At 70.3% G+C, this 56,872-nt stretch carries 50 protein-coding genes, 2 tRNA genes and 1 other RNA gene (2 of these 53 running past the window's edge); 28 read left to right on the top strand and 25 right to left on the bottom strand.

Annotated elements, in window-relative coordinates:
- Positions 1-1,588, bottom strand: partial view of a winged helix-turn-helix domain-containing protein gene (locus tag ACFPCV_RS13710; RefSeq protein ID WP_378056496.1) — the 5' portion only. Its footprint begins 1,124 nt before the window's first position; the window shows 1,588 of its 2,712 coding nt (coding positions 1-1,588); the start codon lies at positions 1,586-1,588; its stop codon lies beyond the left edge, outside the window.
- Positions 1,589-1,810: 222 nt separating this feature from the next.
- Here ACFPCV_RS13710 and ACFPCV_RS13705 point away from each other — a divergent pair, with 222 nt between their 5' ends.
- From ACFPCV_RS13705 to ACFPCV_RS13695, 3 genes are all read left to right on the top strand, one after another.
- Positions 1,811-3,073: a COG1470 family protein gene (locus ACFPCV_RS13705; RefSeq protein ID WP_378056495.1), complete on the top strand. Its 1,263-nt coding sequence runs from the start codon at positions 1,811-1,813 to the stop codon at positions 3,071-3,073.
- A gap of 94 nt (positions 3,074-3,167) precedes the next feature.
- Complete coding sequence (locus ACFPCV_RS13700) at positions 3,168-3,788, top strand: helix-turn-helix transcriptional regulator (RefSeq protein ID WP_378056494.1); 621 nt, start codon at positions 3,168-3,170, stop codon at positions 3,786-3,788.
- 344 nt (positions 3,789-4,132) lie between these two features.
- Entirely contained in the window at positions 4,133-5,785 is a 1,653-nt protein-coding gene (locus tag ACFPCV_RS13695) for a PucR family transcriptional regulator (protein WP_378056934.1), read from the top strand.
- Here the strand turns inward: ACFPCV_RS13695 and ACFPCV_RS13690 are convergent.
- The 4 genes from ACFPCV_RS13690 to ACFPCV_RS13675 form a co-directional block, all read right to left on the bottom strand.
- Positions 5,745-6,920: a lytic transglycosylase domain-containing protein gene (locus ACFPCV_RS13690; RefSeq protein WP_378056493.1), complete on the bottom strand. Its 1,176-nt coding sequence runs from the start codon at positions 6,918-6,920 to the stop codon at positions 5,745-5,747. The two genes, ACFPCV_RS13695 and ACFPCV_RS13690, sit on opposite strands and share 41 nt — an antisense overlap.
- A 102-nt stretch (positions 6,921-7,022) precedes the next feature.
- Positions 7,023-8,249 carry an MFS transporter gene (locus tag ACFPCV_RS13685; protein WP_378056492.1) on the bottom strand — a complete coding sequence of 409 codons (1,227 nt, stop codon included), beginning with the start codon at positions 8,247-8,249 and terminating at the stop codon, positions 7,023-7,025.
- 119 nt (positions 8,250-8,368) lie between these two features.
- Positions 8,369-10,012: an ABC transporter permease gene (locus tag ACFPCV_RS13680; protein WP_378056491.1), complete on the bottom strand. Its 1,644-nt coding sequence runs from the start codon at positions 10,010-10,012 to the stop codon at positions 8,369-8,371.
- On the bottom strand, positions 10,009-10,932 hold the full coding sequence (locus ACFPCV_RS13675) for an ABC transporter ATP-binding protein (protein WP_378056490.1): 924 nt from the start codon (positions 10,930-10,932) through the stop codon (positions 10,009-10,011). Before ACFPCV_RS13675 ends, ACFPCV_RS13680 begins: the two co-directional genes overlap by 4 nt.
- A gap of 83 nt (positions 10,933-11,015) precedes the next feature.
- On the opposite strand from ACFPCV_RS13675, the gene ACFPCV_RS13670 reads away from it, so the two are divergent.
- Both ACFPCV_RS13670 and ACFPCV_RS13665 read left to right on the top strand, forming a co-directional pair.
- The gene (locus ACFPCV_RS13670) at positions 11,016-11,510 is read left to right on the top strand and encodes a GbsR/MarR family transcriptional regulator (protein WP_378056489.1); all 495 of its coding nucleotides are present in this window, start codon (positions 11,016-11,018) and stop codon (positions 11,508-11,510) included.
- 73 nt (positions 11,511-11,583) lie between these two features.
- Complete coding sequence (locus tag ACFPCV_RS13665; RefSeq protein WP_465251561.1) at positions 11,584-13,182, top strand: DUF885 domain-containing protein; 1,599 nt, start codon at positions 11,584-11,586, stop codon at positions 13,180-13,182.
- Here ACFPCV_RS13665 and ACFPCV_RS13660 read toward each other — a convergent pair.
- Complete coding sequence (locus ACFPCV_RS13660) at positions 13,169-14,206, bottom strand: DUF8017 domain-containing protein (RefSeq protein WP_378056487.1); 1,038 nt, start codon at positions 14,204-14,206, stop codon at positions 13,169-13,171. The genes ACFPCV_RS13665 and ACFPCV_RS13660 overlap by 14 nt on opposite strands.
- Before the next feature lie 225 nt (positions 14,207-14,431).
- Here ACFPCV_RS13660 and ACFPCV_RS13655 point away from each other — a divergent pair, with 225 nt between their 5' ends.
- From ACFPCV_RS13655 to ACFPCV_RS13640, 4 genes are all read left to right on the top strand, one after another.
- The gene (locus ACFPCV_RS13655; protein WP_378056486.1) at positions 14,432-15,646 is read left to right on the top strand and encodes a Cys-Gln thioester bond-forming surface protein; all 1,215 of its coding nucleotides are present in this window, start codon (positions 14,432-14,434) and stop codon (positions 15,644-15,646) included.
- Between the two features lie 104 nt (positions 15,647-15,750).
- Positions 15,751-15,942 carry an antitoxin gene (locus ACFPCV_RS13650; protein WP_378056485.1) on the top strand — a complete coding sequence of 64 codons (192 nt, stop codon included), beginning with the start codon at positions 15,751-15,753 and terminating at the stop codon, positions 15,940-15,942.
- A 35-nt stretch (positions 15,943-15,977) separates the two neighbouring features.
- Positions 15,978-16,532 carry a putative glycolipid-binding domain-containing protein gene (locus ACFPCV_RS13645; protein WP_378056484.1) on the top strand — a complete coding sequence of 185 codons (555 nt, stop codon included), beginning with the start codon at positions 15,978-15,980 and terminating at the stop codon, positions 16,530-16,532.
- An 891-nt stretch (positions 16,533-17,423) separates the two neighbouring features.
- Positions 17,424-19,100, top strand: coding sequence for an SIR2 family protein (locus tag ACFPCV_RS13640; RefSeq protein ID WP_378056483.1), 1,677 nt, complete (start codon positions 17,424-17,426; stop codon positions 19,098-19,100).
- 288 nt (positions 19,101-19,388) lie between these two features.
- On the opposite strand, the gene ACFPCV_RS13635 is transcribed toward ACFPCV_RS13640, so the two are convergent.
- Positions 19,389-20,339, bottom strand: coding sequence for a prephenate dehydrogenase (locus ACFPCV_RS13635; RefSeq protein WP_378056482.1), 951 nt, complete (start codon positions 20,337-20,339; stop codon positions 19,389-19,391).
- An 11-nt stretch (positions 20,340-20,350) separates the two neighbouring features.
- Positions 20,351-21,571 carry a M20 metallopeptidase family protein gene (locus ACFPCV_RS13630; protein ID WP_378056481.1) on the bottom strand — a complete coding sequence of 407 codons (1,221 nt, stop codon included), beginning with the start codon at positions 21,569-21,571 and terminating at the stop codon, positions 20,351-20,353.
- A gap of 72 nt (positions 21,572-21,643) precedes the next feature.
- Between ACFPCV_RS13630 and ACFPCV_RS13625 the strand changes: the two genes are divergently transcribed.
- Together ACFPCV_RS13625 and ACFPCV_RS13620 are read left to right on the top strand one after the other, a co-directional pair.
- The gene (locus ACFPCV_RS13625; protein WP_378056480.1) at positions 21,644-22,141 is read left to right on the top strand and encodes a tRNA adenosine deaminase-associated protein; all 498 of its coding nucleotides are present in this window, start codon (positions 21,644-21,646) and stop codon (positions 22,139-22,141) included.
- Positions 22,138-22,608 carry a nucleoside deaminase gene (locus ACFPCV_RS13620; RefSeq protein ID WP_378056479.1) on the top strand — a complete coding sequence of 157 codons (471 nt, stop codon included), beginning with the start codon at positions 22,138-22,140 and terminating at the stop codon, positions 22,606-22,608. Before ACFPCV_RS13625 ends, ACFPCV_RS13620 begins: the two co-directional genes overlap by 4 nt.
- Here the strand turns inward: ACFPCV_RS13620 and ACFPCV_RS13615 are convergent.
- The 7 genes from ACFPCV_RS13615 to ACFPCV_RS13585 all read right to left on the bottom strand — a co-directional run bounded on the left by ACFPCV_RS13615 (position 22,605) and on the right by ACFPCV_RS13585 (position 31,502).
- The gene (locus ACFPCV_RS13615) at positions 22,605-23,111 is read right to left on the bottom strand and encodes a GNAT family N-acetyltransferase (protein WP_378056478.1); all 507 of its coding nucleotides are present in this window, start codon (positions 23,109-23,111) and stop codon (positions 22,605-22,607) included. The two genes, ACFPCV_RS13620 and ACFPCV_RS13615, sit on opposite strands and share 4 nt — an antisense overlap.
- A 95-nt stretch (positions 23,112-23,206) precedes the next feature.
- Entirely contained in the window at positions 23,207-23,962 is a 756-nt protein-coding gene (locus ACFPCV_RS13610) for a hypothetical protein (RefSeq protein WP_378056477.1), read from the bottom strand.
- 311 nt (positions 23,963-24,273) lie between these two features.
- The gene (locus ACFPCV_RS13605) at positions 24,274-25,671 is read right to left on the bottom strand and encodes a DUF4407 domain-containing protein (protein WP_378056476.1); all 1,398 of its coding nucleotides are present in this window, start codon (positions 25,669-25,671) and stop codon (positions 24,274-24,276) included.
- Positions 25,661-26,983, bottom strand: a complete 1,323-nt coding sequence (locus ACFPCV_RS13600; protein ID WP_378056475.1) for a hypothetical protein — start codon at positions 26,981-26,983, stop codon at positions 25,661-25,663. The genes ACFPCV_RS13605 and ACFPCV_RS13600 overlap by 11 nt, the downstream gene beginning before the upstream one ends.
- Complete coding sequence (locus ACFPCV_RS13595; protein ID WP_378056474.1) at positions 26,980-28,797, bottom strand: hypothetical protein; 1,818 nt, start codon at positions 28,795-28,797, stop codon at positions 26,980-26,982. Before ACFPCV_RS13595 ends, ACFPCV_RS13600 begins: the two co-directional genes overlap by 4 nt.
- 212 nt (positions 28,798-29,009) lie before the next feature.
- Positions 29,010-30,056 carry a toll/interleukin-1 receptor domain-containing protein gene (locus tag ACFPCV_RS13590; protein ID WP_378056473.1) on the bottom strand — a complete coding sequence of 349 codons (1,047 nt, stop codon included), beginning with the start codon at positions 30,054-30,056 and terminating at the stop codon, positions 29,010-29,012.
- A 1,359-nt stretch (positions 30,057-31,415) separates the two neighbouring features.
- Positions 31,416-31,502 (bottom strand) — tRNA-Ser (locus ACFPCV_RS13585).
- A gap of 255 nt (positions 31,503-31,757) precedes the next feature.
- Here ACFPCV_RS13585 and ACFPCV_RS13580 point away from each other — a divergent pair.
- Complete coding sequence (locus ACFPCV_RS13580) at positions 31,758-31,895, top strand: hypothetical protein (protein ID WP_378056472.1); 138 nt, start codon at positions 31,758-31,760, stop codon at positions 31,893-31,895.
- A 115-nt stretch (positions 31,896-32,010) separates the two neighbouring features.
- On the opposite strand, the gene ACFPCV_RS13575 is transcribed toward ACFPCV_RS13580, so the two are convergent.
- From ACFPCV_RS13575 to ffs, 4 genes are all read right to left on the bottom strand, one after another.
- A tRNA-Ser gene (locus tag ACFPCV_RS13575) sits at positions 32,011-32,097 on the bottom strand.
- 302 nt (positions 32,098-32,399) lie between these two features.
- Complete coding sequence (locus tag ACFPCV_RS13570) at positions 32,400-32,816, bottom strand: NUDIX hydrolase (RefSeq protein ID WP_378056471.1); 417 nt, start codon at positions 32,814-32,816, stop codon at positions 32,400-32,402.
- Positions 32,817-32,818: 2 nt separating this feature from the next.
- Complete coding sequence (locus ACFPCV_RS13565) at positions 32,819-34,972, bottom strand: terpene synthase family protein (protein WP_378056470.1); 2,154 nt, start codon at positions 34,970-34,972, stop codon at positions 32,819-32,821.
- Positions 34,973-35,939: 967 nt separating this feature from the next.
- Positions 35,940-36,034: signal recognition particle sRNA small type (ffs, locus tag ACFPCV_RS13560), an RNA gene on the bottom strand.
- A gap of 75 nt (positions 36,035-36,109) precedes the next feature.
- Here ffs and ACFPCV_RS13555 point away from each other — a divergent pair.
- Positions 36,110-38,131, top strand: a complete 2,022-nt coding sequence (locus tag ACFPCV_RS13555; protein WP_378056469.1) for a DNA polymerase III subunit gamma and tau — start codon at positions 36,110-36,112, stop codon at positions 38,129-38,131.
- Here ACFPCV_RS13555 and ACFPCV_RS13550 read toward each other — a convergent pair.
- A complete protein-coding gene (locus tag ACFPCV_RS13550) occupies positions 38,128-38,943 on the bottom strand; it encodes an N-acetylmuramoyl-L-alanine amidase (RefSeq protein WP_378056468.1) in 816 nt (271 codons plus the stop codon). The genes ACFPCV_RS13555 and ACFPCV_RS13550 overlap by 4 nt on opposite strands.
- A gap of 86 nt (positions 38,944-39,029) precedes the next feature.
- Between ACFPCV_RS13550 and ACFPCV_RS13545 the strand changes: the two genes are divergently transcribed.
- From ACFPCV_RS13545 to ACFPCV_RS13510, 8 genes are read left to right on the top strand one after another with little or no spacing between them, the layout of a single operon-like run.
- Entirely contained in the window at positions 39,030-39,338 is a 309-nt protein-coding gene (locus ACFPCV_RS13545; protein ID WP_378056933.1) for a YbaB/EbfC family nucleoid-associated protein, read from the top strand.
- Positions 39,339-39,342: 4 nt separating this feature from the next.
- Positions 39,343-39,939 carry a recombination mediator RecR gene (gene recR / locus ACFPCV_RS13540; protein WP_378056467.1) on the top strand — a complete coding sequence of 199 codons (597 nt, stop codon included), beginning with the start codon at positions 39,343-39,345 and terminating at the stop codon, positions 39,937-39,939.
- A complete protein-coding gene (locus ACFPCV_RS13535) occupies positions 39,936-40,502 on the top strand; it encodes a uridine kinase family protein (RefSeq protein WP_378056466.1) in 567 nt (188 codons plus the stop codon). The genes recR and ACFPCV_RS13535 overlap by 4 nt, the downstream gene beginning before the upstream one ends.
- Before the next feature lie 43 nt (positions 40,503-40,545).
- A complete protein-coding gene (locus ACFPCV_RS13530; protein ID WP_378056465.1) occupies positions 40,546-42,213 on the top strand; it encodes an ABC transporter substrate-binding protein in 1,668 nt (555 codons plus the stop codon).
- Between the two features lie 18 nt (positions 42,214-42,231).
- A complete protein-coding gene (locus ACFPCV_RS13525) occupies positions 42,232-43,254 on the top strand; it encodes an ABC transporter permease (RefSeq protein WP_378056464.1) in 1,023 nt (340 codons plus the stop codon).
- A complete protein-coding gene (locus ACFPCV_RS13520; protein WP_378056463.1) occupies positions 43,251-44,186 on the top strand; it encodes an ABC transporter permease in 936 nt (311 codons plus the stop codon). Before ACFPCV_RS13525 ends, ACFPCV_RS13520 begins: the two co-directional genes overlap by 4 nt.
- A complete protein-coding gene (locus tag ACFPCV_RS13515; RefSeq protein WP_378056462.1) occupies positions 44,186-45,184 on the top strand; it encodes an ABC transporter ATP-binding protein in 999 nt (332 codons plus the stop codon). The genes ACFPCV_RS13520 and ACFPCV_RS13515 overlap by 1 nt, the downstream gene beginning before the upstream one ends.
- A complete protein-coding gene (locus ACFPCV_RS13510; RefSeq protein ID WP_378056461.1) occupies positions 45,181-46,302 on the top strand; it encodes an ABC transporter ATP-binding protein in 1,122 nt (373 codons plus the stop codon). The genes ACFPCV_RS13515 and ACFPCV_RS13510 overlap by 4 nt, the downstream gene beginning before the upstream one ends.
- Here ACFPCV_RS13510 and ACFPCV_RS13505 read toward each other — a convergent pair.
- On the bottom strand, positions 46,280-47,050 hold the full coding sequence (locus ACFPCV_RS13505; RefSeq protein ID WP_378056460.1) for a class I SAM-dependent methyltransferase: 771 nt from the start codon (positions 47,048-47,050) through the stop codon (positions 46,280-46,282). The two genes, ACFPCV_RS13510 and ACFPCV_RS13505, sit on opposite strands and share 23 nt — an antisense overlap.
- On the bottom strand, positions 47,047-47,667 hold the full coding sequence (locus ACFPCV_RS13500; RefSeq protein ID WP_378056459.1) for a maleylpyruvate isomerase family mycothiol-dependent enzyme: 621 nt from the start codon (positions 47,665-47,667) through the stop codon (positions 47,047-47,049). The genes ACFPCV_RS13505 and ACFPCV_RS13500 overlap by 4 nt, the downstream gene beginning before the upstream one ends.
- A 62-nt stretch (positions 47,668-47,729) precedes the next feature.
- Between ACFPCV_RS13500 and ACFPCV_RS13495 the strand changes: the two genes are divergently transcribed.
- Positions 47,730-48,374, top strand: coding sequence for an NAD(P)H-binding protein (locus ACFPCV_RS13495; RefSeq protein ID WP_378056458.1), 645 nt, complete (start codon positions 47,730-47,732; stop codon positions 48,372-48,374).
- A gap of 77 nt (positions 48,375-48,451) precedes the next feature.
- On the opposite strand, the gene leuA is transcribed toward ACFPCV_RS13495, so the two are convergent.
- Entirely contained in the window at positions 48,452-50,242 is a 1,791-nt protein-coding gene (gene leuA / locus ACFPCV_RS13490) for a 2-isopropylmalate synthase (protein ID WP_378056457.1), read from the bottom strand.
- A gap of 250 nt (positions 50,243-50,492) precedes the next feature.
- On the opposite strand from leuA, the gene ACFPCV_RS13485 reads away from it, so the two are divergent.
- From ACFPCV_RS13485 to ACFPCV_RS13475, 3 genes are all read left to right on the top strand, one after another.
- The gene (locus ACFPCV_RS13485) at positions 50,493-50,786 is read left to right on the top strand and encodes a hypothetical protein (protein ID WP_378056456.1); all 294 of its coding nucleotides are present in this window, start codon (positions 50,493-50,495) and stop codon (positions 50,784-50,786) included.
- A 24-nt stretch (positions 50,787-50,810) separates the two neighbouring features.
- Positions 50,811-51,110, top strand: a complete 300-nt coding sequence (locus ACFPCV_RS13480; protein ID WP_378056455.1) for a hypothetical protein — start codon at positions 50,811-50,813, stop codon at positions 51,108-51,110.
- Between the two features lie 286 nt (positions 51,111-51,396).
- Positions 51,397-52,848, top strand: a complete 1,452-nt coding sequence (locus ACFPCV_RS13475) for a FadD3 family acyl-CoA ligase (RefSeq protein ID WP_378056454.1) — start codon at positions 51,397-51,399, stop codon at positions 52,846-52,848.
- A gap of 47 nt (positions 52,849-52,895) precedes the next feature.
- Here ACFPCV_RS13475 and ACFPCV_RS13470 read toward each other — a convergent pair whose 3' ends face one another.
- Complete coding sequence (locus ACFPCV_RS13470) at positions 52,896-53,483, bottom strand: TetR/AcrR family transcriptional regulator (protein ID WP_378056453.1); 588 nt, start codon at positions 53,481-53,483, stop codon at positions 52,896-52,898.
- A gap of 102 nt (positions 53,484-53,585) precedes the next feature.
- Between ACFPCV_RS13470 and ACFPCV_RS13465 the strand changes: the two genes are divergently transcribed.
- The 3 genes from ACFPCV_RS13465 to ACFPCV_RS13455 are packed head-to-tail and all read left to right on the top strand — an operon-like array spanning position 53,586 to position 56,259.
- A complete protein-coding gene (locus tag ACFPCV_RS13465; RefSeq protein ID WP_378056452.1) occupies positions 53,586-54,737 on the top strand; it encodes an acetyl-CoA C-acetyltransferase in 1,152 nt (383 codons plus the stop codon).
- The gene (locus ACFPCV_RS13460; protein WP_378056451.1) at positions 54,734-55,471 is read left to right on the top strand and encodes an SDR family oxidoreductase; all 738 of its coding nucleotides are present in this window, start codon (positions 54,734-54,736) and stop codon (positions 55,469-55,471) included. Before ACFPCV_RS13465 ends, ACFPCV_RS13460 begins: the two co-directional genes overlap by 4 nt.
- Entirely contained in the window at positions 55,468-56,259 is a 792-nt protein-coding gene (locus ACFPCV_RS13455; protein WP_378056450.1) for an SDR family NAD(P)-dependent oxidoreductase, read from the top strand. The genes ACFPCV_RS13460 and ACFPCV_RS13455 overlap by 4 nt, the downstream gene beginning before the upstream one ends.
- Before the next feature lie 171 nt (positions 56,260-56,430).
- On the opposite strand, the gene ACFPCV_RS13450 is transcribed toward ACFPCV_RS13455, so the two are convergent.
- Positions 56,431-56,872, bottom strand: partial view of a nitroreductase family protein gene (locus tag ACFPCV_RS13450; protein ID WP_378056449.1) — the 3' portion only. 149 nt of this gene lie beyond the right edge of the window; only the last 442 of its 591 coding nucleotides appear in the window; its start codon lies off the right edge, out of view — the gene reads right to left on this strand; it ends in the stop codon at positions 56,431-56,433.

Below are 56,872 nucleotides of genomic sequence, written 5' to 3'. Positions count from 1 at the left end.
TGGCGAGCCACAGCCAGCCCTCCGCCTCCGCCTCTCCGGCCAGCGCGTAGAACTGCGCCACCGTGCCGCTCCCGTACACGGCGGTCCTGATCGCGGTGGTCAGCAGCCGGGCCGCGAGCGAGGCGAACGGCGACGGCGCGCCAGCCAGCGGCTCGGCGAGTTCGACGGCCATGTCGATCCGCCCGTCGACCATGGCGGCCACCGCGCGGGCGAGGATCCACTCCGGGCTCGCCGAAGGCACCGCGAGGGCCACCATCCTGGCCGGGTGTTCGCGCAACGCCTCGGTCAGGTGGCCCACCACGTCGGACGCCACCGGGTCGCCCGTAGCCGGTTGGGCGCGCATCGAGTGCGAGGCCGCGATCCGTTCGTGTTCGCACTGCCAGCGCAGCGGGCCCTCCGGCAGGCGGGCGGCGGCCTCGGTGTAGCGGGCGTGGGCCTCGGCGAAATGGCCTGCCGCACGCAGCCGCCGCGCCTCCGCGAGGTGGACCCACGGATCGTCGAGACCGGTGGTGGGCAGGCCGTACTCGTGGGCGAGGCGGGCGGCGGTGACCCAGTCCTCTGCGCGGGCCGCGCAGCGGTAGGCGTCGGTCAGCTTGCCCGCGTCGGTCAGGAGCGCCAGGGCCGTCTGGTAGGTCTGGCGGGTCAGGTGCGGGCCGCGGCGTTCGGCGAGCTGGAGTTCGAGCAGGCCGCGCAGCAGGGTGTGGAACCGGAACTCGGTCAACCCCACGTGGAACGTCCACGCCTCCCGCGCGGCGAGCTCGGTCAGGCGTTCCTCGCTGTCCTCGGTGCCGAGCAGCGCGTCGCACAGCCTGCCGCTCAGCCTGCCGAGCGGGCTGACCTCGACCATGAAGTCGCGCAGGTCCCCGGGCAGGGGGGCGAGCACGGCGCGGGTGAGGAACTCCCGCAGGCGTTCCGAGCCGTGCACCGGGTCGCGCAGCACCGCGTTCCGTTCCGCGCCGGTCATCCTGACCGTGTCCAGGTGCAGGTGCCGCAACGCGACGGGCAGTCCCTCGACCTGTTCGCACAACGCTTCCGGGTCGGGGACCGGCGCGTGGTAGACGGTGTCGAACAGCCGGGCGACCTCCTGCGCGGTGAACCTCAGCTGCTGGTGGCGCAGCTGGTGCACGGTCCCCGGCACGTCGGCGAGGTCGAGCGGCCGGGCGTCCCGGGTGGTGACGACGAACCGCACGTGGTCCGGTGCCTCGGTGAGCAACCGGTTCAGGTCGCTCTGGTCCGGCGAGTCGTGCAGGGCGTGGGCGTCGTCCACCACGACGGTCGTGGGGCTGTCGTCCCGGCCGAGGTCGGCGAGCAGGCCCGCGATGTCGTGTGCCCGCGAGCCGGCGAGCGGGGCGAGGGTACGCACCAGGCCTGCCCTGGCCGGGCGCGTGCACCTGACCAGTAGATGACGGGGACCGCCGGCCGCCGCGGCCACCAGCTGTCCGGCCAGGACCGACTTGCCCGCGCCCGCCGGGCCCGTGAGCAGGCGGAGCCGCGCTCCGGCCGCGGCGTTGAGGTCGTCGAGCACCGTGTTCCGGTCGAGCAGGCCGCTGCGGGGTGTGATGGCCTTGTGGGCGTCACTGTTGAGCACACCAGCGACTGTGCCTGTCGCGGCAGGACCCGGTCAGCAGACGATCTGCCCATCGCGGCGGGGCGCCGTGGGCAACTCGCACATCGCGCGTGGCCACGCGCGATGCGCCGGGGGATGCCTCCGCCGCTGGGCGGACGTGCCCGTCAGGTCAGCGGATCGTGTCCTGGCGACTGGTTCGGCGGCGGCTGCCCTGGTGCGCGGGCCGCGGACATGCTGTGACGCATGGCTGTCAGCGCGCTCCTTCGCACCGGTGCGGTCGTGGTCGCCCCCGGCGGGGCCGCACGGTGCCATGTGCTGATCCGCAACAACTCCGCGGTGGTGGACCAGTTCGTCTTCACCGTCCGCGGCGCGCCCGCGGACTGGACCGAGATCAAGCCCGCCGTCGCCAACCTCATGCCGAGGCAGGAGGTCAGCGTCGAGCTGACCTTCCGGCCGCCCCGGTCGCACGAGGTGCCTGCCGGCGAACACCCGTTCGCGCTGCGGATCGCCTCGCGGGAGGACCCGGCGGGGTCGGTCGTGCAGGAGGGCGTGGTCACCGTCGAGCCGTTCACCGAGGTCGCCGCCGGGGTGGTGCCGGAGACGTCGACGGCGCGCCGGATCGGCAGGCACACCCTCGCGCTGGACAACCTGGGCAACCACCCCGTCAAGGTCGAGGTGGGCGCGGTCGACAAGGACGAGCGCCTCACCTTCCGGCGCAAACCCGCGCGCCTCGAGCTGCCGCTCGGCCACACGACCTTCGCGCGCGTCGACGCCCGGCCGAGGAAGTACTTCTGGAAGGGCGAGAACGTCCCGCTGCCGTTCAAGATCGTCGTGGCGGTGCCGGACGCGCAGGAGATCGAGCTCGACGCCCGTCTCGACCAGAAGGCGCTGATCCCGCGGCGGGTGTTCTGGCTGGTGTCCATCCTCTTCGGGCTGCTCATGGTCCTGGTGATCATCGTGACCTTGCTGCTGCGCCAGCAACCGGTCTCCATCGCGGGCCCGTCGCCGGAGCGGCCGTCCAGCTCGGCGGCGACTACCACCACCACCGGCTCGGCCGCGCCGACGACCGCCAGTTCCGCGCCGAGCTCGGCGCCGGGCCCGAGCCGGGTGGCGGGTGGTGGCGGGCCGAGCGTGTCGGCGCCCACCGGGGGCAGGGCGGTGACCGGCCGGTTCCGCATCGAGACGCGGGCGTACCCGAACGTGGGCGGCGGGCCGCAGCTGTTCTCCTACGTGGTGCCGGCCGGGGCGCGGTACCGCGTGCTGTCCGTGGTGCTGCGCAACCCCGCCGCCGACACCGGGCAGCTCCAGATCAGGCACGGCTCCGTGGTGGTCGGCACGGTGGACCTGGCCGTGATCAACCGCGACGGCAACGACGAGCTCACCTTCGTGCCGGACGACCCGCCCCTGGTCCGCCCGGGGGAGCGGATCACGCTCGCGGTCGTGTGCACGAACCGCCGGGACCCGTGCACACCGACGGGCGACTTCACGGTGGCGCTCGTGCGGTGACCGTGGTGAGCGCACGTGCAGTCGCGTTGAGCGCGTGTTGAGCACCGTGTCGACAGTGGACGTGCACCGCTCCCCGTCGATCACGAGGTGAATCATGGCTCCCCGAATCCCCGTTCACGTGACGTCGACCGACCCGATCCTGCGGACCGGGGTCGCCACGCAGCTGCGTTCCCGGCCGGAGGTCGAACTCGTCGCCGACCCGTCGCCAGCGGCGGTCTGTGTCGTCGTCAACGACATCGTCGACGACCAGGCGCTCCAGCTGGTGCGGGAGCTGCGGGCCCATGGCAACCGGCAGGTGATCCTCGTGGTGTCCACGATCGACGACGCCGCGCTGCTGTCGGTCATCGAGACGGGTGCGTGCGGCGTGGTCGCGAGAGCGGACGCGACACCGGAGAGACTGGTGACGGCGGTGACCCAGGCGTCGTCCATGGGCGGCGTGCTCTCGCCGAAGCTCGTCGGCCGTCTCCTCGATCAGGTCAACCGCCTGCAGCACCAGGTGCTGGCACCGAAGGGGCTGAAGTTCACCGGCCTGTCCGACCGCGAGGCCGCGGTGCTCCGGATGATCTCCCAGGGCATGGAGGTCCGCGAGATCGCCCAGGAGCTGTCCTATTCGGAACGCACGATCAAGAACGCGTTGCACGACGTGGTCAGCCGCTTCCACCTCCGCAACCGCACGCACGCGGTGGCGTTCGCGATGCGGGAAGGGCTGATCTGAGCCGGCCCGACACCGTTTGGGCCACGAAACCATTACGAATGAAGAAGTGGTTGTTACGCTTATCGGAACGACACCGATGCCAGCCCCTTCGATTTTCGCGTCGATTCCGCAAAAGCGGTGGCCGGTTTCGCGGATCCCGTTCGGAGTGGGCTGACCTGGGGAAGGGTCGTAACCGCGCGCCTCGCGGCTCGTTATGCCGACATGTGATGATGATCCGCCGCTTTCGAGTGCCGGAATGGTCGGTTGACGGCTGATCCGGCGCTGGTCGGTGCTGCCCAGCGGTCGACATGACAATCGAATGACGCAGGGCGGATCGCGAGGAGTGAGGAGTCGCGGTCGTGTCGATGACGCTCAGCAACCTGCTCGCGTTCGGGTTCCTTCCTGGGCACGAGGTGGTGGCCGCCGGCGACCTGGCGCACCGCGTCGTGCGCTCCGTCGTCGCGGTGAGCGCCCACGACGAGCTCGCCGGGCTGCGGCCGGGGGAGTTCGCCGTCCTCGACCACGACCGGTTCGTCGCCCCCGGCCAGAACCTGGCCGGGACGATCGTGCGCGCCGCGAGCCAGGGGGCCAGCGGCCTGCTGGTCAACGGCTCCGTCGACCAGCTTCCGGCGACCATCCGGGAGCTGGTCCAGCGGTGCGGCCTGCCACTCGTCCTGACCGGGCAGAACGTCGACGTGCGAAGACTCGTGACCGCCATGGACCGGTTCGTGCGGTCGCCCGACCTGCCGGACGCGGAGTTGATCAACACGGTGTCCCACCGGTTGTGCTCGACGGTGTCGGACGCGGAGGGAATGGTGCGGGTCCTGTCGTCCACACTGCGCTGCCGGGTCGGCCTGCTCGACGCGGAGGGGCGGCTGGCCGTGGGCAACCTGCCCGCCGAGGTCGTGCTGTCGCAGGCGTTCCGGCGCGCGTGCCGGCCGTCGGCCGGGGGAGGGGGGCACACCCAGCAGGTGCGCGCGCTGGACGACGACTCGCTGTTGATCATCCAGCCGGTCCGGCTCGGACCGACGGGCCCGCTGAACCTGCGGCTCGTGGCGGTGGTGCCCAACGGGCCGGTCGCCTACGCGCGCACCACCAGCGTGTCCCTCAGCGTCGCGGCGTGGGCGTTCGTCGCGCACCTCGCCACCGTCGCCGTCGAACTGGAGCGGCAGCAGCAGCCCCGCGCGGGGTTGCTGGCCCGGCTGCTCGCCGAGGCGGACGCGCCGAGTTCCGAGGTGCTGGAGCAGGCGACCGCGGCCGGCTGGCGTCTGGGTGGCAGGCACACCGGCGTCCACGTCCGGGCGAGCGGACACGAGCCGTCCGGGATGGCGGTCCGGTACCGCCTGCGGACCGCGCTCGAGACCCGCGGTCTGGCCGCGGACCCGGTGCCCCGCGACGACGGCTGGGTGGTGTGGTTCACCGACCTCGACCCGGACGAGGACGGCACGCTGTTGCGGACGATGCGGGGTGTCCTGCTCGACGTCGAGCGGTCCTGCCCGGGTGTGCGGATGTGCGCGGGGGTCGGCGTGCCGGGCAACGGCACCGGGGGACTGCGTGACTCGCTGCAGGACGCGCGACGTGCCTGCACGATGGCCGCCGCGCGCAACGTCGCGGGCGCGGTCGAACGCATCGGTGCGAGCAGCGTCAAGCGGTTGCTGTCCGACCAGCACGCGACCCCGTCCCAGGTCGATCTCGCCGAGCGGCTGCTGCTGCCGCTCACGTCCGCGGACATGTCCGGATACCTCACGATCACCCTGTCCTGCTATCTGGACAACGAGTCGTCCGCGACCGCGACCGCGCTGAGCCTCGGGGTGCACCGCAACACCGTGCTGGCGCGCCTTGACCGGATCCGGACACTGCTCGACGTCGAGATGAACGACCCGGACGAGCGGCTCGCGCTCCACCTGGCCACCCGGCTCGTGCACGGCGGCGCTCCCACCGGTGGGTGGGAGGACGTGGCCGGGGCCGGGCACGGGGTCAGCCCGCCCTCGGACACCCATCGGCGGGGTCGGGACTGACCGGCTGCCCGAGCAGACCGCCCAGCAGGCTGGTGGTGGTCGTGGTCACCGAAACCAGGATCCCGTCGACCAGGCACAGGGTCCCTTCGACGACGTTGGTGACCGTCGTCGTGACCGGCTCGGCAGGGGCCGGGACCGGGGCCGGGGATGGGGATGGGGATGGCGGCGGCGCGGCCGGGGTGGTGGGCACCGGCTCCGGCGGCCCGGGACTCGTCGGCGGCGGCGTGGCGGGCCGCGGCGCCGGAGCCATCACCGGGGTGCCGGTCGCCGAGCCGGGGCTGCCCGGGCCCGCTTCGGGCAACGCCGGACCGGCGGGCCCCACCGGCCCGACGGGCCCCACCGGGCCGACGACGACGCCCCGCTCGTACACGGCCATCCACCGCCGGATCAGGTGCAGGTAGGACTCCGACCGGTTGTAGCTCAGCACGCCGGCCCGCAGCCCTTCCGCCGTGGACAGGTCGCGGCCGTCCGCGCACAGGTAGGCGCCCGCCGCGCGGGCCGCGTCGTGGACGTTGTGCGGGTCGGCCACCCCGTCGCCGTTCCCGTCGGCCGCCCAGCCGCGCCAGGTTCCCGGGATGAACTGCATGGGGCCCACCGCGCGGTCCCACACCGTGTCACCGTCGTAGCTCCCGTTGTCGGTGTCGGGGATGGCCGCCAGTGCCGGACCGCCGTCCAGCCGGGGGCCGAGGATCGGGGTGAGCGTCGTGCCCCGCGAGTCGACCCGGCCGCCCCGTGCGTGTCCCGACTCCACGCGCCCGATCGCGGCGAGCAGGACCGAGGGCAGCCGGCAGTCCGGTTGTGTCGCCGCGAAGTGGGCCGCCGCCCGCGTGTACGCCGGGTAGACGTTCGCGGGAATTCCGGCCAGTCCCGAGTACGGCCCGGTGGCCACGCTCCCACCGGGACCGACCCTGCTGATCGGCACCGGGACGGCCGCCCCTGGCGCGGCGGCCCGCGGCCAACCCGCCGTGCCGTCCGGCACCGCGCCGTCCGGGACCGCCGGGTCGTCGGCGGCCGAGGGCGGCGTGCCGGGGGTGGACGGCGCGGTGACCGGGACGACCAGCACCGTGGCCGACAGCGCGAGCACTGCGGCCAGCGAGGGACCGGGGCGTAGTGGCGAGCGGTCGGCACGTTCCATGTCGCGAGTACAACACCGCGGCACCGCGGTGCGAGGTCGCGTCGCGCGTTCGTGCACACGGGGGAACCACTTCCGGCGCGGACACGCAGAACGGGTGGCCGTTCAGGACACCGCGGGCGACGGCTCTGACTTCGTCTTGGCAGGCAGGGTTTCCGGCGCCGGGAACCAGGCGAACGCGGCCACCGCGCACAGTGAGCCGGTCACCGCGAACGCCGCGCCGTAGGACAGGTTGTCCGCCAGCAGGCCCGCCACGACCGGTCCCAGCACGGCGCCGATGTCGGCCGTCATCTGGAACGTCGCCAGCACCGGGCCGCCGCGGCCGCGGGAGCCGATCACGTCCGCGACCGTCGCCTGCAGCGGTGGTGCCAGCAGGCCGGCGCCGAGGCCCGCGATCACGGTCGCGATCAGGAACATCGGCACGTCGGCCGTGAAGCCCACCCAGATCGTGCCGCCCGCGGAGATGACCAGCCCGAGCAGCACCGTCGGTTTGCGGCCCCACGAGTCGGCCATCCGGCCCGACACCAGCAGCATCAGCACGTTGCCCACCGCGAACACGGCCAGTGCGGTGCCCGCGAACGCGCCGTCGCGCCGCAGGACCTCCTCCACGAACAGCGGCACCAGCGACACCCGCACGCCGAACACGGCCCAGCCGTTCGCGAACGACGAACCCAGCGCCGCCACGTACGCCCGGTGCCGCAGCGCCTCCCGCACCGTGAACGTCGACGTCTCGGCGTCCGCCTTCGCCGCCAGGGTCGAGTTGCGCAGGAACCACCACACGATGAGCACCGCGACCATCAGCAGCACCGCGTACACCAGGAACGGGGCACGCAGGGAGATCGTCAGCAGCCCACCGCCGAGCAGCGGCCCGGCCACGCTGCCGGTCAGGAACCCGGTGCCCCACAGCCCGGAGGCCCGGCCCCGCAGCGGCGTGGGCGTCAGCCGGATCAGCAGCGCGATCGCCGACACCGTGAACATGGTCGACCCGATCCCGCCCAGTGACCGGAACAGCAGCAGCTGCCAGTAGTTCGCGGCGAACGCGCACAGACCGGTCGACACCGCGACGATCGTGATGCCCGTCAGGTACACGCGCCGTTCACCGAGCATCGAGACGAGCCGCCCGCTGGCGGGCGCGAACACCAGCCGGGCCACCGCGAACGCGCTGACCACCACCGACGCGGCGGTCACGCTGACGTCGAAGCTGCGCGCGAACGTCGGCAGTGCGGGGGCGACCAGCCCGAACCCGGCGGCGATCACGAAGTTGGCCGCGACGAGCACCCACACCTCGCTGGGCAGCCGCTCCTTCTGCGCGGAAACCGCGACCACCCCCATCAGCCTCGACCGTGACCCGAACGGGTCAACCGCCCGGGTCCGCGCTTCATTCCTCCTCTACAAGCTCGCATGTCAGGGCCAGGTTCCGGTCGGGCGGTCGTGGTGCTCGCAGTGGACGGTCAGCCGACGTCCCGCCTGCGGAACGCCGCCAGCCCGGCCGCGACCAGCGCCGCCGCCACCAGCGTCAGCCACACCAGCGGCGCCGCGGCGAACTCACCGCCCGGCAGCTTCGGGGTGTGCGTGAACGGCGAGAGGTCCATCGCCCACCGCGGCAGCCCGAACAGCGGTCCCATCTGCCCCAGCAGCAGGAACACCACGAGCGCACCCCAGCCCGCCATCACGAGTCCCGGCGCGACGCCGAACACCAGCACGGTGATGCCGGTCAGCACCCACACCGCTGGCAGTTGCACCAGCGCGGCCGCCACCACACGGCCCGTCTCGCCGAGGTCACCGCTGGCCGCGCCGTGCGCGAACCCGCCGAACACGCCGACCGCGGCCATCAGCAGTGTCGTCCCGGCGAGCGCGACGACCAGGTGGCTCGCCGCCCAGCGCACCCTGCCGACGCGGGTCGCGAGGATCGGCTCGGCCCGCAGCGCGGTCTCCTCCGCACGCAGCCGCATGGCCGACGAGATCCCGTACGCGGACACGATCACGGCGAGGATGCCCATCTCGGCCGACAGGAACGCGTCGACGATCCCGCGCTCACCGCCCAGCTTCATGATCATGTCGCGGGCTTCCGGTGTGTCGACGAACCCGCCGATCCGCGACGCGATGCTGCCGAGCACCAGCCCGCCGACGGCCATGCCGACCAGCCAGCCCGCGAGGCCGCCGCGCTGCAGCCGCACGGCCAGCGCCAGCGGGCTCGACAGCGACGGGCTCGCCGCGGGCCTGCCCGGCTTCTGCGCCAGCAGGCCCGCGCCGTGGTCGCGGCGGGCGACCAGCGCGTACGCGCCTGCGGCGACCAGCACGGCGAACGCGACGAGGTAGATCAGCACCCACCATCGGTCCCCGGCGAACGGCCGGACCTGCTGCGCCCAGCCGATCGGCGACACCCACGACAGCCAGGTCGACGTGTCGGTTCCGGTGGCGTCCCCGGCCGCACGCAGCAGGTACGCCGCGGCGAGCACCGCCGCCGCGAGGCTCCGCGCGGTCCGCGCGCTCTCGGTGACCTGCGCGGTCAGCGCGGCGACCGCGGCGAACGCGATCCCAGCGCCTGCCCACGACAGGCCGAACGCGAGCGCGCCCTGTGCGGGCAGGCCGGTGCCGATGAGGCCGAGCCCGGTCAGCAGCGCCAGCACCAGCGAGGTACCGGTGGCCAGCAGCAGCGCGGCGGTCAGCGACGCGTACCGGCCGACCACGGCCGCGCCGAGCAGTTCGAGGCGGCCGGTTTCCTCCTCGGCGCGGGTGTGCCGCACCACCGTGAAGATCGCGACCAGCGCGGCGAGCGCGGCACCCATCGCGCCGAGCTTGATCAGCGACACCGCGCCGAGCGAGGTCGGGTCGAAGACCCTGCCGTACAGCGCGAGCATCGCGGGTGTCTCGTTGACCGCGTTCGCGGCCCGCACCCGCGACTCCAGCGTGGTGTACAGGTCCTGCGACGCCGACGACGAGCTGGCCGCCATGACCACGAACAGCAGGATCCAGATGCTCGCGACGACCCGGTCGCGGCGCAGCGCGAGCCGCAGCAGCGTGCCGGTCCCCGCGAACCCGTCCCGCCGGCCGGTAGCGGAAGCGGTGGCGGGCCGGGCGAGGGTGGCGGTCATCCCGCCACCGCCGCGTGCCCGCCGTTCCCGGTGACCATGTCGGCCTCGTAGTGGCGGAGGAACAGCTCCTCCAGGGTGGGCGGCTGGCTGGTCAGGCTGCGCACGCCGACCCGGGTCAACTGCTTGAGGACGCTGTCCAGCTCCTCGGTGTCCACGTCGAACTTCACGTGCGTGCCGTCGACCTCGAGGTCGTGCACGCCGGGGTGGCCCGCGATGCCGTCGGGGGTGCCAGCCAGCTCGGCCGCGATCGACGTGCGGGTCAGGTGCCGCAGCTCGGCGAGCGTGCCGGTCTCGACCGTGCGCCCCAGCCGGATGATGCTCACCCGGTCGCACAGGGACTCGACCTCGGCGAGGATGTGGCTCGACAGCAGCACGGTGCGGCCGCGGTCGCGTTCCTCGCCGACGCAGTCCTGGAAGACGGCCTCCATCAGCGGGTCGAGACCGGAGGTGGGCTCGTCGAGGATCAGCAGTTCCACGTTCGACGCGAGGGCCGCGACCAGCGCGACCTTCTGCCGGTTGCCCTTCGAGTAGGTCCGGCCCTTCTTGGTCGGGTCCAGGTCGAAGCGCTCCAGCAGGTCGGCCCTGCGCTGCTGGTCGAGACCGCCGCGCAGGCGGCCGAGCAGGTCGATGACCTCACCGCCGGACAGGTTCGGCCACAGCGACACGTCACCGGGCACGTAGGCGAGGCGGCGGTGCAGCGCGGTGGCGTCCGCCCACGGGTCCCCGCCGAGCAGGCGGGTCTCGCCCGCGTCGGCGCGGAGCAGGCCGAGCAGCACCCGGATGGTGGTGGACTTGCCCGATCCGTTGGGGCCGAGGAAGCCGTGCACCTCCCCGGTGCGCACCGTCAGATCGAGTCCGTCGAGCGCACGGGTCCGACCGAAGGTCTTGACCAGGCCGGACACGGAAATTGCGGTTGTCATGCTTCGACCGTAGTGTGGTTTCACAAAGTTGTGAAGTTAAGAAAACGTATAAACTGATCAGGATCACACGGCCGGAGGAGAAGATGCAGAACGTGACAAGTGCTCCCGATGATCAGCCAAGTGACGTCGACCGGTTCGTCGAGCGGTTCGCCCTGTTGCTCGCCGAGGCGGGCATCGGCCGGATGCCGGGCCGGGTGTTCGGCGCCCTGCTCACCACCGAGGACGGCAGGCTGACCGCGGGCGAGCTGGCGGAGCGGCTGAAGGTGAGCCCCGCCGCGATCTCGGGTGCCGTGCGCTACCTCGTGCAGGTGGGGTTGATCGTGCGCCGCCGCGACCCCGGTGAGCGCCGCGACCACTACGAGGTGACCGACGACCTCTGGTTCGAGGCGTACGCCAACCGCGACACGCAACTGAAGGCGTGGGGCGAGGTGATGGCCGAGGGCGTCACCGCGGTCGGCGCCGGGACGAAGGCGGGCTGGCGCCTGAACACCAGCCGCCAGTTCTTCGAGTTCCTCCGCGAGCAGATGCCCGTGATGATGCGGAAATGGCGGGAGTACCAGCAGGACCCGCCCAGGTAGCGTGACCGGCGTGACGAACACCGTGACACAGCTCGCCGACGAGCTCCTCCAGTTGGTCTTCCACGCCGACCCGATGTACGCGTCCATCCTCGGCGTGCCGGGACACGGCCGTACGCTGGCCGACCGCTCGGCCACCGCCCAGGACGACCTCCGGACGCGTGCCCAGGACATCGCCGCGCGCATGACCGCCGTCGACCCCGCCGGCCTGTCCACCGACGACGCCGTGACCAGGGCGATGGTCATCCACCACGCGGACCAGATGATCGACGAGATCGACACCCGCCAGGTCGAGTTCACGATCAGCGACCTGTTCGTCGCACCCGCGGCCGAGCTGATCATGACGCTGCCGATGGTGCCGCTGAGCACGCCGGAGGCCCGCGACGACTACCTCGCGCGCCTGCGCGCGGTGCCCGCCTACCTCGAGACCGTGGCCGCGCGCCACCGCGACGGCGTCGCCGCCGGGCGGGTGCCGGTCGAGCGGACGGTCCGCAACGCGATCGCGCACCTGGACCGCTACCTGGCCGACCCGGCGAACGACCCGCTCGCCCGCCAGGAGGTGCCCGCGGACTTCGCGGCCGCGCGCGAGGAGGTGCTCGCCACCGTCGTGCGCCCGGCGTTCGCCGCGTACCGGCAGGCCCTGACCGACGAGTTCCTCCCGCACGGCAGGCCGGACGACAAGGTCGGCGTCTGCTGGCTGCCCGGCGGCGACGAGCTGTACCGCACCCTCGCCCGCATCCACACCACCACCGACCGCACCCCCGACGACCTGCACCAGACCGGTCTCGACGTCATCGAGCGGCTCACCGAGGAGTACGCCGAGGTCGGCGCGCGCGTGTTCGGGACAAGCGACCGCGCGGAGATCTTCCAGCGCATGACCACCGACCCGGCCATGCGCTGGCGCGACGCGGAGGAACTGCTGTCCTCCGCGCGCGAGGCCGTGGCCCGCGCCGAGGCCGCCGCGCCCGGCTGGTTCGGGCGGCTCGCCTCGCAGCAGTGCAAGATCGAACCGGTCCCGCCGGCCGACGCGCCCGGCGCGCCGGCCGCGTACTACCTGTGGCCGTCCATGGACGGGCAGCGGCCAGGCATCTACTTCGCGAACACCGACCGCGCGGAGGAACGCGACCGGTTCGTGTCCGAGGTGATGGCGTTCCACGAGGCCGTGCCGGGCCACCACTTCCAGATCCAGCTCGCGCAGGAGCTGACGCACCTGCCGATGTTCCGCCGCGTGGTCAACCCGACCGCGTACGCGGAGGGCTGGGGGCTCTACACCGAGCGGCTGGCCGAGGAGATGGGCCTGTACTCGTCCGACGTGTACCGGCTCGGCATGCTCGCCATGGACTCGATGCGCGCCGGGCGGCTCGTGGTCGACACCGGCATGCACGCCCTGGGCTGGAGCCGCGCGCGGGCCGTCGACTACCTGCGGGAGAACACCCCGATGTCGAACCTGGACATCGGCAACGAGATCGACCGGTACATCGCGTACCCGGGACAGGCGCTGTCGTACATGGTGGGGCGCCTGGAGATCCAGCGCCTGCGCGGGGTGGCCGAGCAGGCGCTCGGCGACCGGTTCGACATCCGCGAGTTCCACGACGTGGTGCTGGGCAACGGTTCGCTGCCGCTCGCGGTGCTCGCCGACGTGGTGACCGCGTGGGCGACGGTCAGCCTGCCCTGACGGTCTTCAGGATCTCCTGCGTCACGTCGGCGCCGAGGGGGGCGGGCTCGGCGGGCCCGCCCGCCAGGTCGTTCACCACGACCAGCATGGCGACGCCGTTGGGCTGACCGTCCGACTCCAGCAGCACGCCGACCAGCGCGACCTCCCCGGAGGTCGCCTGGCAGTCGGGCTTGGTGACCTCCGGCGTGACCTTCGCGGTCAGCGTCATCGCGGTGCTGCCCTCGACGGCCGCCTCGGTCGGCGTGGGCACGTCGACCTCGGCGTCGTTGCCGTAGTAGGTGGTGGCGAAGGACTTCGCGAAGTCGGTCAGCGTTGCCGACAGGTCGAGATCCTTGCCGCCCTTGCCCTGCACGTCGCCGCTCGCCGCGAACGTGCGGACGTAGGCGCTGCCGCCGCACTCGTACAGGCCGTAGTCGGCGTCACCGGTGAAGTCGACGTCCAGGCCGCTCTGGCGGGAGGTCGAGGACTCCTTCCAGTCCGGCGGCACCTGGTAGCTCAGGCCCGCGTCGGCGGTGTTGTCGACGGTGATCCAGTCGTCGTGCCGGCCACCGCCCGTGGTGGGCGGCGGATCCGCCGACGACGACGATCCGGACGACTCCGTCGTCGGCGCCGGGTCGGCCGTCGACTCGGTCGTGCTCGTCGGCTGTGGTTGCGCGGTCTGGGTGTCCTTTCGGTTCACCAGCACGATGGCCACGACCGCGCCGACAATGATCATGATCGCCACGAGGCTCAGGATCATCGGCAGCTTGGACCGTTTCGGCGGCGGTGGCGGCGGCGGATAGCCCTGCGCGGGAAAACCGCCCGTCGGCGGATAGCCCTGCGCCGGGAAAGCGCCCGTGGGCGGATAACCGGGCGGCGGGTACTGGGCGTACGGGTCGGCCTTGGAGGACGGATCGCTGTACGGATCGGTGCCGTACTGGTTCACGTACGGGTCGGTGCCGTACTTGTTCGTCCCCGGATCGGGCCCGAAGGGCTGGGGGTTCCAGCCACCCTGGCCGCCGTCGTTCCCTTGCCATCCGGTCACAGCCAGGACGATAGCCCGAACACGCTGTGCGCGGGCAGATATCCCGGCGAAACAATCCGCTGGCGAAGCGCGCCGAAGAGGGTCTGCCGGTTCCCGGGTGCGCACCCCACGTAGTTGTTCGATTACGGCCGTGAGTAGAGTTCGCCCTCGCCTGATCGACTCCCCTGTCACCAAAGATAGGTGAGAGGGCTGAGCCAAGTGTCGTTCGGACGGATAAGGAGTGTCATGGCCAGTCGGTTGAAGTTCGCCCGCGCAGGTGCCGCGATTGCGGGCGCCTCTGTGGCGTTGATGATGACGGCGGCCATTCCGGCCGCCGCCGACCCCGCGAAAGGCAGGGTGGACGGCGACGACTACGTCCACGGTCACCATGTCAACGTGGGTGGCGACAACAGCGACATCAACGCGAGCCTGATCAGCTTCAGGCTGACCGACGGCACGCCGCTCCAGATGTACTGCGTCGAGATCGACACGCCGATCGACAAGAAGCGGCAGATGGTCGAGCGGCCGTGGGACGAGTACCCGAACGCGAAGTCCCCGTTCCACCAGAACCGCGACAAGATCAACTGGGTGCTGCACCACGGCTACCCGGTGGTCGACACCGAACAGCTCACCGAGGTCCTCACCGAGGCCGGCGTGACGCTCAAGGACGGCATCGACAAGAAGGAAGCCATCTCCGCGACGCAGGCCGCGGTGTGGCACTTCAGCGACGACACCGACCTCGACCGGGACAACCCGTTGCCGAAGGGTCCCCGCGACTCCAAGGCGGACGTGCTGGCGCTGTACGACTACCTGACCGGTAAGGCAAACGTCGGCGTCCGCGGCCAGCCGACCGCGGCCCTCGAGGTCGCCCCTGGCGAGCTGTCCGGCACGGCAGGCAGCCGCATCGGCCCGTTCACCGTGAACACCACCGGTGACATCGACAAGCTGACCACCGAACTCCCCGAGGGCGTCAAGGTCACCGACGTCGACGGCGCCGAGCTCACCGCCGAGAAGATCAAGAACGGCGCGCAGCTGTACCTGGACGTCCCCGAGTCCGCCGAGGGCGGCGAGGGCAAGTTCGAGCTGACCGCCACGGCCAGCGTCGACACCGGCCGCCTGTTCGTCGGCGAGCGGTACGCCCAGGGTGAGAAGACCCAGTCGCTGATCGTGGCGACCGCCGACAAGAGCGAGCTCGTCGCGTCGGCCAGCGGCAAGTGGACCGAGAAGCCCACCGCGCCGCCGAGCACCTCGACCACCGAGGCCCCGCCGACCACGAGCACCGGGGTCGCGCCGGCGGGCGAGAGCACCACGTCGGAGGCCCCGGCCCCGCAGGCGAAGAACACCAGCGGTGAACTGGCCGAGACGGGTGCGTCGATCTTCACCCCGATCCTGATCGGTGTCGTGCTGGTCGGTGCCGGCATCGGCGCCCTGCTGTTCCAGCGGCACCGCAAGCGCGCCTGATCCGCGCGACGTAGGGTCCTGATGATGGTGACCGCCCCCGATCGTGGGGGCGGTCACCATCGGTCGTAGTAGGTTGGACCGAGTGCGTGGAAGGAGGGGTGGTCGTGGGCATTGATTTCGACGCCATGAAGAACAAGGCGGCGGACCTCGTCGAGCAGCATGGCGACAAGATCGAGTCCGGCGTCGAGAAGGCCGGCGAGTTCGCCAAGAACAAGTTCGGCCACGACGAGCAGGTCGACAAGGTCGTGGACAAGATCCAGGACGCCATCCCGGACAGGCCGAGAAACCAGCAGTGACAACGACGCCGCCCGGCTCTCGCAAGCCGATCATCGTGACATGGCAGGGGACGAACCGGACCAGCCTCGAGTCGGTCCGGCTGTTCGTGTCCGACGGCAGGCTGCGCGCATCCGGGCGGCTCATCGTCGCCGGCGACACCCCGTACAGCGCCTCGTTCGAGTTCACCGCGGCCCGCTCCGGCGAAGCAGGCCGCGGCCTGCTTCGCACCACGGCCGCCGACACCGAACGCTCCATCTCGGTCGGCCGGACCGAAGACGGCATCTGGCTGATCGACGACGGCAACGGCGCGACCGCCCGCAACGAGTTCGAAGGCGCCGTGGACGTCGACGTGGCGGGCTCGGTCACCTTCACCGCACTACCCATCCGCCGCCTCGGCCTGCACCGCCGCCCCGCGGAGGTCGAACTCCCGGTCCTGTACGTGTCGATGCCCGACCTCGCGATCAGCCTGGTCCGCCAGACCTACCGCACCGTCTCGATCACCGAAACCGGCGCGATCATCAACTACACGGACGCCCACCGCAGCTCCGACATCGCCGTCGACAAGGACGGCCTCCCGGTCATGTACCCGGACGCCGCACAACGCCTCTGAGTTGTCCACAGCTGACCTGGTTATCCACAGGTTGGCTTGTGTGCCTTGTTTTGTCGGTGGGTGCCGGTAGACTGGCATGGCGGGACGCCCCCGGGTTCGGGTGGGGGTTGCGTTCCGGCCGGTTTCGCGGCTTTGCTGGTGGTTTGTCCTCGCCGGACGGGCAGGTCTCGGGGGTGGCGGGGGCTTGTCGGCTGCGGTTTGGGCGGGTCTGCCTGCCATCCCGGCGACCTCCCTGCGGGCTATCACACCGCGCCAAGGGGGGCCGGTTCGTGCTTGGTGTGATTCGGGCTTCTGGCCCCCCTTGACACGGCGTGATCGGGCGTTGCCAGGTCGACGGGATGGCAGGGAGTCCCTTTGGGGTGGGCTTGCGCACCGTCGGGGTTGCGCGGGCAGGTTTCCCGCTTCGCGGGGCCCGCTTGGCGGGGTCGGGCGCGGAGCGCCCTGGTTGGTGCTGTGAAGGCGCGTTGACGGCGTGGCAATGCCCTGAAAGGCGCGTTCAGGGCGCTGGGCGTCCTGAATGGCCCATTGACGGCACTCGTTGTGCCCTGAGCGCGCCTTCACGGCACCAGCCCGCCCTGCGGGGCCCGTCGGGCGCTGCGCGCCCCGCGCCCGCTGCGCGGGTGCGGGGTGTCGTGCCCTGAACGACGCGTTTGGGACGCTCAACGTCCCGAAAGCGTCTTTCGGGGCACCGGCGGGTGGTCTCACGTTCGTGGTGTCTCGCTCCGCGCGGCTTTGCCGGGGTCCTGACGTTCGTTCCGGTGACTCTGGTCAGATTTGTGACAAGTTCTGCGAACACTTTCGGGTGGTCCCGGGGTGATGTTATTCTTAATTGTTTGCTGTCCGTAATGCCGGTGTTAACGACATCGCCCGTTCGTGACCATGAGGTCATTCATGACAAGGCCTGAGTCCAGCATTGTCGACCCCAATACGTTCGTCGACGGGCACACGTTCTCCTTTCAGTCGCAGCCCTACCTGCGGGACCTGTTCGAGGCGGTCGCCGACGGCAGGCTGCCGTTGGTTCTCGTGCTGGGGGCCGGGGTCTCGATGAACGCGAGCCTGCCCTCCTGGCGTTCGCTGATAACGAAGATGACCGGCGCGATCGACGACGACGCCCTGCAAAGGCTGGCCTTCCAGGACACGTCCGATCCCATGCGCAAGGCCGAGATCATCCTGAACCTCGTCAAACAGGGCAACGTGAACGTGCAGGACCACGAGGTGATCCGGGACGCCCTGTACCACAAGAACGCCACCGTCGTGCCTGGTCAGCTGGCGAACTCGCTCGCGCGGCTCATCTACACCCACAGAAGTCACGTCAAGGTGCTGACGACGAACTTCGACGACATCATCGAGAAGGCGCTGTACGGGTATTTCGACGAATCCCGCGTGCACGCCTATTCCATTTCCCAGGTGGAGCCGTGGCGGGAGTGGGCGCGCACCTCGGGCAACATCGGCGTCATGCACCTGCACGGTCTGGTCCGGCAGGGGCAGGACCCCGAGGAACCGATTATCCTGACCGAGTCGCAGTTCCTCAAGTACGGCGCCAGGGTGCGTGCCGCCATCTCGGACGCGATCGACGGTGCGTGCACGATCTTCGTGGGGCTCAGCATGTCCGACCCGAACCTGATCGGACCGCTGTACGAGAGTGCCGGGTCCTCGTCACCGCGGTTCGCGCTGGTGGTGCCCGGCAAGGAACCGGGCGCGTCCGCGGCGGAGTCGGCGCGGTACGCGATCGGCTCGGCGCGGTACCTCGAGGAGAAGCTGGCGCTGCGGCCGATCTTCCTGAAGTCCTACTCGCAGCTCAACCAGGTGATCTCGGACCTCGCGCTCGCCTCGGTGGAACCCGGCCGGTACCTGGCTGGCGGCGCCGCGACCGATTCGCTGACCTACGACCAGCGGCTCGCCCGTGCGCTCGACACCTGCTACTCGGCCATCGGGTGCGCCGCCGACGACTGGGTGCCGTCGGGGAACGCGGCCTCGGACTTCAACGAACGCCTCTACCAGGCGCTGAACATCACCGGCGGCCCGCTCGACGTCCTCAGGCGGATGAGCCGGCTCTACCGGCACCCCAACCTCGGGGGCCCGGACGGCGAGAACTTCGGCCTGTCGCTGTGGCTGCGGACGCGGGACCGGCAGGCGACCACGGAGAGCTACTCACTGTGCATGGTGGGCACCTCGGCGTTCACCCACCGTGAGGAGTGGTCGATGCGGCGCCAGGTCCCCATCTCCTCGGACACGCCGTTCACCGCCGCGCAGGCGGTGTTCCTCGGCAGTCGCCAGGCCGCGAACGTCATCCCGTCCCCGACGTCCCGGCTGTGGCGGGGCGTGCTGGCGGCGCCGGTGCTGCTCGTCGCGAGCGGCAGCGACAAGAACATCAACGGCGAGCCTGCCGACATCCTGACCATCGGCGCGATCACGCTGAACTCGACGCACCTGGTGACCGGCCTCGACGGCGAGGAAGAGGCCGGTCCCGAGGAGTTCTCCATCATCAAGAGGCTGAAGGCGGTCCACTACGACGAACTGGTCGGCAGCCTGCAAAAGGCGGCCGAGTTCGTGTTAAACCTTGCCTGACCGCTTCCTTTTCGCGCGCACCATCGGTACGGGCCCGGGAACGGAGACGTAAACCCGGTCTCCCACGACTCTCTTGGGTGACTGGTCGGTCACCGACTCACTCTGTTCGGTCTCCGTCATCGTCCCCACCGCCGCCTCCATCGTCTCGGAACTCGTGTGCACAGCTCACGTCCCTTCGCCGATGTCCACGTGGCGAATTTCCAATGCTACGGCGTCGTGCCAGCCGCTAGCAATCGCCAGGTGTGTCGTGGTTCGTTTCCTCAACCGATTCTGTTACGCACTTCGAGTTTATGCCGGTAGCGCGCCTATTGCCGTGTCGCCTTCCAGCCGGAGTACGCGACCGCCCGCTGTCCCCAGGTCGCGGAGCGTTTCGAAAGCCTCCGGATCGGTGAGATCGATCGGGAATTCTTCCTGCTCCGCGTTTCGCAGGTCCGCCAGCGCCTGCCTGCCCTCGTGCCCGGCCCGCACCGTCGCGGCCAGGCCGCCCGTCGACGCCAGCGCGCCCCTCGCCGCGCCGAGCCTGCCCAGCGCCTCGTCGACCGCCGCCAGCAGCGGGCCCCGGTTGCCTTCGCACATGGCGAGCACCAGCTCCGGCTTCGAGGACATCACCCTGGTGCCGTCGCGGAACGAGCCCGCGGCCAGCGACAGCGCCAGTGACCCGCCGTCCGCGCCGGTCGACGCCAGCACCGCGGCCAGGAGGTGCGGCAGGTGCGAGATCCGCGCGACCGCCGCGTCGTGTTCGCCCGCCGTCGCCGGCACCACGTGTGCACCGCACGCCAGCGCCAGCTCCGCCGCGGCCCGCCACGCGTCCTGCGGGGTGTCCTCGTCGGTGGTGACCACCCACGCCGCCCCGTCGAACAACGTCTCGGTCGCCGCGTCCCAGCCCGACGCCGACTTGCCCGCCATGGGGTGGCCGCCCGCGTAGCGCGCGTCCGGGAGCCGCTTCGCCACGGCGTCGGCGACCGGCTGTTTCACGCTCACGACGTCGGTGAGCAGGCAGTCCGGCGCGTGCGCCGCCACCGCGCGGAGCACGTCGTCCACGGCGGGCAGTGGCACGGCCACCACGATCAGCGCGTCGGTGCGGGCGGCACGCTCCAGCGCCGCGGGCACCGACGGCTCCACCCGGGGGTCCGCCACCGGTTCCACGGTCGCGCCGAACGCCTCCCGGCCGGCTCTCGTCGCCGCCTTCAGCACCGAGCCGCCGATCAGTCCGAGGCCGAGCACACACACAGGTCGCACGTGTCCATCTTTCACCGCAGCGCGTCCAGTGCGAAGGCCGCGTACAGCGCGACGCCGTGGGCGAACGCCGACTCGTCGAAGTGGACGCGGTTCGAGTGGTTGGGGGCCGCCTCGTCCGGCGTCACGCCCGGCGGGCACGCGCCGAGGAACGCCAGCGCGCCGGGGACCCGCTGCAGCACGTACGAGAAGTCCTCGGACGCCATCAGTGGTTCCGGCATCAGCGAGCTGTGCTTCTGGCCCAGCACCGTGCTCGCCAGCGCCAGGACCCGCTCGGCCACCGCGCCGTCGTTGTTCGTGGGCGGGTAGCCGGTGTTGATCTCGAAGGCGGCCGTGCAGCCGTGCGCGGCCGCGATGTGCTCGCACACCTTCGGGATCTCGGCCTGCACCAGCGCGCGAGTGCTGTCGGACAGGGTGCGCACGGTGCCCTCCAGCTCGGCCGTCTCCGGGATGATGTTCGACGTCGTGCCCGCCGTGATCCGCCCGACCGTCAGCACCGCGGGGTCGAAGACGCTGAACCGGCGGGTCACCATCGTCTGCAGCGCGCCGACCATCGCCGCCGCGGCCGGGACCGGGTCGATGGCCCGGTCGGGCATCGCACCGTGCCCGCCCTTGCCGGTGACCGTCACCGTGTACGCGTCGGCGCTCGCCATCATCGGACCTGGACGGCACATCACCACACCGGACTGCGCGGTCGACGTGATGTGCAGCGCGAACGCCTGCTCCACCGGCCTGCCACCCGCCTCCAGCACGCCCTCCTCCAGCATGTGCCGCGCGCCGTGCTGCCCCTCCTCGCCGGGCTGGAACATGAACACGACCTTGCCGGCCAGCGCGTCCCGCCTGCTGTTCAGCAGCCGGGCGGCCGACACGAGCATCGCCGTGTGCGTGTCGTGGCCGCACGCGTGCATCGTCCCGTCGGTCTCCGACGCGAACGCCAGCCCGCTGTCCTCCCGCAGCGGCAGCGCGTCCATGTCACCGCGCAACAGCACCGTCGGGCCCGGCCGGTCGCCGTTCAGCACCGCCGTCACCGAGCTGCACGAGTCACCGGTGCTGACGTGCAGCCCGAGTCCCTCGAGCGCGTGCAGCACCGCGGCCTGCGTCTCCGGCAGGTGGAGGCCCTCCTCCGGGTGCTTGTGCAGCCGCCGCCGCAGCGACACCGTCCTCGGTTGCAGTGCGCGGGCGGCTTCGAACAGGCCGGTGAACCTCGGGTCGTCGGACAGCGTTGCGGTGGTCATCCCATGATGATCGCGCAACACTCCGGCCACTGCTTCTTCCTGCGGCCGAACTTGAGGAATACCGTGTGCCCCATGTCCGAGCAGGACCCGGTGACGGGCTTCGCGATCGCGGTGGTTCGCGAAGAAGGAAAATGGCGGTGCACCGCCATGGAGAGTTCGGCGTTGACCGAGCTCGACGCGGCGATCACCGAGCTGCGCAAGACCAGGTCGACCGGGGCGGTGTTCGGCCTGCTCGACGTGGATGACCAGTTCTTCATCATCCTGCGGCCGGGCCCCGGCGGCGTCCAACTGCTGCTGTCCGACTCGGCCGCGGCGCTCGACTACGACATCGCCGCGGACGCGCTGGACGTGCTGCGAGTCGAGGCACCCGCCGACTACGACGACGAGGTCTGGCCGGAGGGTGCGCTGGACATCCTCGCCGACATCGGCCTGCCAGCCCCCGAGCTGCAGGTGATCGTCGGCGAGGTGGACCTCTACCCCGACGAGCAGCTGCAGATCATCGCGCAGCGCTGCGGCTTCGCCGACGAGTTCGGCAAGCTCCTCGACGCCATGGACAGCATGGCCCAGTGAGCCGGCGGGCCGCAGACGAGGACCTGGTCCGTGCCGCCATCGACGTGGCGGGACGGGCCACCGCGACCGGTGACGTGCCGATCGGCGCGGTCGTGCTCGCACCGGACGGCACCGAGCTGGCCGCCGCCTGCAACGCCCGCGAGGCGCTCGGCGACCCCACCGCCCACGCCGAGGTGCTCGCGCTGCGCGCGGCGGCCGCCCGCCACGGCGACGGCTGGCGCCTCACCGGCTGCACGCTCGTCGTCACGGTCGAGCCGTGCACCATGTGCGCGGGCGCGCTCGTGCTCGCCCGCGTGGCCCGCGTCGTGTTCGGCGCGTGGGAGCCGAGGACGGGCGCGGCCGGGTCTTTGTGGGACGTGGTGCGTGACCGCAGGCTGACACACCGCCCGGAGGTGGTGGGCGGGGTGCTGGCCGACGAGTGCGCGGCGCTGCTGGCGGACTTCTTCGCCACCCACCGGCCCGGCTAGGCGGGCCAGTCGACGGGTGTCACGGTCCCGGTCTCCCAGTCGCGGCGCAGGATCGCGTAGCCGACGGAGTCGTACAGGCGGTCCTGGCCCGGCCAGGCGTCCCGGTAGTGGGCCTCCTTGACGAAGCCGGCCTTGGTGAAGACGTTGCGCATGGCGTGGTTGTCCTGCCGGGTGGTCCCTTCGATCCGGTTGGTCGCGTGGTTGGTGAAGACGTGCGAGGTCAGCCACCGCACCGCGGTGGTCCCGACCCCGCGCCCGCGTGCCGACGCACGCACGCGTAAGTCGAACAGGGGAGTCCCGTCGTCGAGGTCGAGTAACCGGACGATCCCGAGCCGGTCCGGTCCGTGCGCGATCCAGTAGGCGTCGTCGTACGCCCCGCCGGCGACCCTGGCGTGGACGGCGGTGCCGTCGGCCTTCGGCTCGGTGTGGAACGGCCACTCCTCGGCGGTCATGAAGCGGGCGACGTCGTCGGTCTCCTGCCGCTGGACCTGGGTGAACTCCATGGCGCGAAGCTAGCAGCGGGCACCGACAAAAGCCGGTGGCTTTCCGGTCACTCCATCGAGTGAATCCCGAGGTGGGCGGCACCTGACGGCGCCGGTCAGGCGAGTGCCAGGCGCATGCCCACGGTGAGCTGCTCCGGTAGCTCTGTGACGCGGCAGATGAACACCCGGCGCCCGCCGACGTCGGTGTACTCGCCGACCGAGATCCGGTTGTCCGGCGGGGTGAAGCCGACGGGCTCGTACCTGGCGTCGAAGCCGCTGGGCAGGCGCACCTGGTACTCGAGGTGCCGGACGCGCAGCAGTTCGGTCGCGCGGAAGACGAACTGTTCCGCGGCGCCGCGCCGCATGAGCGGCAGGCATTTGGCGGGCCAGAAACGCGTCATCTCCATTCGGACGACCTGACCCATGCGTACTGGTGAATGAAAGTGCACGATCGAGGTGAGCCGGGCGTTCGAAAGCCACGAGTTCGTCATGCTCCAATGCCGGGTGGGCCGCCCGTCGATCTCGATGTTGTCGGCATTTACCAGGACATTCCTGCGGTACTTCTCGGGCTGGTCCCAATCACTGCCGAGGTGGAACCTGATGAAATACACCTCGTCCCGCTCGGCGACCGCCTCGAGCACGACGACCTCACGCACGTCACCGTTGGGTTGAATGTGCACTTTCTGGTGCCAGTTCTCGACCGAAGCCAGCAACCCGGCCCGCGCGGCGGACTCGTTGCCCACCACGAAGTCGCAGTACCGCGCGACCAGCCGCCCACAGTCCCTGGTGGCCCGCCGGGCAGCCCGCCGCTCGACGAGAAACACGAGCACGACCCCCACCGCACCCACAATGGCGACGACAGTTGCCGCCACCCGAACCGCACCATTTCCGAGCGTCGCCACCAGTATTCCGGCAACTGCCGCCACCGCCACCCCGGCAATGACCGGGACACTCCACGACCGAAAAGAGAGGTAACTGGTGACCATGGATTCCCACTCCTCCCCACGGGCGAAGGAAAACGCGACCGCCTGCCGGTGAGCCGGCACGACAGGCGGTCCCTTAGAGGATAAGACAGAAACCCACGCGACGATTACGTCATTCAGGCGTATTTACCGGGTGAAAGAAAACGGAAGCGTCACGCAGGTTGCGGGCGAGATGTCCCGCCCGCAACCTGCGGCCACGGTCAGGAATGGGCGCCCACCGTGTGGCGGTCGCGGCCTTCGAGCTCGGCGGCCAGCCGGTCGATCTGCTCGGCCCGTTGCTTCCGCCGCACTGCCCGCTCCACGCGTTCCTCGGTGTCCATCGCGTCGGTCTTGTTGCGGAGCTTCCGTTCCGCGCGTTGCGCGAGGATGTCCAGGTTGACACTGTCCTGACGCTCGTACAGGTGGACGTGTTTGCTGTGCAGCCGCTTGGCCGACTCCAGCTGCCGCGTGACGAGGGTGTCGTAGCAGGTGGTGCCACCCATCATCTTGCTCAGCACCGGGAGACAATCGATGGCGATCAGCAGAAGGCGGAGCACCCAGCCCGCCACCGCGATGACGGTGCTGGTGTCGGTGAGCCGTTCGAGCGCGTGGATCTCGTCGAGCAGTCCCACATCCGCGAGGTTCTCGCGCTTCTCCCGGACTTTCGCGGCGATCGCGTCGCTGACCTGGCGACCCGCGACCTGACGTGCCTGTGCCAGCTTCGCGGTGAGGTCGACGACGCTCGCCTCCAGCGCGTTCAGCTCCGCGTGCCGCTGGTCGAGTCGCACGTCGAGGCGGTACTGGTCGGCCTTCTCCCGGTTGCGGCGGCATTCGCCCCCCACGCCGGGCACGCCGGTGAGCCCGGGGCCGGTAGCGCCGGTGCACTCGGCCCGCGCCACGCGATCCAGCTGGGCGTAATGCCGGTCCATGGCAGCCACCTGCTCGGTCGTCCGGTCGAGCAGGCTCGTCTCACTCGCCAACCGGGTTTCGATCGCCCCCGGACTGTCCTTGATCGTCAGCTGGAAGCCACGGCACGACGGGTCCGCCGACACCGCACCGAAGGCCGGGTTGCACGACCGGAGTTTGCTCTCGTAGTCCTCGACTGCCGACTTGCGGTATTCGTCGATCTCGTTGTGAACGGAGGGCTGGAACACCCACAACACCAGTGGCTCGGCGATCGCGGCACCGAGGAGCAGTGAGATCACGATCCTGGGCAGGAACAGGGCCAGCTTGGAGGTGCGCTGCACCCCGTGAGTGCTGGAGATCAACCAGCCGTCGAACGTGAGGATCATGTACGCCCAGAGCAGCCCCACCGGCAACAGCGCCCACCACGCCCCGTTCGTGACACTGCTCAAGGCCACCACCAGCGACAACCCGGCCATCAGCCCGGTGTTCAGGACGATCGCGCCCAGCCGGGTGTAGCGGGGACGTTCCTCCGGCACCCAGTCGAGGATGTCCTCTTTGACGCCGACGACCGACCGGAGCCACCGCCCGGCACCTCGGTCCGTGGTGACCGGGCGGTAGAGGCCTACGGGTGCGTCGTTCGGCAGGGAGGAGCGAGCCGACGGAGCACCGTCCAGTCCGGCTGCCGCGGGAGGTTCAGCGAGGTCAGTGGACATCTTCCTCCCTCTCCTCCTCATCGTTCGCTTCCTCGTCGTTGTCGGCGGCTTCCAGCTCGGGGGCCTTGAGGTCCGTCAGCTCGGCCGATTCCGGGTTCGCCTGTTCCCGCGTCCCCGCGAGCATGTTGTCGACGACCTTCTCGAGGTTGACGTTGGCGGTGTCGAGGTAGCCGCGCTGGGCCAGCTCACGCACGATGTCGATCTTCGCTTCGAGTTCGCGCCGCTTGTCCTCCCGCTCGATGGCGAGGTCCTCCCGCGACCACTCCCGGTTCCGCAGTTCCCTCTCCCGCTTGATCTCGAGCTCGCGCCGTCGGTACAGCCACTCCTCGGCCGTGTCCGTGCGGTGCGCCTCCCACCGGAGACGCTTGTTCTCTCGTTTCCACTCGGCCAGTTCCCGGCTCTCGGTACGCTCGCGTTCCAGGCGTTCCTGTGCCTGAGCTCGTTCGTACTCGAGCTTGTCGGCTTCGAGACTCGTCACCCGTTCGGCCAGCTCCTTCGCGCTGATGTCACCGACGGAGTAGGCGTTGGTCAATGCGCTGAGGGCGTCGTTCGGCACCACGCGGCTCTGCTCGGTGAACTGGTAGCGCTGGTACCCGCGCATGTCGGCGTCGCGCTCCAGTTCCGCCCGCTGCGCCTCGGCGGCCGTGACGTACTCGAATTCCGCTTTGTGGTGCTGGAGGACCTGTGAACTGCGCTGCAGCCCGAACTGGATCCTGTGATGCTGCTCCTGCTGGCGCATCGACTGTTCGAACTCGCTGACCTCCGTCGGGGTCAGCACCTCCACGCTCGCGAGCTCGACGGACACGCCGACGATCGTCGGCGGCTCCACGGTGGTGAACGCCTTCACCTGTGCGTTCAACTTCAGTCGTGCCGTGTTGATCTCGGCCAGGGGATAGTCGAGCCCCAGCTCGAAGATCCGGTGGTGGCTCTTGATGTACGCGCGCAACGCACTCGCCGCCGACGGCGATCCTTGCCGCACCACGGCGATCGGGTCGGTCACCGTGCAGACGAAGGTGAGCCGCATCGTGAACTTGTCCGCGTCCTTGGACGGGATGTCGAGTTCCACGAACACCTCGACATCGCTCGAGACGTCCACGACGCTGACGTGCGTGGCGTCGAGCACCGAGGTGGAGTCGAGTGGCAGCGCCGAGTTGTCCAACAGGAAATCGCCGTCAATCCGGTAGATCAGGCGCTGCCCGGCCGCGGTCTGCGGAATCTCCTCGATCCCGCGGGTCCTCTTCGGGCCGAGCAACCGCTTCGGCGGCACGGGAGCGAGGCTGCGCTGATCGACGATGGGGTAGGGGACCGTCATGGGTTTTCCTTGTCTGATCCTTCACGGCCGAGCGCCGTGAGCAACGCGGAGAAGAGTTTCGCGATGAGTTCGTTGTCGTTGCCGCCGCCCTGACGAGCCGTCACCTTGCGCATGTCGTCGCGCAGGCGTCGGCGTTCGAGCTCGGTCATCTCCACGGCGAGCGCCTCGCCCATCCGCTGGACCTCTGAGGTGGCGTGCTTGTCGTGTTCGGCCAGGTCCTTGAGCGTGTCCCGCAACGACTCGATGGCGCGAAGACGCGTTGGGCGGTTGTCCAGCGTCATCGCCCACAGCCGGGCAACGGCGTGGATCTGGTCGGGGGACCGTCCGAGGTGGAGCAGCACGGACTGGCGTCCGGTCCTGTGGTCACGGGCGCCCAGAACCACGCTCAGCGTCGAGATCGCGACTGAGCGGAGGATGGTGCTGCCGCCAGGCCGGCCGAACCTCGCCAGCTTGTTGGACAACACCCTCAGCACCATTCCGGCATCGGGTGTGTCCCGGGCCAGGGTGGTGAACAGGTTGGCGAGCGCGATGGCGACGTTTCCGGTGCCGGTGTCGGCCTGTGTGCACAGCCGCCACAGCTTGTTGATGGCCTCGAGCGGGAACCGGACGCCGAGCTGGTCACCGAACGCCATGGCAGCGGTCCATTGCCGCGCGGGGTCGCTGCCGTGGATCCACCTCGTGGCGATCTGGAGCGCTGCTGGAGCCATCTGATCGTTGCGGGCCATGATCGTCAGGGTGTAGATCGCGGCACGCTGGCCCCCGCCACCACGCGATCCGGCGGACCACTGTTGCAGCAGGGCGAGCGCTTCGTTGAACGCGACCTCCGCCACGGCCGCCAGGCCGATGGCGACACGCCACGGGTGCCGCGCAACGATTTCGTTCAGCCAGCCATGCACGGCGTCCCAGAACGCCACGTCCATGCGGTTCCACAGGGCGCGGACGACGTGCCGGTGGTAGGCAAGCGAGGCGAAGACCAGTTCGGTTCGCGGACCAACGTCGAGCATGACGGTCCGCCGGACGATCAAGCCATCCGGATCGACGAGCCGACGCCGGACCTGGGGCAGGCTCTCCTCGGCCACGCCCTCCTCCGGAGACGGTTCCGGCATGTGCCGGCGTAGGTGCTTCTCGAGGACCGCCAGGTCGAGCTCGAACGCGCGTTCGGCGGTGCCGTGAGCGAAAGCCAGCGTGGTGACCTCCATGACCTGCCGTCGACTGGGGCCGCGGTCGAACCAGGAGGCCACCGCCGTTTCGGCGGTGACGTCGAAGTGACCGGCAGCTTCCTCCGGTTTCTCGCCCCGGTCGAGCCGGCACGCGAGTTCCACCACGTCACGTACCTGACGGCAACTCTCGAGCGACGTCGCCAACTCGGAGAAAGCGTCCTCGGTCAGGTCGGTGGTCATCCGGGTGCGAAGCACCTGTTCCAGGTCGGGTCGGTGCCACGGCACATGGCTGATCGCGTCGCCGACCTGTTGCGGCTCTGTCGTCGTCGTGACCACGAGATATGCGCCGGCGTTGGTCAGGCGGTCGGTCAGGACCCGCCAGGAGAAGTCGCCGTCGGTGTCGGGTGGCGCCACATGATCGATGACCGCGTACCCGAGCCCTTCGTCGTAGGTGCGTTCACGCAGTTCAGCCATGGTGAGCTGAGGCGAGAGGAGGAACAGCGACTCGTCGGTCACCGTGCGCAGCAGCGCAAGAGCGGATGTGCGCTTGCCCTGGCCCGGCGGACCGTGCAGGACCACCGCCCGCCCTCTTTCGAGCGCCGTGGCCGCCTTGCCGAACGGCTCGGGCCGTACGAAATGTGCGAGCGTGTCCACCAGGTCGTCCTCCCGGATACGGCCGGTGACGCGGGTTCGCACCATGGGCATGTCGGTGACCGTGCCGAAGTAGGCGTGCGTGATGCTCATCGACTCGGGCATGTCGTTGTGGACGTAGTTGAGCGTGTCCGCGTCGAACTTGGTCGCCGTCTGTTCCTCGGACCCGTCCGGCTGCTCCGCGGGCTGCTCCGGGCTGTCCTTCGTCTCCGCCATCAGCGCTTGGTGACCTGAACGCCGAAGACGACGTTCTCGGCGGTGAGGTTCTGAACCGTGTTGCTGACACGTGCGATCGGGTCCCGGGGCTCCTCGTCCACGTCGGCCTCGCTCCCGGTGCGGATGTAGATGTCCCACGGCGTCGCGTTGGCTGTGGTGTCGGCTTTCCTGAAGTCCGAAGCCGTGACGGCGGCGGAACGGACGAGCTCGGCATGCGCCCGGTGGGAAATGGCGAGCACGCAGCCGGTGGCCTGCCGGGCAACCGGGCGCGACCGGGCCAGGGCACCAGCGGCGGACACGGTGGCGGTCACGTCCACCGAGTTCAGGCCCTGACCGTGGGCGATCTCGGCGCGGTGCAACACGATCCGCGCGCGAGCGCCGGGGAGTGCGATCGCCTTCTCCAGTGCCGGCACAACCGAGGCGAACACGTCGAACAGGCTGATCGCGGCGACCGGGATCACAGCGACCGCGGTACCGTCCGGATAACGCCTGAGGTCGGCGACCACGTCGGAGTCGTGTGCTTCGATCGCCGCGTGCAGGCGTGCTTCACAGTCGATCGAAGGGCTTTTGGCGGCCACGGCAAGCACACACGCGGCCACGCCGGTGACGTGATTCTCATGCCCGAGCTTGGCAAGAACGCGTGTCACGAGTTCGGCGGGAGATGTCTGTTTCGCGTCGAGGTAGCCGATCGACGAACGGATGCCAGGAATGCGCGTCTCGTCGAAGCGGACGGGGAGTACGTAGACACTCCTGCTGTTCAGAGCGCGTTCCTGAGCGGCGGCACGTTCGTGATTGGTCCATACCTTGCGTGAATAGTCCGCGGAGATGAACAGTACGCAGAACCGTGACCGTCTACTGTAGATCTCGTCGAGATGTTCGTAGAGGTCGCGGCCCCAGAGGTCAGCGGTTTCGAAGCTGTCATAGAACACCCGCAGGCCGGCGCTTGTCAGCAATGTGGCCACTTCTTCCACGTACGAACGCTGCTCGTCGGCGAAGGACAGACACACGTCGTATGTTTCGAGTGTCTCTTCGAGCGCATCATGCATCCGTATGATCACATCCCCAGTCATCTCAGATCTCTCGCGATACGAAGATCAAATAACCCATATGGGTGGCGCGTGTGGGGCAGAACGTAGCAACGGGCAGCGCCGTCACCGAATTGAGGGTCCCCTAATCGGGGGTTTGTTGTGCTCGATCAGGCGTGATTCTTTGGTTACCAATGGGTAGTTTCCCTGGCGACATCTTCGGCAGTCCGCCTGGATCACAAATGGATTCTTTGCGGATGCCGGCTGGGGGTCATCGTCGATGAGGACGCGTGCCACTACTGGGCATCCCAGGTCGTAACCACCACGCCAGCCCGACCATCCGGCGAAGCGACGTGGGTCACATCATCGTGGTCCTGTGTGCATCCCGCTAACCGCACGACGGTCGTTGGCGATAATGCGACACCGGCAACCAGTCGCCACACTGTGACGGGCGGGACATGACGACTGACGAGGGTGCGAATCGCTCTGATGTGGAGCTCCGCGTTGCGGTCCTCGACGGCTGGCATCGTCTCGTGACCAACGTCCAGACAGGTACCGACACGCTTGGCACCTTGGCATCTCGGACCGGGATACCGTTTCGCCAGCTGGACATGGCTCGCCGCGTCCGCAACCAGATCGCGCATCAAGACCAGCCTGTCCCGCGTAAGCGGCTGCTGGCAGCGTTTCGAACCATTGCGGAAGCTGAACAGCGGCTCGACTCTCGCAGGAAGCCTAGGCCGCGCGGAGCGGACTGGCAGACGCGCCGCGACCGGCTGATCGGCGATAGGCGACTCACTCTCAGGCGACCCACTCCGCGGCCGGCGAGTCAGCGCATGCAAGCTACCGAGCCGGCTCGACGTGCCGAGCAACCGGCAGCAGTAGCGCGACACCTTGAGTTCCACCTCACGGCGGGCGAAAGATCAACTCCAAAGCTGATCCCGCTAACCGAACTCGGGCTCGGTACTCACGCAGCAACCGCGACTTGCCATGTCTCCTGGCTCAACTGTGCGATCGTCGGAGATTCCGTCAGGGTGATCGCCAGTGCCCTCCGGACGGTCGGTAAGCACCGTGGCTCGGTGCGGGTCCTCAGTCGAGGCCGCTCGGTCACGATCAACGTTGACCTGCATGTATCGGACCCGCCTCGGGCAGGCCGGCTTGGCTTCGCCACCCCACCGGGAGGCAGTCTGGACGGTCGCACGGGTGGTGTCCGTTGCGCTCGTCGCCTGCGTCCTGTTGGTCCTCGCCATTGCCGTCACCTGAACCAGCGCGGGCAATCGACGCACCGGGACAGCGTGGCAAGCCCCAAGCGAACCGAACTGAGGCTGAACGCCGAACGCCGGATGAGTCAGCTGACTCATCCGGCGTTCGGCCTGTTCAGAGCGGTAGCGGTGGGATTTGAACCCACGGAGGGCGTGAACCCTCACGCGCTTTCGAGGCGCGCTCCTTCGGCCGCTCGGACACGCTACCGACGGGAACGATACCGGACGGCTTCCTCCGGCTCGCATGGAGGCGGTGGGGTGTGCGTCCGCACCGCGTGTGATCCACAGGCGCTGGACGGCGTGCTGGTCGAGGACCGCATCGCCGACTGGATCACGACGTCGTGCCCGTGACCGCTGGGTTCGCCCACCAGACGAGTGACCAAGACCCCCCAGGTGGTGCGTTTGAACCTGATCGAATGAGCAATACTGCCTGGGCTGACGTGGGAGCTATGAGGAGGACGTCATGCCTGACCAGCAGGAGACCGAACAGAGGCGGGGAAGGCACGCGGCGCCGGAGGGGGCGGAGCGGCACCCGCTGATCAACCTCGACCGCGACCCGACCCCGGGCCAGGCGGACCACGCCCGCCCCGAGGACGACTGAACCTGACGAGAGCACCGGCCACCTCGGTGGCCGGTGCTCTCGCATGTGCGGAGCCAGCCAGACCTTCGCCGGGAGAGCACGAACGCCGGGCATCGATGATGCCCGGCGTCTGGGGCGGAGGATGCGGGATTTGAACCCGCGAGGGCTTTAACACCCAACACGATTTCCAATCGTGCGCACTAGGCCACTATGCGAATCCTCCGCCGGAGAGGTTACCGGAGGTGGTTCCGGTGCTCCAAAGCGGCCGGTCGCGTGACCTGGACCACACCGGAGTAGGCGGGCTCGGGCGTGCCCGAGGACCTGGGGGCCGTGCTACTCGCCCGCGCTCGACGTAAGGCCGGGTAGCCGCTGAGGCGGGTTGTCCACAGCTGGGCTCGTGGGCCTTGTTTTGTCGGTGGCGGCCGGTAGACTGGCATGGCGGGACGCCCCCGGGTTCGGGTGGGGGTTGCGTTCCGGGCGGATCGCTGGTTTTTGCAGGTCATCGCGGTTTGCTTCGGTGGTGGGTTACCACTTCAGGTGGCCGTACGTGATGCCCTTCCGGTACTGGGTCACCCCGGCCGTCGTGTACGGGACCGTGTTGTCCGGCAACGCGTCCAGCGCCACCCACCGCAGGCCGCCGTACTTGTGGGGTTCCGCGTTCACCGGTTCGCCGTGCCACGACTCTGCTTCGAAGAAGAAGCCCACTCTCGGTGTCTCCGCGTGCCGGTGGACGTGCACGACCGTCGCCAGCCGGGCCGCGTCCACCTCGACGGCGACCTCCTCCCGTGCCTCGCGCACGGCGGCGGCCAGTGGCTCCTCGCCCGGCTCCACCTTCCCGCTCGGCACGTTCCACTGCCCGTCGGCGTACCCCGTGTTCTCCCGCAGCGCCAACAGGAGTCTTGAGTCCCGCACGAACAGCAGGAACACGTCGAGTGCGACCACACTCAGGACACTAGATACCTCGCCGCCGACGTGCCCAGGCCCGTCAGCGCGCCGACGCGTGTCTCGCCCTGCAGGGTCTCGTCCCGGTAGCGTGCGCAGCCCCGGTGCCAGTTCAGGATGCCGGCCAACCAGTCGCGCAGTTCCTGCACGTACGCCTGCAACGCCTCGCGTGCTTCTGCGGTCAGTTCGGCGAGCACGGCGGGCAGCTCCGCGGCCACGATGTGCTCGAACTGCTTCATCCGCGCGGTGAGCAGGTCGTTCACCACCTCGAACGCGCGGTCCTGTGAGCACGTCAGGAAGTTGCGCACCACCAGCACCGCGTTGTGGACCTCGCCCTCGAACTCGATCTCCTTGCGGTAGGAGAACATGTCGTTGATCAGGCAGGCCGAGTCGGCGGCCGAGTTCTCCAGCGACCGCATCGGCCGCGTCCGGTACACCCATTCCGGCAGCACGCCGAGGTGCGTGAACCGCGCCAGGCTCATGGTCAGGTCGGAGCCGAACGTCCTGCGCCGCATCTCCACGTAGTCGACCGGGTCCGGGATCCGGTTCATCCGCTGGTTGTCCAGCTCCCACAGCCAGCTGTCGATCATCGTGTCGACCGCGGCGCGGAACTGGCGGCGTGCGGGGTCCGGCATCGGTCCGGCGGTCCGGGTCCACAGGTCGGCGAGCCCGCGTTCCATGGCGGACGCCGGCAGCACGGTCGGCACCGTCAGCTCCACCGGCATCAACGCCTTCAACCGCTCGTTGGCGGCCCGCGCGCCCACGACGTCGGCGGTGCGCCCGAACACCTTCGGGTAGAGGTCGTCGCCGTAGGTGCCCCACGCCAGCCACGCCGACGCCAGGTTCAGCTCGGCCAGGGTCGCCGCCGGGTGCAGGCCCGCCGCGCACAACGGCAGGTCGGCGTCCTGCAGCGTCTGCTTGTCCCAGATCGCCTCCGAGAGGAGCCCCATCGACTCACACCAGCCGACCAGGTGGTCGCGTGCGGCGTCGAGGTGCGGCGACAGGCGCAGCTCGAACGGCACGTACATCTCCGGCAGGTCGACCTTCCCGACCCGCTCGAACTGCACGTGGCCGAACGCCCGCGCCCGCTGCGGCGCCGTGGCCACCAGTGACCGCACGATCCGTGCCGCCGACGTGCCGAGCCCGGCGGGCCCGTCGAGCGGCCGGGCCGTGGAGTTCATGTACCGCGACGACCGCAGGTGCCATTCGTGCCCGCCGGACTGCCAGTCCTGCAGGCCCTTCACGTAGGCGGCCACCCCGATCGGGTCCTCGCCGTGGGTGGCGAGCAGCGGCGGCACCTCGGTCAGCGCGGTGTGCTCGAACTGGTGCAGCCGGGAGGTGAGCAGGTCGTTGACGGCGTCGGCGGCCTCCTGTGTGGACAGGCCGAGGAACTTCTCGAACACGAGAATGCCGTTCGACAGCTCACCTTCGTCGAGCACTTCACGTTCGTAGGAAAAGATGTCGTTGCGCAGGTGGACGGCGTCGGAAAAGGTGTCGCGGAGGACGGTCAACGCTCGGCTCCCGGCGATCGACGCGGGCACTTCGGCGCCGACGGCGTGTTCGATGAGATTGGCCGACCAGGGCGCACCGCCGACCTTGCGCCGCATCTCGATGTACTCGATCGGGTTGGAAACGCGCCCTTCGTTGATGTTGGCGAGTTCCCACAGCGACTCGTCCAGCAAATTCTTGGTGCTTTCGACGAACCGTCGCCGAAAATCGAGGGAATGCGATGGAACGGTGCGGCCCCAGAGGTCGGCGAGTCCACGCTCGACCGGGTTCCCCGGCTCCTCGGCGATCTGCCCGTCGACCGGCATGAACAGGGCCAACCGCTCAAGGTACTCCCGGGCGGCTGGCAGGTCCCTGGTGCGTTTGAACAGTTCGAGGAAATGGTCGTCGAAGTAGAAGACCCAGACGTACCAGTCGGTGATGAGGTCGAGATCGGTACCGGAACAGTCCGGGTGCGTGTAGGCGCACAGAAGGGCGTAGTCGTGCGAGTCGAAGTCGTGTTCGTCCCAGATTTTGGTGCCGTTCTGGGGCACGTCGATCATGTCCATCTCGTAGGCCCAGGTCTTGCTGTGTTCCCGGGCCTGCTCGAGGTGTGGATTGAGCCGCGCCGGATAGGGCATGTAGAACTCCGGCAATTCGAACGGCTGCATAACGCCCCTTCCGCTGACGGCACCCACAACAGGCAACCAAAACCAGCCCGGCCCGCCAACCCCTGACCCAACACAACACCCGAACGAGATTCCCCGTACCCCAACCAGCCCAACCAAACCCACACACAGAGCGTGACCCCCAGCCCGGGACAAGCCACCAACGCCCGACCTGAGCAAGAAGGAGAAGGACGGCGAGAAGAGAAGGAAGCGGGAAGGAAGGCGGGAAGGGAGGAAGGGAGGCAGGCAGGGAAGAAGGCAGGCCAGGAGGGAGACAGGAAAGGTCAGGGCGGCAGGCACGCAGGGCAGGCAGGGAGAGAGGAAGGCCAGGGAGGGAGACGGGGAGGGAGATGGGGGAGACAGGGAGGCGACAGGCACACAGGCAGGCAGGAGGGAAGAGAGGCAGGGAGGGCAGGGCGCGCAGGCAGCAGGGAGGCAGGCAGGCAGGAAGGGAGGAAGGGAGGCAGGCAGGGAGGCAGGAAGGGAGGAAGGGAGGCAGGCAGGGAGGCAGGCAGGCGGGCAGGAGGCCGGAAGGGAGGCAGGAAGGGAGGGAGGCAGGCGGGCAGGCAGGAGGCAGGCGGAGGTAGGTCAGGCACGCAGGCACGCAGGCACGCAGGCAGGAGGGAAGGGAGGCAGGGGGAGAGGCAGGAAGGGAGAAAGAGGAAGGGAGAGGGAGGAAAGAGGTTGGGAGGAGAGGGCCTGATGAGGCCAGCGAGGCCTTGGCTGGGCGCGCCAAGAGGCCTGAGAAGCAGAGCGCTGGGGAGGGACGACGGCGCGACGGCGACACCTGATGGCGCGCCACACCCGACAGCGCAGAAGCCAACGCACAGAACCCACGGATGATGCGCAGCGAAACAACGCTGGGTCGGCAAGAAACCGCACCGTGGGGGTTTGGGGGGCTCGGCCCCCCAACGAGACGACGAAGACCGCCCCCGCGAAGGTGCGCAAGCACCGAGCAGGGGCGGCCGAGGTCGAGGGATCCCACGCACCCGTCAGAGCCCGCTTATCCTTGCTGCCTTCCGGCCCTGGGGAGGTTCACGAGATGGACGCCGCGTGGGATCCGTTGGCCAGTGTAGCGGTCGTGGGTGGGGTGGGCCGTGGGTGGCCGGGGTGTCGGTGTCGGCGGGTATGGTCCCTGGCGTGGCGCTCGCCCTTTACCGCAAGTACCGGCCGGCTTCCTTCGCCGAGGTTGTCGGGCAGGAACACGTCACCGAGCCGCTTCGGACGGCGTTGGCCGCGAAGCGGGTCAACCACGCGTATCTGTTCTCCGGGCCGCGTGGGTGTGGCAAGACGTCGTCGGCGCGGATTCTGGCTCGGTCGCTCAACTGTGAGCAGGGGCCGACGCCGGATCCGTGCGGGGAGTGTGACTCCTGCATCTCGCTGGCGCCGGAGGGGCCGGGCAACGTCGATGTGGTCGAGCTCGACGCGGCCAGTCACGGTGGGGTGGACGACGCGCGTGAGCTGCGGGACCGGGCGTTCTACGCACCGGCTTCGTCGCGCTACCGGGTGTTCATCATCGACGAGGCGCACATGGTCACCACGCAGGGTTTCAACGCCCTGCTGAAGATCGTGGAGGAGCCGCCGGAGCACCTGGTCTTCATCTTCGCGACGACGGAGCCGGACAAGGTGCTCGGCACGATCCGGTCGCGGACGCACCACTATCCGTTCCGGCTGATTCCGCCGAGCGCGATGCGTGAGCTGCTGGAGCGGAACGTCGCCGCCGAGGGGGTGACGGTGGCCCCTCCGGTGTATCCGCTGGTGATCCGGGCGGGTGGCGGGTCGGCGCGGGACACGCAGTCGATCCTCGACCAGTTGCTTGCCGGGGCGGGGCCGGAGGGGGTCGCCTACGAGCGTGCGGTCGCGCTGCTCGGGGTGACGGACGTCGCGTTGATCGACGATGTGGTCGACGGGCTGGCCGCCGACGACGCCGCCGCCGTGTACGGGACGGTGGACCGGCTGGTGGAGGCGGGGCACGACCCTCGGCGGTTCGCGTCCGATCTGCTCGACCGGCTGCGGGACCTGGTGTTGTTGCGTGCGGTGCCGGACGCCGGGTCGCGTGGGCTGGTCGCGGCGCCGGGGGACGAGCTGGAACGCATGCAGGAGCAGGCGCAGCGGCTCGGGCCCGCCACGTTGACGCGGTTCGCGGAGATCGTCCACACGGGGCTGGTCGACATGCGTGGGGCCACGGCGCCCCGGCTGCTGCTCGAGTTGCTGTGTGCGCGGATGTTGTTGCCTGGTGCGGTGCCGACCGACGCGGTCGCCGACTCGGCCGTTCTCCAGCGGCTCGAGCGGATGGAGCGGCGGGTGACGGCCGGGCAGACCGCCGCCGCCCCGGCTCCGGCCGCTCCTGCGCAGGCCGCTCCTGCGCAGGCCGCTCCTGCGCAGGCCGCTCCTGCGCAGGCCGCTCCTGCGCAGCCAACGCCGGTCGCGTCGCCTGCGCAGGCACCGTCGAAGCAGGCACCGCCCGCGCCCGCTGCGTGGCCCGAGACGCGGGCCGCCGAAGCCGTGCCCGCCGTGAGCACGCCGGATCCGTCTCCTGCCGAGCGGGCGCCGGTGACCCCGCCGCCCCCGGTGACGCCGCCGACGCCGGCCGCGAGTGGTGCGATCGACGCGGCCGCGGTGCGCAGGCTGTGGTCGGAGCTGCTCGGCGCGGTCCGCAGGAACAGCCGCAGCACCGAGGCGATGCTGACGAACGCGACCGTGCAGTCGGTGGAGGGTGACGTCGTCACCATCGCGCACACGGCCGCGCCGCTGGCCCGCAGACTCGGTGAGCCGCGCAACGTGGACGCGATCGCCGCCGCGCTGGGGTCGGTGCTCGGCGGGCAGTGGCAGGTCAAGTGCGTGCACGCGGCGCAGAGCACGGCCACGCAGTCGGTGCAGCAGAAGCCGCGCAGCGAGCCGCCGACGTTCACGCGGCCGAACGCGCAGCCCGCCGCGGCGCCGCAACAGCAGCAGGCGCCTGCGCCCGCACCGCCCCGGCCCGCCGCCCCGGCACCGCCGCCGCCTGCTGACGAGCCGCCCCCGCCGGAGCCGCCGGACGACGACTTCTACGAGGACGACGGGGCGGCGGCCCCGCCACCGGAGCCCGAGCGCAACCCGGAAGAGGACATGGTGCGGCTCCTCACCGACAAGCTGGGCGCCCGCCCCATCACCAAGCGTTAGCCCAGGTAGGCGAGGATGCCCGCCGCGATGGCCGCCGCGTACGACGCCCGGCCGTCCTGGCCGCTGAACGTGGCGGCCTCGGCGGCGTTGCGCATGTTGCCGCACTCCACGAGCACCGCGGGACGCTGCGACAGGTTGAGTCCGCCGAGGTCGTCGCGGGGGGACAGGCCGGCCGACCCGATGTAGGTGGACGTGGTGAAACCCTTGGCCACGAACGTGTCGCGCATGGTCGTGGCCAGCCGGGTGGCCGGTTCGCCCTGTGCCTCGTTCAGCGGCGGCGCCGAGTAGGCGATGTGGAAGCCGCGTGCGGCCGGGTCGGTGGCGCCGTCCGCGTGGATCGACACGACGGCGGCCGCGCCCGACTCGTTGCCGATGGCGGCGCGGCGGTCGACGCACGGGCCGACGCCGTTGTCGTCCGGTCTGGTCAGCACGACCCGCACGCCCTGTGCGGTGAGCAGGTCGCGGACCCGGACGGCGACGTCCCACGTGAACGCGTGCTCCGGGTAGCCGGCGTCGGTGGCGGTGCCGGTCGTGTTGCACGCCTTCCACCGGCCCCGGCCCGCCGGGACCTGCCGGTTGATCTCGGCGGGGTGCGCCGCGTTCGCGCCGTTGTGGCCGGGGTCGACGACCACCACGGGCGCGGGCTTCGCGGGCGGGACCGTCGTGGTGGGCGGGGTCGTGGTGGGTGCGGGCGGGGGCGTGGTGACCGACGACGACACGGTGGTGGTCGTCGGCGACGTCGACACCGGCGGTTCGCCGCCGCACGCGGTGAGCGCCAGCAGTCCGATCACCGCGAGTACAGGTCTCCGCACGCGCTCACCTTGCCACAGGGCTGCGCGGCTACCCTGGGAGCAACCGACGAGAGGACCCCACAGTGCAACCCGGTGGCATGCCCGACATGCAGCAGATCCTGCAGCAGGCGCAGAAGATGCAGGAACAGCTCATGTCCGCGCAGGAGGAGCTGGCCAACACGGAGACGACGGGCTCGGCGGGCGGTGGCCTCGTCACGGCGGTCGTGTCCGGCTCCGGTGAGCTGAAGTCCCTCACGATCGACCCGAAGGTCGTCGACCCGGACGACGTGGAGACGCTGGCCGACCTGGTGGTCGCCGCGGTCCGCGACGCGAGCGGCAAGGCCCAGCAGATGGCCGCCGAGGCGATGGGCCCGCTCGCGGGTGGGATGGGCGGGCTCGGCCTGCCCGGCATGTGACCCCATGTACGAAGGACCGGTCCAGGACCTGATCGACGAGCTGGGGCGACTTCCCGGCGTCGGTCCCAAGAGCGCGCAGCGCATCGCGTTCCACCTGCTCGGCGCCGACCCGGCCGACATCGCCCGCCTGCAGCTGGCACTGCAGAAGGTGAAGGAGGGCGTGGTCTTCTGCGACGTGTGCGGCAACGTCTCCGAGGAGCCGACCTGCCGGATCTGCCGTGACGCGCGCAGGGACCCGACCGCGGTGTGCGTGGTCGAGGAGCCCAAGGACGTCCTGGCCATCGAGAAGACCCGCGAGTTCAAGGGCCGCTACCACGTGCTCGGCGGCGCGCTGGACCCGTTGTCGGGCATCGGTCCCGACCAGCTGCGGGTGCGTGAGCTGCTGCAGCGGATCGGCGGACAGGAGATCACCGAGGTCATCCTGGCCACCGACCCGAACACCGAGGGCGAGGCGACCGCCACCTACCTGGTGCGGATGCTGCGCGACTTCCCCGGCCTCACGGTCACCCGGCTCGCCTCCGGCCTGCCGATGGGCGGTGACCTGGAGTTCGCGGACGAGCTGACGCTGGGCCGGGCGCTGACCGGCCGTCGCTCGGTGTGAGGCTCGGGCCGCCGCGTCTCGGCCGCACCACGCTGATCGCGGTCGACGGGCCATCGGGGTCGGGCAAGACGTCCTACGCGGCACGGCTCGCGGCGCGGCTGGGCGCCACCGTCGTGAGCACCGACGACTTCGCCACCTGGGACGACCCCGTGTCCTGGTGGCCCCGGCTCGTCGCGGACGTGCTCGACCCCCTCGAAAACGGTCGGCCGGGTCGTTACCGGACGACCGAGTGGACCGGCGGCAGGCCGCACCCCGGTGCCCACCGTCACGTGGCGGTACCGGACGTACTCGTGGTCGAGGGTGTCTCGGCGGGCAGGCGGTCCATTACTGGGAAACTGTCATGTCTTGTGTGGTGTGAGGTTCCCGACGAGCGAACACGGCTTGAACGGGCGGTGGCCCGCGACGGCGAGCAGGCCAGGAAACACCTGATGACCTGGCAGGACTTCGAGCGCGGCTGGTTCGCCGTCGACGGGACCAGAGCGCGTGCGGACGTGCTGGACGAGGGATCGGATACCGAGTCGTTACAGACCAGGACTTCACCCCCGAGCACCCCGAGGGGATAAGGTCGGCGACCAAAGTGTGAGACACAACCCTCTGAGGTGCGTAATGGTCTACCCCCGCACGGTCCGCCTGGCGGCGATCGGCTTCGCCGCCGCTGTCGCGCTGACCGCGTGCGCTGAATCCCAGCGCGATTCCCAGGACGAAGGTGGCGGCCAGACCGGCGGCACGATGACCTTCGCGACCGAGGGTGCGCCGAAGCTGTTCGACCCCTTCTTCGCGACGGACGGTGCCACCTTCCGCACCTCACAGCAGATCTTCGAGGGTCTGATCGAGTTCAAGCCGGGCACCGCCGACGCCGAGGGTGCCCTCGCCACGAAGTGGGACCACAGCGAGGACGGCCTGACCTGGAACTTCGACCTCCGCGAGGGTGTCAAGTTCCACGACGGCTCGGAGTTCAACGCCGAGGCCGTCTGCGCCAACTTCGACCGCTGGTACAACCAGAAGGGCGCGGGCCAGAGCCCGGCCGTGACCGGTTACTGGCAGGACAACTTCGGTGGCTTCTACGACGGCGCCGTCCCGTCGCTGTTCGAGTCGTGCACCGCGGAGAGCGCGAACAAGGCCGTGGTGAAGCTGACCCGCTCCACCTCCAAGTTCCCGGACATCCTGGGCCTGCCCTCGTTCGCCATGCAGAGCCCCACGGCGCTCGAGCAGTACAACGCCGACGACGTCCAGCAGCAGGGTGACAGCTTCGTGTACCCCGAGTACGCGACCGACCACCCGACCGGCACCGGCCCGTTCAAGTTCTCCAAGTACGACGAGGCCAACGGCACCGTCGAACTGGTCCGCAACGATGACTACTGGGGCGACAAGGCCAAGCTGGACAAGCTGATCCTGCGCGCCATCCCGGACGAGACCGCCCGCAAGCAGGCGCTGCAGTCCGGTGACGTCGACGGCTACGACCTCCCGTCGCCCGCCGACTGGCAGGGCCTGAAGGACGACGGCTACAACGTCATGATCCGCCCGGCGTTCAACGTCTTCTACGTCGGCATCGGCCAGAAGAACGTGGCACAGCTGCGTGACCTGAAGGTCCGCCAGGCGATCGCCCACGCGATCGACCGCGAGGGCCTGGTCAAGCAGCAGCTCCCCGAGGGCGCCACGGTCGCCGAGAACTTCTACCCGGACACGGTCGACGGCTGGACCGGCGACGTCCAGAAGTACGACTACGACCCGGAGAAGGCGAAGTCGCTGCTGGCCGAGGCCGGCGCGAGCAACCTCGCGGTGAACTTCTACTGGCCGACCGAGGTCACCCGCCCGTACATGCCGAACCCGCAGGACATGTTCGGCTTCATCCGGGGCAACCTGGAGGCCGTCGGCATCAAGCTGAACGTGGTCAGCAAGCCGTGGAACGGTGGCTACCTGGAGGACGTGGACCAGGGCAAGGCCGACCTGTTCCTGCTCGGCTGGAACGGTGACTACAACACGCCGGACAACTTCGTAGGCAACTTCTTCTCCGACCCGAACAACCGCTTCGGCACCGGCAACTCGCCGTGGGGCGCGACGCTGGCCCAGGAGATCCAGGCCGCCGACTCGGAGCCGGACGCCGAGAAGCGCACGGAGATGTACGAGGAGCTGAACAAGAAGCTGAAGGCCGAGTACCTCCCGGCCGTCCCGATCTCGCACTCCCCGCCGGCACTGGTCGTCGCGGAGAACGTGAAGGGTCTGGTGCCCAGCCCGCTCACGGACGAGCGGTTCGACACGGTCAGCCTCGGCTGACCAACGGGACTCACGTAGGTGCTTCGCTACACGGTTCGGCGGTTGCTGCAGCTCGTAATCGTCGTCGGGGTGCTGTCGCTGCTGCTGTTCGCGTGGTTGCGCTCGCTCCCAGGAGGGCCGGTCTCGGCCCTCCTGGGGGAGCGCGCGACCGAGTCGTCCAGGGCCCGGCTCACTCAGGAGCTGGGGCTGGACGAGCCGATCTTCGTCCAGTACTGGAAGTTCCTGACGCGTGCCGCGTCGGGTGACTTCGGGGTGTCCACGGGTGTGCAGCCCGGTGACACGGCGTCCGAGATCTTCCTCCAGCGGTTCCCGGCGACGCTGGAGCTGTCGTTCCTCGCGATCGTCATCGCGATCGCGGTCGGCATTCCGCTCGGTTACCTCGCCGCGCGCCGCAGAGGCGGCTGGCTCGACAACCTGTCGATCGTCGGCTCGCTGGTGGGCGTCGCGGTGCCGGTGTTCTTCCTCGCGTTCGTGCTCAAGCAGGTGCTGGCCGTGGACCTCGGCTGGTTCCCGACGGCGGGCCGCCAGGCGGGTGGCATCGACGCGACCCGCGTGACCGGGTTCTTCGTGCTCGACGGGCTGCTGACGCAGGAGTGGGACGCGGCGTGGGACGCGCTGAAACACCTGATCCTGCCCGCGCTCGCGCTGTCGAGCATCCCGTTCTCGGTGGTCTTCCGGATCACCCGCGCCTCGGTGCTCGACGTCCTCGACGAGGACTTCGTCCGCACCGCGGAGTCCAAGGGCCTCACCACCCCGGTCATCCGCCGCCGCCACGTGCTGCGCAACGCGATGCTGCCGGTGGTCACCACCATCGGCCTGCAGACCGGTGCGTTGCTCGCGGGTGCCGTGCTGACCGAGAAGGTGTTCGCGTTCCCCGGCATCGGGCAGGCGCTGGCGCTCGGGTTCGAACGCCGTGACTATCCGGTGCTGCTGTTGCTGATCCTCTGTGCCGCCGGGGTGTTCGTGCTGATCAACATGCTCGTCGACCTGTCGTACGCGTTGATCGACCCGCGCATCCGCACCGCTGGTGGTGCCCGATGATGAGCTCGAAGAGCAAGATCGACGCGCTCGCGGCCGCCGCGGGCAAGATCGGCGACGATCCCGGCGTGAGCGTGGCCGCCGCCGCGTGGCGCAGGCTGCGCCGCAACCCGGTGTTCATCACCGGCGCGGTGATCATCGCGTCGTTCATCGTGCTGGCGATCCTGTCGCCGTGGCTCGCGCCGCACGACCCGGCCGACCCGATGCTGGGCGAACAGGTCGTCAAGGCACGCAACGAGATCCCGGAGTCGCAGGAGGGGCACCCGCTCGGCGGCGACCAGGTGGGCCGCGACCTGCTGTCCCGGCTCCTGGTCGGGTCGCAGCAGACGCTGCTGGTCGGTGTGCTCGCCACGCTGATCGGGCTGGCAGGCGGGCTGATCCTCGGCACGCTGGCCGGTGCGCTCGGCGGCTGGGTCGACAGCCTGGTGATGCGCGCGGTCGACGTCATGCTGTCGATCCCGGGCCTGCTGCTCGCGGTGTCGATCGGCGCGTTGTTCGCCCAGCCGAACATCTACACGTTGATCGTGGCGGTCGCGACCGTCCAGATCCCGATCTTCGCGCGCCTGTTGCGTGGCTCGATGCTCGCGCAGCGGAACAGCGACCACGTGCTCGCCGCCCGCGCGCTCGGCGTCAAGCAGCGGGCGATCGTGTTCCGGCACATGCTGCCGAACTCGCTCGGCCCGGTGATCGTCCAGTCCACGCTGGTCCTCGCGATCGCGATCATCGAGGCGGCCGGCCTTTCGTTCCTCGGTCTCGGCAACCCGGACGACCGCATCCCGGAGTGGGGGCAGATGCTGGGCCGCGCCCAGAACGTCATCGACAGCCACCCGCAGCTCGCGTTCTGGCCGGCGGGCTGCATCATCGTCGTGGCGCTCGGCTTCACGCTCATGGGCGAGTCGCTGCGCGAGGCCCTCGACCCGAAGAGCAGGCGCTGATGGCACTCCTCGAAGTACGGGACCTGCGGGTCGTCTTCGGCCGCAAGGGCGAGGAGCCGTTCAACGCGGTCGACGGGGTCGACTTCGACGTCGAGCCAGGGCAGACCGTCGGCCTGGTCGGCGAGTCCGGCTGCGGCAAGTCCGTGACCGCGATGTCGATCATGGGTCTGCTGCCCAAGCGCGGCAACAGGGTGACCGGCTCGGCGAAGTTCGAGGACACCGAGCTGCTGTCGCTGTCCGACCGGCAGATGCGGGACCGGCGCGGCCGCGACCTCGCCATGGTGTTCCAGGACCCGCTGTCGTCGCTGAACCCGGTGATCCCGATCGGCGTGCAGGTCACCGAGGTGCTGGAGCGGCACCGCGACATGTCCCGCCGCAAGGCCATGGTCGAGGCGGCCGACCTGCTCGACAAGGTCGGCATCCCGGACCCGAGGCGGCGGCTCGACGAGTACCCGCACCAGCTGTCGGGCGGCATGCGGCAGCGCGCGCTGATCGCGATCGCGCTGGCGTGCCGGCCGCGGCTGCTGATCGCGGACGAGCCGACCACCGCGCTGGACGTGACCATCCAGGCGCAGATCCTGGCGCTGCTCGCGGACCTGGTGCGGGACACCGGCACCGCGCTGATCATGATCACGCACGACCTCGGTGTGGTCGCGGGCCTGTGCGACGAGGTCAACGTGCTGTACGCGGGCCGCGTGGTGGAGCGCGGCGGGCGGCACGACCTGTTCCAGGTGCCCCGGCACCCGTACACCTACGGCCTGCTGCGGTCGATTCCCCGGCTCGACGCGCCCAAGGGCGAGCGGCTCTCGCCGATCCGCGGTTCCGTGCAGGACAACATCCCGTGGACGTCGGGTTGCGCGTTCGCGCCGAGGTGCCCGAACGCGACCGACACGTGCGTCGAGGTGACGCCCGAGATGGTGCCGGACGGCGCCGGTTCCGTGCGCGGCGAGCGGTTGCTGCGCTGCCACAACCCGGTCGCACAGGAGGTGCCGGCGTGACCGAGCCATCGACGGTGCCGCTGGTCGAGGTCGACGACATCAAGGTCCACTTCCCGATCAAGCGCGGGGTCATCCTGGACCGGACCGTCGGCCACGTGTACGCCGTGGACGGTGTCGACCTGTCGATCAACCAGGGTGAGACGTACGGCCTGGTCGGCGAGTCCGGCTGCGGGAAGTCCACGCTCGGCCGCGCGATGCTGAAGCTCATCGAGCCCACCGCCGGCTCGATCACGTTCGACGGCGTGGACCTGTCGTCGATGAAGGGCGAGAAGCTCCGCACCATGCGGCGGCGCATGCAGATGGTCTTCCAGGACCCGATGTCGTCGCTGGACCCGCGCCAGTCGGTGGAGTCGCTGCTGATCGAGGGCATGCGCGCGCACGACCTCGACAAGGGCAAGGAGTCGACCGGCAAACGTTTGCGGGAGCTGCTTTCCTCGGTCGGCCTGCCGAGCACCGCACTGCGCAAGTACCCGCACGAGTTCTCCGGCGGCCAGCGCCAGCGCATCGGGATCGCTCGCGCGCTGACCGTCGAGCCGGACCTGATCGTCGCGGACGAGCCCGTGTCGGCGCTGGACGTGTCGGTGCAGGCGCAGGTGATCAACCTGCTCGAGGACCTGCAGGAGGAGTTCGGCCTCACCTACCTGGTGATCGCGCACGACCTGGCCGTCGTCCGGCACATCTCCGACCGCGTCGGCGTGATGTACCTCGGCGGCCTGGTCGAGGAGGCGACGTCCGACGACCTGTACGCCGAGCCGCTGCACCCGTACACGCGGGCGCTGCTGTCGGCCGTGCCGGTGCCGGACCCGGCGCTGGAGGACCGCCGCGAGCGGATCCTGCTGGTCGGCGACCTGCCATCGCCTGCCAACCCGCCGAAGGGCTGCCGCTTCCACACCCGCTGCCCGTGGAAGCAGGCGGAGAAGTGCGACACCGAGCGGCCCCCGCTGCGGGAGATCAGGCCGGGGCACCGCGTGGCCTGCCACTGGGCGGAGGACATCCGCGACGGCAGGATCCGTGCGCACGAGGTGAAGCCGGAGTCGGTCGAGATGGACTGGGACACCCCGGACGACGACGCGACGCTGACCGGTCCCGCCTCCGTCACGGAGACCCTGAATCCCTGACCGCGACGATGTGCCTGGCACCCGGCCGGTGGACCCATTCACCGGCCGGGGCCCTGCGCAGGAACTCCGCGCGCAGCCCCTCGACGAACGCGGGTCCCTTCTCGTCGAGGAGCGGCCGCAGCGGGCCGGACCGGACGTGGGCGTCGAAGCACGTCGCCGCGTCCGGGTGCGTGATCGGGTGCGCCACCTCCTCGTCCCGCTCGACGCCGGTCAGCCCGCTGGTGAGGCCGTCCTCCCAGGTGCGGTCGGGGGGACGGCCAAGTAGTTCGCTCATCAGCGCGAACGGGCCGTCCAGCTCGGGGCGGCCCGGCCAGAAGACGACCGACAGCCGCCCGCCCGGCCGCAGCGCCGCCGCCCAGGACCGCAGCGCGTGCGCCGGGCCGGGGAGCTGCTGGAGGCCGAAGACCGACACCACGGCCGCGCACGCGCCGTCCCACCGGGCGTCGAGCGTCGCCGCGTCACCCTCGAGGACCGACACGGCCGGGTGGCGGGCGGCGGCCGCGCGGGCGATGCGGACCATGCCCGCGGACAGGTCGATGCCGACGATCTCCCGGCCGGGCAGGTGCTCGACCAGCGCGGGCAGCTCCGGGAAGGTGCCACAGCACGGCACGAGCACCGGCCCGTCAGGCAGGGCGGAGCCGGTGACCGCGCCCACCGCGTCCGCCACCCAGGGGGCGAAGCGCGGCACGTAGTACGCGTCGTACCCCTGCGCGGCCGCGTCCCACGCGCGGGCGATGCGGTCGGTCACAGCGCCGCCGCCACCTGGTCGACGGCCGAGCCGGACAGGGCCGCCATGCCCGCCGGCCTGCCGGTGGCGACCAGCAGCAGGTCACCGACCGGGCCGAGGAGCTCGCGCGGGCCCTCGCCCGCGGACCAGTCGCAGTCGGTGGCGGTCAGGCGGATGCCGGCGAACCGTTTGCGGGCGCCGTAGAATCGGCTGGCCCGCACGTGGTCCAGTGCGGCGATCGTCTGCTCGGTCGGCATCGGGCGTTCGCGGCCGAGCGGGCGGGCCACGTCCTGGCCGTGCACCAGCGCGTCGACCAGCGGGTCCAGCGGCGCGGCACCCGGTGCGCGGCGCGCCGAACCCGCGGTCTCCCGCAGTCGCGCGATCAGCTCGGCCCTGGTGAAGCGGGCCACCACGTCGCGGGCGGAGTTGTCCACCATGCGGTTCCAGTCGCCTCGGGCGCGGAGCATGCCCTTGAACATCGTCATCCCTGTCGTTCGGGTCGAGGTCGTCATGTGGGCGGCCACGTGCAGCACGGTCCAACCATCGCACAGGGACGGCACCCGCCACTCGTGGTCGGCGAGGTTGTCGAAGAGGTCGGCGAGGCTCAGTCGTTCGTCGCGGGTCCAGTCGAGGATCATGACAGCACTACGAACGGGAAACGCCCGGATGGACACGAGGTCCGGACCAATATCCTGACAGCATGGTCGTCACCGTGCTCGGTGCGTCCGGCCGGACCGGCCGGCACATCGTGCGCCTGCTGGTGCGGCAGGGACATCAGGTGCGTGCCGGGGTGCGCGACGGGCGCAGGAAAGCGGCCGTCGCGGGCCTTGGCGCGACCCCGGTGCTCGCCGACCTGTGCGCGCAACCCGACGAGCTGGTCGACGTGCTCACCGGCTCGCACGTGGTGATCAACGCCGCCGGTGCCGCGGACCCGGACCCGGCCGCGGTGGCACTGGTCGACCGGGACGGTGCCAAGGCCGCGATCCGCGCGGCGGAGCGGGCGGCGGTCCGCCGGTACATCCAGTTGTCCGCGCAGTTCGCCGACGCCCCCGACCAGGGCGACCGGCTCGTGCGCTCGATCCTGTACGCGAAGCAGGTCTCCGACAGCGCGCTGCGCCGCTCGACTCTCGTGTGGACGGTCGTGCGGGCGGGCACGCTCACCGACGCCCCCGGCTCCGGCCGGGTCACGGTCGCGAGCCACCTGAGCGCGGGCCGGGTCGCACGCCAGGACGTGGCGGCGGTGATCGCCGCGTGCCTTCACGAGCCGAGGACGGAGAACCGCGGCTTCGATCTCCACAGTGGACCGGTGCCCGTACCAGCGGCCCTTGCCGCGCTCGACCGGTAAGCAAGCGCGGCCGGGCACGATCCTGCGTGGGGGCGGGTCTTGCAAGGGGTTGCCTGGACCCGCCCCCAGCAGTTCCGCTAGCGGGAGAAGCGGTTGATCGCCGAGACCACCGCGCGCAGCGACGCCGTCACGATCGAGCTGTGGACGCCCACGCCCCACAGGGTGCGCTCGCCGATCGCGCACTCCACGTACGCCGCGGCGCGGGCGTCGTCGCCCGCCGTGAGGGCGTGCTCGGTGTAGTCCAGTACCCGCACGTCGAAGCCGACCGACGCCAGCGCGTCCACGAACGCCGCGATCGGGCCGTTGCCGGAGCCGGTGATCTCGTGCCGGTCGCCCTCGACCTCGACGACCGCGCTGATCTCGTCGTGGCCCTGGCCGTCGTCGGTGATGCGGTGCTCACGCAGCACCAGCGGCGCGTTGTGCTCCAGGTACTCCGAGGAGAACGTCGACCACATGAGCGTGGGCGACACCTCGCCGCCCTCCGAGTCCGTGTACCGCTGCACGACCTGCGAGAACTCGATCTGCAGGCGGCGCGGCAGCTCCAGCTGGTGCTCGGTCTTCATCACGTACGCGACGCCGCCCTTGCCCGACTGCGAGTTCACGCGGATCACGGCCTCGTAGGTGCGGCCGACGTCCTTCGGGTCGATCGGCAGGTACGGGACCTCCCACGGGTGGTCCTCCACCGGGTGACCGGCCCGGTCCGCGGCGTCCTTGAGCGCGTCCAGGCCCTTGTTGATGGCGTCCTGGTGCGAGCCGGAGAACGCGGTGAACACCAGGTCACCGCCCCACGGGTGGCGCTCGCCGACCGGCAGCTGGTTGCAGTACTCGACCGTGCGGCGGATCTCGTCGATGTCGGAGAAGTCGATCTGCGGGTCGATGCCCTGGCTGAACAGGTTCATGCCCAGCGTCACCAGGCACACGTTGCCGGTGCGCTCGCCGTTGCCGAACAGGCAGCCCTCGATGCGGTCCGCGCCGGCCTGGTAGCCCAGCTCGGCGGCGGCGACACCGGTGCCGCGGTCGTTGTGCGGGTGCAGCGACAGCACCACGGAGTCCCGGCGCTCCAGGTTGCGGTTCATCCACTCGATCGAGTCGGCGTACACGTTCGGTGTCGCCATCTCGACGGTCGCGGGCAGGTTGATGATCACCGGGTGGTCCGGCGTCGGCCGCCAGATCTCGGTGACCGCGTTGCACACCTCGGCCGCGTAGGACAGCTCGGTGCCGGTGTAGGACTCGGGGGAGTACTCGAAGCGGAAGTCCGTCTCGGAGTACTTGCCCGCCAGCTCCCGCACCATCTCGGCCGCGGACGTCGCGATCTTCTTGATGCCCTCGCGCTCCTCGCGGAACACCACGCGCCGCTGGAGGATGGAGGTCGAGTTGTAGATGTGGACGATCGCCCTGCGCGCGCCCTGCAGCGCCTCGAAGGTGCGCTCGATCAGCTCGGGGCGGCACTGCGACAGCACCTGGATGCTCACGTCGTCGGGGACCGCGCCGTCGGTGATGATCTCGCGCACGAAGTCGAAGTCGGTCTGCGACGCGGCGGGGAAGCCGACCTCGATCTCCTTGTAGCCCATGCGCACCAGCAGGTCGAACATGCGGCGCTTGCGGGCGGGGGACATCGGGTCGATCAGGGCCTGGTTGCCGTCCCGCAGGTCGACCGCGCACCACTGCGGCGCGCGGGTGACGACCTTGTCCGGCCACGTGCGGTCGGGCAGCGTGATCGGCTCGACGAGCCGGCCGAAGGGCTGGTAGCGGTGCACCGGCATCGACGAGCCGCGCTGGGTGTTCCACGCGGGCTGGTCGGCGGGTGCGGGCCGGGACGGCATCCGGATGTTGCTGGTGGCGGCACGCTGTACGTCGGGAATGCTCATGATCTCCTGCTTGCGGGTCTGTCATGCGGGTCTCGGAACGGACGACCGGCAGGCTTCGACCCGCGGCGGGGAGCCGGTCTGGTCAGGCCCCGTCGCGGCAACGAAGGAGGAGAGCACGCGCCACGGCCGACAGCCTAGCCGCGGATCGGCGAGAACAAGAAGCGGGCCTCTCACATAGTGGGCCGAACGGCCTAGGTCGATTGGTCCGCGCGAGCGGTTTCGTCACAGCGTGGCAGGGCATCCACCTCGCATGACAACTCGTAGATGGAGCCGCACAGGCAGCGGGACAGCTGCGCGCGTCGTCCAGCTCATCGGGGCGGTCTTCGCGCTCATCGAGGTCATCTACATCCTGCTGAACCTGTTCGGCGCGAACGCAGGCAACGCCTTCTTCCGTTTCATCCAGTCGATGGCAGAACCGCTCGCGCTGTTCTTCCCCGGCCTGTTCACCTTGGCCAACAAGTCCCTCGAGACCATCGTGAACTACGGTCTGGCCGCCGTGTTCTGGCTGGTCGTCGCCGGGTTGATCGCGCGGGTCGTTTCCTGATGCCGAACGTGCCAGACTCCCACCATGGCCACCGAGACCCGGTCGAACGTGGTGGGAGTCCTGGCGGGCGTCGTCCGCTGGGCAGGGCTGCTCTTCGCGACCGTGCTGGTCGTGCACGTGCTGCTGACCGTGGGCGACGCCAACCCGGAGAACGGCATCACGACGTTCTTCTCCGCGGCGGCGGACCCGCTCGCGCTCGCGTTCAAGGACCTGTTCACACCGGACGACGCGAAGCTGCGGGTGCTCGTGAACTACGGGCTCGCGGCGCTGTTCTGGCTGATCGTGTCGTCGGTTTTGTCACGGCTGATCCGCCGGCTGGCGTGACCGGGCCCGGATCGGCGACCGGACGAACGGTCCATCCGCCCGGGAAAGTTATCCACAACCGTCCGTGACCAGCGGTTTCGCCAGTCACCACCGATAGAATGGACCCGGGGCGGCCCCCCGGGTTCGGGTGGGGGCTGCTTACGCAACGGTCCTGGGTGCCAGTCGGGGGTTCCCAGTGTCGTCGTTGGTTTCGGGGGTGTGGTCCTGCGAGGCCCTGGCGGTGCCTCCCTCCTCGGGCACCGCCAGGGCCTTGCGACCGCTTTGTAGAACGTGTTCTAGTTAGGTCGTGGACACGATTCCCGCTGTCGTCGCCGACGCCGCGCGCCGGTTCGGGAGCGCGGAGGCGCTGGTCGACGGGCCGGTGCGGATGACATGGCACGAGTTGAACGACCAGGTCCGCGCCACCGCCGGCCTGTTCGCCGCGCGCGGGGTCCGGCCCGGCGACCGGGTCGCCGTCTGCGCCCCCAACACCCACCACTGGGTCCTCACCGCCCTCGGCGCGCTCACCGCGGGCGCTGCCCTGGTGCCCGTCAACACCCGCTTCACCGCGGCCGAGACCGCCGGCCTCCTCGACCGCACCGCCGCGAAAGCCCTGGTCGTCGCGGGTGAGTTCCTCGGCCGCGACCGGCTGCGCGAGCTGCGCGACGGTGGCCACCGGATCCCCGATTTCGTCATGACCGTCGAACCGGACCGGCCGTGGCGCCCGCTCGACCACGCCGCACCCGCCGCCGAGCCGGGTCCGGACGACGTCAGCGACATCCTCTTCACCTCCGGCACCACCGGCCGCAGCAAGGGCGCCATGAGCGCGCACCGCCAGGCGCTGGGCGTCGCCCGCGCGTGGGCCGAGCTGGGCCGGGTCACCGAGGACGACCGCTACCTCGTGATCAACCCGTTCTTCCACAGCTTCGGCTACAAGGCGGGCATCCTCGTCTGCCTCCTCACCGGCGCCACGATCCTCCCGCAGGCCACCTTCGACGTGGCCCAGGCCGCCGACCTGGTGAAACGGGAGCGGATCACGGTGCTGCCGGGTCCGCCGACGATCTTCCAGTCCATGCTCGACCTGCCCGGCGCCGACCTGTCGACCCTGCGTCTCGCCGTCACCGGTGCCGCCGTCGTGCCGGTGCCGCTCGTGGAACGCATGCAGCACGAGTTCGGCACCGTCCTCACCGCCTACGGGCTCACCGAGGCGGTCGTCGCCACCATGTGCTCACCCGACGACGACGCCGAGACCGTCGCCACCACCTGCGGGCGCGCCACCGCCGGGTTCGAGGTGGCGACCGGCGACCAGGACGAGATCCTCCTGCGCGGCCCCAACGTCATGCTCGGCTACCTCGACGATCCACTCGCGACGGCGCTGGCCGTCGACGCGGACGGCTGGCTGCACACCGGCGACGTCGGCAGGCTCGACGACCGCGGCTACCTCACGATCACCGACCGCCTCAAGGACATGTACATCTGCGGCGGTTTCAACGTCTACCCCGCGGAGGTCGAGCAGGCAATCGCCCGGCTGCCCGGCGTGACCGAGGCCGCGGTGGTCGGCGTGCCGGACGAACGGCTCGGCGAGGTGGGCAAGGCGTTCGTCGTCGCGAGTGGACTCTCCGCGGCGGACGTCGTCACGCACTGCAGAGGCGTGCTCGCCAACTACAAGGTGCCGCGCCAGGTCGAGTTCACCGAAGCGTTGCCGCGCAACGCGTCCGGCAAGGTGCTCAAGCGGGTGCTCAGAGACGCCGGAGCGTGAACAGGTCCGCCGGTGACGCCCAAGTCCACGGTCATGCCCGAGCGCGGTCAGGCGGTGATGCCGTCCAGGATCATCTTCAGGTACTGCTCGGCCAGTTCCTCCGGCGAGAGGCGGCCGTCCTGGCGGAACCAGCGCACCGCCACCCACACCGAGTCGCGCAGGAAGCGGTACGTGACCGCCGGGTCGAGATCGGCGCGGAAGGCACCGGCCTCGATGCCGTCGCGCAGCACGGTGGTCCAGATGCTGCGGACCTCGTCGTCGGCCTTGGTGAGGTAGCCGAAACGGGGCAGGGTGCGCAGGTAGTTGCGCTCGTTCTGCAGCACAGTGATCGCCGCGCGGTGCTCGCCGAGCGACCGGAACGCCTCGGTGACCAGGCCGCGCAGCGCGGTGACCGGTTCGCCGCCCGCGATCTCCCGGTACGTGCCGAGCAGCTCGTCGAGGTAGCTCGACAGCAGCTCGTCGAGGATCGTCTCCTTGGAGTCGAAGTGGTGGTACAGGCTGCCGGACAGCACCCCGGCGGCGTCGCCGATGTGCCGGACCGTCGTGGCCCGGTAGCCGCGTTCGGCGAACAGCTCCGCCGCGATCCGCACCAGGTCGGCACGCCGGGCCGACGGCTTGCCGCGCGTTTCCGTCACGCCGCCGCCTCGCCCGCTCCGCGGCGGCACGGACCTCGACGATTCGTTCCGCTCATGTTCTCCCACTCCCGCACCCAAGCGCTAGCTTGGTAGCCTAGCACCGTGGCAGACGCGTTCATCGTCGACGCGGTCCGCACGCCGGTCGGCCGGCGTGGCGGCGGGCTCGCGGGTGTCCATCCGGCCGACCTCGGCGCGCACGTGCTGCGTGCGCTCTTCGACCGGACCCCGCTCGACCCCGGGATCGTGGACGACGTGGTCTTCGGGTGTGTCGACACGATCGGGCCGCAGGCCGGGGACGTCGCACGGACGTGCTGGCTCGCGGCCGGGCTGCCCGAGCAGGTGCCCGGCGTGACCGTGGACCGGCAGTGCGGGTCGTCGCAGCAGGCCGTGCACTTCGCCGCGCAGGCGGTGATGAGCGGGACCTCGGACGTCGTGGTGGCCGGTGGCGTGCAGAACATGAGCGCGATCCCGATCTCGGCGGCCATGTACGCGGGCCGCGAGCACGGCTTCCCCGACCCGTTCTCGACCTCGCAGGGCTGGCTCGCGCGGTACGGGGACCAGGAGATCTCCCAGTTCCTCGGCGCGGAGACGATCGCCGCGAAGTGGGACATCGGGCGCGGCGACATGGAGGAGTTCGCGCTGCGCAGCCATTCCCGCGCGGTGGCGGCGATCGACGGCGGCTGGTTCGACGGCGAACTCGCGCCACTGGCGGGGATCGCCGCCGACGAGTGCCCGCGCCGGGACACCTCGCGGGAGAGAATGGCCGGGCTCAGGACACTGCTGCCGGATGGCAGGCTGACCGCCGCGCTGGCCAGCCAGATCTCCGACGGCGCCGCCGCGTTGCTGGTCGTGTCGCAGCGCGCGCTGAACGAGCACGGGCTCACGCCGAGGGCCCGCGTGCACCACCTCTCGGCCCGCGGTGGCGACCCGGTCGTGATGCTCGACGCGCCGATCGCCGCCACCGGCCACGCGCTGCGCCGCGCCGGGCTGTCCATCGCGGACATCGACCTGGTGGAGATCAACGAGGCGTTCGCGAGCGTGGTCCTGGCCTGGCTGAAGGAGACCGGCGCCGACCCGGAGCGCGTCAACCTGGCCGGGGGCGCCATCGCGCTCGGCCACCCGCTCGGCGCGACCGGCGCCCGGCTGATGACCACCCTGCTCGGCGGCCTCGAACGCACCGGCGGCCGCTATGGGCTGCAGACCATGTGCGAGGGCGGCGGGCAGGCCAACGTGACGATCCTGGAGCGCCTGTGACGACCGTGCTGGTGACCGGCGGAGCACGCGGCGTCGGGCTGGGGATCGTGCGCTGCTTCCTCGACGCGGGGTTCGACGTGGTGACGTGCAGCAGGCACGAGCCGACCGCGGACCTCGGCAGGGCCGAGTTCGTCAGGGCGGACGTCCGCGACCTGTCCCAGGTGGACGCGTTGGTGACCTCGGTGGTCGACCGGTACGGCACGCTCGACGTGGTGGTCAACAACGCCGGTGGCGCGCCGCCGGTCGACGCCGCCACCGCGTCCCCGCGGCTGCACGCCAAGATCATCGAGCTGAACCTGGTCGCGCCGCTGCACGTGTCGCAGCGGGCGAACACCGTGATGCAGCGACAGGAGACGGGTGGCGTGATCCTGATGATCGGCAGTGTGAGCGGCACCCGGCCCTCGCCCGGCACCGCGGCCTACGGCGCGGCGAAGGCGGGCCTGGCGAACCTCGCGGCGTCGCTCGCCGTCGAGTGGGCGCCGAAGGTGCGGGTCAACACGGTCGTGGCCGGGCCGGTCGACACCGAGCAGTCGCACCTGCACTACGGCGACGCGGCCGGAGTCGCGGCCGTCGGTGCGACGATCCCGCTCGGCCGCATGGCGGTGCCCTCGGACGTGGGGCAGGCGTGCCGGTGGCTGGCGTCCCCCGCGGCGGCGTACGTCAGCGGCAGCACGGTCACCGTGCACGGCGGCGGCGAACGGCCCGCGTTCCTGGCCGCGGCGGACCCGTCATGATCTGCGCGGACCGGGTCGTGGCGATCACCGGCGCCGCACGCGGCATCGGGCTGGCGCACGCGGAGGAGTTCCGGCGCCAGGGCGCGCACGTGGTCGTCAACGACGTCGACGGGGGCGACCACACCACCGACGTGTCCACGTGGGACGGTGCGAAGTCGCTGGTGGACCTGGCCGTCTCGCGGCACGGGCGGCTGGACGTGCTGGTGAACAACGCGGGCGTCGTGCGGGACCGCATGCTCGTGTCGACCAGCGAACAGGAGTGGGACGACGTGGTGCGCGTGCACCTCAAGGCCCACTTCCTGACCATGCGGCACGCGGCGGAGCACTGGCGCGCGCGGTCGAAGGCTGGCGAGGCGGTGTCGGCGCGGGTGATCAACACCAGCTCGGGCGCGGGCCTGTTCGGCAGCGTGGGCCAGGCGAACTACTCGGCGGCGAAGGCGGGCATCGTCGGGCTGACGCTGGTCGCGGCCGCGGAGCTGGCGCGCTACGGCGTGACGGTGAACGCGATCGCCCCGTCCGCGCGCACCCGGATGACCGAGGACCTGTTCCCCGGCCTGCCGGGACCCGAGGACATCGCGCCACTGGTGGTGTGGCTGGGTTCCACGGCGTCGGCCGGGGTCACCGGCCGGGTGTTCGAGGTGGCGGCCGGGAAGATCACCGTGGTCGGCGGGCACCAGCGGGTGGCCACAGTGGACAGGGGGAGCCGGTGGCCTGCCGAGGAGGTGGGCGCGGCGGTGGCGGAGCTCATCGCGAGGACACCGCCGGAGGTGCCGGTCTACGGTGCGTGAGCGCTGAGCCCACCAACGGCATAACGAGTGCCGTCAATGGGCCGTTCAGGGCGGCCAGCGCCCTGAACGCGCCTTTCAGGGCATTGCCACGCCCGCCCCGCGCAGCGGGAGACCTGCCCGTCCGGCGAGGACAACCCACCGAAACGGCAACCTGCCAGCGGGGACACCCATCTAGAAGACGGGGTTCCCCCACTCGCCGGTGAACGCGATCTCGTCCAGTGCCAGGCGTCGCCGGGGTGCCAGCTCCTTCGCGCGCCGCTCCTCGTCCAGCAGCGCCGGGTCGCCGAGTGTGCCGAGCGCGATCACCGTCTGCGGCTCGACGTCGGCCGGCAGCGAGAACACCAGCTTGGTGCCCTCCTTGTCGAACCCGCCCATCTGGTGCGCGACCAGGCCCTCGGCCACCGCCTGCAGCGCCAGGTTCCCGGCGGCGAGCCCGGTCCCGTACTCGGCCATCGGGATCCGGCCCTTCTCGTTGACCGTCACCGCGCACACCAGGATCAGCGCGCCTGCCGCGTGCGCCCACCCCTGGTTGCGCGCGGACAGCAGGTCGGACAGCCGCGCGTACGTCTCGTCGCCGCGCCGCCCCACCAGGTACCGCGCGGGCTGGGTGTTC

The sequence above is a fragment of the Actinophytocola glycyrrhizae genome, from assembly GCF_042653545.1.
Lineage (GTDB): Bacteria > Actinomycetota > Actinomycetes > Mycobacteriales > Pseudonocardiaceae > Actinophytocola > Actinophytocola glycyrrhizae.
Note: the sequence above shows the minus strand (reverse complement) of the source record. Positions and strands in the feature narration are given on the sequence as shown.

Coding starts and splice junctions, on each gene's coding strand:
- ACFPCV_RS13705 (WP_378056495.1), top strand. CDS start 1,811: ATGGCTGTCAGCGCGCTCCTTCGCACCGGTGCGGTCGTGGTCGCCCCC.
- ACFPCV_RS13700 (WP_378056494.1), top strand. CDS start 3,168: ATGGCTCCCCGAATCCCCGTTCACGTGACGTCGACCGACCCGATCCTG.
- ACFPCV_RS13695 (WP_378056934.1), top strand. CDS start 4,133: ATGACGCTCAGCAACCTGCTCGCGTTCGGGTTCCTTCCTGGGCACGAG.
- ACFPCV_RS13690 (WP_378056493.1), bottom strand. CDS start 6,920: ATGGAACGTGCCGACCGCTCGCCACTACGCCCCGGTCCCTCGCTGGCC.
- ACFPCV_RS13685 (WP_378056492.1), bottom strand. CDS start 8,249: ATGGGGGTGGTCGCGGTTTCCGCGCAGAAGGAGCGGCTGCCCAGCGAG.
- ACFPCV_RS13680 (WP_378056491.1), bottom strand. CDS start 10,012: ATGACCGCCACCCTCGCCCGGCCCGCCACCGCTTCCGCTACCGGCCGG.
- ACFPCV_RS13675 (WP_378056490.1), bottom strand. CDS start 10,932: ATGACAACCGCAATTTCCGTGTCCGGCCTGGTCAAGACCTTCGGTCGG.
- ACFPCV_RS13670 (WP_378056489.1), top strand. CDS start 11,016: ATGCAGAACGTGACAAGTGCTCCCGATGATCAGCCAAGTGACGTCGAC.
- ACFPCV_RS13665 (WP_465251561.1), top strand. CDS start 11,584: ATGTACGCGTCCATCCTCGGCGTGCCGGGACACGGCCGTACGCTGGCC.
- ACFPCV_RS13655 (WP_378056486.1), top strand. CDS start 14,432: ATGGCCAGTCGGTTGAAGTTCGCCCGCGCAGGTGCCGCGATTGCGGGC.
- ACFPCV_RS13640 (WP_378056483.1), top strand. CDS start 17,424: ATGACAAGGCCTGAGTCCAGCATTGTCGACCCCAATACGTTCGTCGAC.
- ACFPCV_RS13630 (WP_378056481.1), bottom strand. CDS start 21,571: ATGACCACCGCAACGCTGTCCGACGACCCGAGGTTCACCGGCCTGTTC.
- ACFPCV_RS13625 (WP_378056480.1), top strand. CDS start 21,644: ATGTCCGAGCAGGACCCGGTGACGGGCTTCGCGATCGCGGTGGTTCGC.
- ACFPCV_RS13615 (WP_378056478.1), bottom strand. CDS start 23,111: ATGGAGTTCACCCAGGTCCAGCGGCAGGAGACCGACGACGTCGCCCGC.
- ACFPCV_RS13605 (WP_378056476.1), bottom strand. CDS start 25,671: ATGTCCACTGACCTCGCTGAACCTCCCGCGGCAGCCGGACTGGACGGT.
- ACFPCV_RS13600 (WP_378056475.1), bottom strand. CDS start 26,983: ATGACGGTCCCCTACCCCATCGTCGATCAGCGCAGCCTCGCTCCCGTG.
- ACFPCV_RS13590 (WP_378056473.1), bottom strand. CDS start 30,056: ATGCATGATGCGCTCGAAGAGACACTCGAAACATACGACGTGTGTCTG.
- ACFPCV_RS13580 (WP_378056472.1), top strand. CDS start 31,758: ATGCCTGACCAGCAGGAGACCGAACAGAGGCGGGGAAGGCACGCGGCG.
- ACFPCV_RS13565 (WP_378056470.1), bottom strand. CDS start 34,972: ATGCAGCCGTTCGAATTGCCGGAGTTCTACATGCCCTATCCGGCGCGG.
- ACFPCV_RS13545 (WP_378056933.1), top strand. CDS start 39,030: ATGCAGCAGATCCTGCAGCAGGCGCAGAAGATGCAGGAACAGCTCATG.
- recR (WP_378056467.1), top strand. CDS start 39,343: ATGTACGAAGGACCGGTCCAGGACCTGATCGACGAGCTGGGGCGACTT.
- ACFPCV_RS13530 (WP_378056465.1), top strand. CDS start 40,546: ATGGTCTACCCCCGCACGGTCCGCCTGGCGGCGATCGGCTTCGCCGCC.
- ACFPCV_RS13520 (WP_378056463.1), top strand. CDS start 43,251: ATGATGAGCTCGAAGAGCAAGATCGACGCGCTCGCGGCCGCCGCGGGC.
- ACFPCV_RS13515 (WP_378056462.1), top strand. CDS start 44,186: ATGGCACTCCTCGAAGTACGGGACCTGCGGGTCGTCTTCGGCCGCAAG.
- ACFPCV_RS13500 (WP_378056459.1), bottom strand. CDS start 47,667: ATGATCCTCGACTGGACCCGCGACGAACGACTGAGCCTCGCCGACCTC.
- ACFPCV_RS13495 (WP_378056458.1), top strand. CDS start 47,730: ATGGTCGTCACCGTGCTCGGTGCGTCCGGCCGGACCGGCCGGCACATC.
- leuA (WP_378056457.1), bottom strand. CDS start 50,242: ATGAGCATTCCCGACGTACAGCGTGCCGCCACCAGCAACATCCGGATG.
- ACFPCV_RS13485 (WP_378056456.1), top strand. CDS start 50,493: ATGACAACTCGTAGATGGAGCCGCACAGGCAGCGGGACAGCTGCGCGC.
- ACFPCV_RS13480 (WP_378056455.1), top strand. CDS start 50,811: ATGGCCACCGAGACCCGGTCGAACGTGGTGGGAGTCCTGGCGGGCGTC.
- ACFPCV_RS13455 (WP_378056450.1), top strand. CDS start 55,468: ATGATCTGCGCGGACCGGGTCGTGGCGATCACCGGCGCCGCACGCGGC.